A 57,671-nucleotide genomic window follows, 5' to 3' on the forward strand; every position below is an offset into this window, starting at 1 on the left:
TAAAATTGAAATAGTACACTTTATTGAAGTATGGTATAATAAACAAAGAATACATTCTGTTTTGGGCTATTTAACCCCAGATCAATATGGAAAATCTAAATATATAATCGCGGCTTAATATAAAGTCCAGTTTTTTGTTGCATATCCAGCCCCTGGCTATGAGATTGGAGCCTTTCAGGCTCTACTAAATGCGAAGCTAATTGCAATTGTTTTGAACTTAACAATGTTCGGGCAGATTGCCACGCTGCGCTCACAATGATAGCTATGAATTAGCGCAGGTGCAGTTTGTTGGAGATTACTCTGAAGAAATGGAGCAGTCTGCTGATGTGCAGATGCGCGCTGGCCTGAAAAAAATGCGGGCCAGCGGTGGAGTGAATGGATATTTAGACTTTTCCGCTAACCGGATAAAGTCGTTAAGAATATCCAGAGTGTGGGGATAGCATATTTTTTTCTTGATTTTTTGGTTCTTTTTGCATCAAGACAAAATGAACGAAAGCATTACAATCCTATCTCTGAAGAGATTTCTGTTTCGTCGCGAATGATCAGTTCACACTAAAGCATCACTTCAGTCAGCTAATCCCGTAGCCTGAAAAGCTAACATACTAGAACCAGGGGCATCGCCCCTTGTGTGACAAAGCTGTAAGTCATCAGCCTGAATTAACCGTGGCACCTATATACTAGGGGCGATTCCCCTAGTTAGGGAATTGGAGCCTTTCAGGCTCTACTAATACGAAGCTAATTGCAATTGATTTTGAACTTAGCAGTGTTCGTAAGGATTGCCATGCTTCTCAAATCGAAACCGCTGAATAAAGGCTCTACAATAGATTTCAGCATTTTTCCCTACGCAGGGAAAATCCCGACAGGGGAAAGGGTGTTTTTCTCTTTAATTCGTAATTAACACGCAATACGCACTTATACTTCTACCATTTCGGATAATTTCCCATACAAGATATAGGCTTTCACTTCTTCAAAGCCAAGTTGCTGAATTAATCTTTTGTAGGTACTTATCTGGTTGATATGAGATTTTAACTTTTTCATTCCAAATTTATAATCGATAACAACGGCTTGCTTATCCTTATAAATAACCCGATCGGGACGCTGAATGTCTCCTTTCCCTAATAAAATATCCCGTTCGTTAATCACTGTCCATTCTCTAGTGAAAAAACCAGAAACCGATGGATCTGCAAGTATCCCTGATGCAAAATCAGAAATCTCGTGTGCTTGTTTTTCATCAATTTTACCTTCGAATTGCAACTGTTTTACAGCTTTTTCCAAATCATCACTATAATGAATTAATTGAAATAACTGATGCAAAATATTCCCACGGCTAACTGGTGAGAAGTTCTCTACCGAATCGGCTTCCGAGAAATCGAAATAATCGGCTGAATGAGACCGTAATTTTAAACGATCATCCAATAAGGAAGCAGGATAAGATTCCAGATTCTTCTTCTCTATCAGAGCTTTTGATAGGCTTTTACCAGACAAAGTTCCTAATTCAAAAACTCCAGTCTCGGCATTCCAGTTATTACTCAAACTTACAATCTTGTTTCCGAAAAAATCGGAAGTATAATTGGTAGCATTCTCCAACAGAAATTTCAATAAATCAGCAATCGTTTTTATTTCCTTATTCTCATTATTCGGAGCATAGGCGATAAATACTTCCTCGGCTCTGGTTTGAGCCACATACAAAAGATTTAAATTATCAATATAAGCTTGTAATTTTTCGGTGAAGTAAGCTTCAAAATAAATGGTATCCCTCAGCGTGCTGCTGTAACGAACCGGCAAAACATCCAAAGTATTAAATCCTTCTACTTTAGGCTGGCACCAAAGAATATTTGTATGTCGGGTATTATCTATATCCCAATTACAAAATGGTAAGATAACTGCTTTAAACTCCAATCCTTTTGATTTATGGATGGTCATTATTCGAATTGCATCTTGCTGATCGGACACCGAAATCACCTCCTTCTCTTTTCTCTCCTGCCAATATTGCAGAAAAGCATTGAGCTCAGGTGCATCGTTTTTGGTAAATCCAAGTACAAAATCCTGAAAAGCTTCTAAATAAGGATAATCCTTAGGATTGTTATTCAAATGGAAAATAGCAATTAGTTTCTCCACCAAATCATACAATGGCTGTCGCTTTAATTCCGGGATAGACTCTAAAAATTCAGATGGAAAACAAGACTCCAAAAAGGTTTCAAGCTCTATTACAGCAAACATGTCATCACTCTCCCCAGGTTCATTATCCTGAATATAAACCTGAAATTCCTGTTTCAGAAAGCCTAGATTTATTTTGTCTTCGGGATACACGAAAAAGTGAAGCAAATGAATAAGAAAATTAACAACGGAAGCATTTTTCAAATAGAGTGAATCGTTAGAAATCACCTCGTAATTCACATTCTCTATTGCATTTTCGCTAGCTGCATAACTCATTAAAGTATCCGCAACAATTCCTCCTTCTCTTCCATTTCGCACTAAAATGGCAATATCCCGAGCCTGATATCCATTTTCCTGCAGAAGCTCAATTTTATACGGTAAATCCTCCAGCACCTTATCGGTCCAGTCCTGCTCCGTTTCCTTATCGATAAATTGAATATTTACATATCCTTGTACTTTTTCTTTTTTATCCGGCAAGTGTTGATATACATCCTGATAAGCATTCAGTATTTTTTGCTGTTCTTCGTTTAAACTCTCCGATATTTCGGATGGAATGGATGCATTGTAATCGTTCTGCAAAATTTGAGATGCCAGCGCAAATACAGCGTTATTAAAATCAATAATATTCCTGCTACTTCGCCAATTATAATTTAAACTTAAGCCATCAACTCCAAAGCTTTTAAAATCCTTATCCAGTTGCTCCGAAAGTAATTTCCAATCCCCATTTCTCCATCGATATATCGATTGCTTAACATCTCCTACCACCAATGAATGATGATCTTCGGATAAAGAATTAGCCACCAATGGTCGAAAATTATCCCATTGCATTGCCGATGTATCTTGAAATTCATCGATCATAAAGTGCTGATAGGCATTTCCTATTTTTTCATAGATAAACGGAGAATCATTGTCCCCAATGATATTGCGAAGTAATCGGCTGGCATCCGAAAGCAAGAAAATATTCTCCCCTTCGGTGTACTTTTGAATCTGCTTTGACAAATCCGTTAAAATCCCTAAGGTGTATATGTAACCCAAGGTTTTATCTATAGATCGGTACAACATTCCCTGCTCATCGTAATATACAATAGCATCTTTCAGCAATTCATTTAAGCCACCATAAAAAACAGATTCTATAGCTTGCTTTTCGTCCGAACTTGCTTTACCGGTCATCCATTTCTGAACCGTATCCATAGCATTTCGGGCTCGAATGCCTGGTTCCATCTTACCTCCCAAACCCAGACTGGTGAGATAACCTGCAACGCCTGATTTCCCGTAGGAGAAATTAGCAACATCCAGTCCTTGTTGTTGAATGAGATTTCTGGCCTTTTCTCCGATTTGTGCAAAATAATTTTCAAAATCAGTCTTAATTTCTGCCAAACTTTTTCGATAGGAGCTTAAAAAATTCTTATCCGAAAGTTTCAGGATCAATTGATCAGAAAAATTTTGGAAATCCTCCTTAAAAACCTCCCGACCCAAGACCATAATATCCTGCTTAAAGTTCCAGGTCTTCCCATCCCTAATTTTTGACTCTGCAAATGCGGACAACCAAGCTCTTAATTGAGAGTCGTGGTCTACTTCCAACAACAATAAATCAACTACCTCATTTAATACCCGACCTTGATCCAATTCAATATTATATCCCATTTGCAAACCAATCTCGCGAGTAAAGGATCGAACCACCTTCTGAAAAAAACTATCAATGGTCGTTACCGAGAAACGAGAATAGTCATGGAGCAAGCGAGTCAGAATCTCCTTTGCTCTTACTTTTAATTGCAATGGACTCCATTGATGTTTAGCACATAAATCAGCAGCATAAGCAGAATCTGTACCTTCCGATAAAATGTAAATCTCCTTTACAATTCTCGACTTCATTTCATCTGTAGCCTTATTGGTAAAAGTTACAGCGAGAATTGTCTTATAATTTAAAGGATCATCAAAAACCAGGTTTAAATACTCATTTGTTAAGGTGAAAGTTTTACCTGATCCTGCTGATGCTCTGTAGATAGTGAGTCTTGACATGTAGTTGCAATATTTAATCCGAAAATACAAATTAATTCCTATCTCCAATAAGAGAAAAAGACTTCTTTTCCGGATAAAATAACTTCACCATTTCAGTGGCAATGAGTACTATTTTTTTGACAAAACTCAAAATTACATAATAAAATAGGCTGTTTAATTTTAAATAATCTGAAATTATCCGTCATTCTGCGACATGCTCCCATAAAACCCAGACTCCGCAAAATACTCTTTATAAAATCATTATGAACGTAATACCCACACTCTAAAACATACTTAATCTGTTAATTAATAAATATTGACTAATATCTCAATTTTAATTAACTTAAACTGTATTATCAGAATATTCACTTAAAAAACCAACCAATTATGAAAAAATTTTTTACACTCTTTCTCTGTCTTACTTTTATTTTGGGGAATGGCTATTCTCAAAAAAGAGATGTTAATTCCGAGGGAAAATACAAAGGAATTATTCGAATAAAATTCAGCCCAAAAGCCAGGCAAAAAGTAGAAGCATTAAATCAAATGCTTCTTGAGAAAAAGCAACTTAAAGTTACTGCACAAGAAGCTTTTGTACGCACAAACATTCCGAATATCGATCGTGTAAATCAACAATTCAGTGCCAATAAAATGCGCAGAGTTTTTCGAGATGCCGGAAAATTTGAAGCCAAGCATCGCCAATATGGATTGCATTTATGGTATGAGGTGGAATTTAGCTCTGCAACTCCTGTTTCTCAACTAATTCAATCTTACCAGAATTTAGCCGAAATTTCGATTGCCGAAGGGATAAATGCCACCCAAATGATTGGAAAAACGCACGCAACGGAAGGCAAACCTCTTGCTGCGCCGGCCTCCTTACCATCTGGTACAAACGATCCTTTATTTCCTGACCAATGGCATTATAACAATACCGGACAAAATAACGGAACTCCGGGTGCCGACATCAGTTTATTAGATGCATGGCAAGTAGAAACAGGAAATCCAAATGTGATTGTTGCCATAGAGGATGGCGGAATAGATTATACACATGAGGATTTGGCCGCCAATATGTGGACCAATCCTAACGAAATTGCCGGTAACGGTATTGATGATGATAATAATGGGTATGTGGATGATATTTATGGCTATAATTTCGCCGATGATACGGGTAACCTATTTATCGCAGATCATGGAACCCACGTTGCAGGAACTGTAGCTGCAGTAACCAATAATGGTATTGGAGTAAGTGGTGTTGCCGGAGGAAGCGGAAATAACGATGGCGTTCGTTTAATGTCCTGTAATGTATTTGGTTCCACAAACGGTGGTTTTGCCGAAGCATACACCTATGCTGCCGACAATGGCGCTGTTATCTCACAAAATAGCTGGGGATATACTTATCCTTTTTCCTACGATCAGGCAGTATTGGATGGTATCGATTATTTTATCGCAAATGCAGGTGGACCTAACGCTCCAATGAATGGAGGATTGGTAGTATTTGCAGCAGGAAACAGTAAATCTCAAAGCCGATACTATCCGGCTTATTATCAAAATGTAATTGCCGTTGCTGCTACCAATAAGAACGATGTAAAATCCTACTATTCCAATTACGGAACTTGGGTGGATATATCTGCTCCGGGAGGGGAATTGGAGAATACCAATGAAGATCCAACAGCTATTCACAGTACGCTTCCCAATAACTCTTATGGTGTGATGCAGGGAACCTCCATGGCTTGTCCTCATGTATCAGGGGTTGCCGCATTAATCGTTTCGAAATATGCAGGTAATATTACTGCGGATGAGGTTCGTGCTAAATTGGTTGATAATACCGACCCAATTGATAATCTTAACAGTTTTTTTTATGCAGGGAAACTTGGTAGTGGAAGGTTGAATGCCTACAAAGCTTTAACCGATGATAATCTACCAGCTGTGCCTTCTGGCTTAACGACCACAAATGTAACGCAAACATCATTCACCATTAGCTGGAATGCTGTGGGAAGTGCTACTTCTTACGATCTACAAGTACGGGAACAAGGAGGTAGTTGGCAAACAGTAAACACCACAGCTATTACCTATGATTATTCCATTGCCAGTGCAGAAACCACCTACGAATTTAGAGTTCGCGCCAACAATGATGCCGGATCAAGTGGATATTCTGCTATTTCTTCTGTAAGCACTCAAGCAGCGCCAACTGCACCAAATACGCCAAGTAATTTAATAGCGTCCAATATAACCTATAACTCCTTTACCATTAGTTGGGATGCTGTAAGTAATGCTAATGATTACGATTTAGATCTTCGCCCTGTTGGTGGTAGCTGGACAACAGTTAATCTAACGAGCAACACTTACAATTACACTGGACTGAATGCTGAAACGACCTACGAATTTAAGGTAAGAGCAAATAATACCGTTGGTTCGAGCAGCTATTCTGCCACCGCTTCGGCTACAACACTTGTGGCTCCAACAGCACCTGCTACACCTGTTAATTTAACAGCTTCCAATATTACCTACAATTCCTTTACTATTAGCTGGGATGCAGTAAGTAATGCGGATGACTACGATTTAGATCTTCGCCCTACTGGTGGTAGCTGGACAACAGTTAATCTGACGAACAACACCTACAATTACACTAGCTTGAATGCTGAAACGACCTACGAATTTAGGGTAAGAGCGAATAATACAGTTGGTTCCAGTAACTATACTGCCATTGCTTCGGCAACTACTTTAGTAGCACCAGCTGTACCAGGAATACCCACCAATGTGATGGCTTCCAATATCACTTATAATTCTTTCACCATTAGCTGGGATACAGTAAGCGATGCAGATGATTACGATTTAGATATCCGCGAAAGCGGAGGTAGTTGGACAAGTTTTAATACCAGTACAACATCCTATAATTATAATAATGCAACAGCATCTACTACCTATGAATTTAGAGTTCGGGCTAATAATAATGTGGGATCGGGAAATTATTCAGCTATAGGAACACTAAGTACTGATCCTATTCCTGTTCCTGCAATTCCAACTGGATTATCTGCATCCAATATCACATCCAGTTCCTTCTCTTTAAGTTGGGACAGCATGGAATTTGCCGAAAGCTATGATGTTCAGATACACAAATTGGGTGGTAGCTGGGAATTCTTCTCCTCTTCTGCTACTACTTTTGATTACAACAACGCACTTGCCGAGACTACCTATGAATATCAGGTTCGAGCAAATAATAGCAGTGGCAATAGTGATTATACAGCGGTGCAATCATTAACCACCCTTACTGTTGCTACAACACCAGATTATTGTCAATCCTATGGTAAAGCCACCCGCTACGAATACATCGATTTGGTAGAGTTGGCAGATATGAGTAATCCTTCTGGAGATGATGGTGGTTATGGTGATTATACCGGATTAACAGCCAATATATCACCCGGAAGCAATTACAACTTGAATTTCTCCGCTGCATATAAATCCAGAACTTATGTAATTCACTGGAAAATTTATATTGACTTCGATCGTAATGGTAATTTTACGAACAGTGAATTATTGGTATCCGGATATTCCGCAAGTAGTGGTATATCCTCAGCAAATATTTCTGTTCCTGCGAATGCCGTAATCGGGCAAACCAGAATGAGGGTTATTTTGAAACACCGCAGGGCAGCCAATAATGCTTGTCAGATTTTCAGCCAAGGTGAAGTGGAAGATTATACCATCAATATTTCCAATTCGGCTCCTGCTGTAGCTGTCAAATCCGCATTCTTTGGCTCGCCATTGAGTCAAACTCCTCCAATTGAGGAATTTAAATTATATCCAAATCCCGTTAAGGATTTTGTGACTTTATACATTCAAGGTAACATTCAGTCTAAAGTAAGAATAAGTTCTATCACCGGTAAAACAATTAGATTGCTTACCCTTGATCAGGAAGATAATACGATTGATGTTTCTGATTTACCAACAGGAATGTATTTTATCTCGCTGGAGGATGGAGATGAAATCATTACCAAAAAGCTGATTAAATTATAAAAAACCATTTAAAAATAAAGAGACAGATGAGGCTCATCTGTCTCTTTTTATAAATAAACCCATAGTATTTTGCAACCTTTAAAAGCCTGACTACGTTTCTAATATACACCCCACGCTAAGATTTAGTCAATTTGCTGCCCTCCTATTGTTTTCATTAAAAAACAATTTATTATGAAACAATTTATTATGAAACAATTTATATTTATTATTTTGGCAATTTTTCTATTGGGAGCTTGTAGTACTTATTCCGCATTCGAGACTTCTGAATCTGATAAAAACAATCAAGAAACGGCTATCGTTCAAGACAGCACTAAATATGAGTTATTAATATTAGATATTGGTTTTGAGAGTTGGTTTGCCACTCGCAACCTTAGAGCTTCTGCTCATTCCGAATGGTACTACACAAACTGGAATCAGATCTATGTCAATGAATGGAATAGATTGTATTTGGAAGGACATCCCTATTTTGAAAACTATATTGATTATAGTCCCTATGAAGAATACGGATTCGACATCAATTACAAATTATACAATTACTTCCAATTTGTAGAAGAAAAGACGGGAATCAAGTTGGTTACAAGGTAAAAAACGGGAGATTCAAAATGAATGAATGAATCTCCCGCTTACTCCTGATATTTTTATAGATACTCTCTAGAATTTATAAGCCAATCCTATACCGATAATCTCTTTAAATTGAATTTTAGGTCCTTTATTATTACCACTCTTATCGATGTAATCAACATCATCATCGTAAACCAGTGATGTATTAACCGTTGCTGTAAGAAAATCATTAACCTTCATATTAAGCATCACTTGCCAGGTCACATCTATATTACCAAAGTTATTAGTGTAATTGGTAAACAAATCCAGTATACTCTTCAGGTTCACATTTTCCATGATATCCTTATTAAGTGCCAATTTCGAGAATGCACCAAACTCGCCTCTAAATTTATCACCTGGATCTACACCAAAAGCTCCTTGATTCGATAATTCATCATCATTAACGATGGTCATTTTACTCGTAATTGGTGAGATGTAGGCAGAGAATACTTCACTTGGTTTGTAATCCATACCCAAGGATAAAGTAACATATGCCGGAGCAAAAAAGTTAGAAACCTTTACATCATCCTCTCCAGCAGTATTACTATAATTGTATCCCTTAGCAAACTGTGTTTTCAGATCTAATAAAGCGCTATAATACCATTCGCCACCATCTTTATATCCATATTTGGTTACAAAATCGATTTTATCGATACTCTTCCGTACTTCCTGATCGCCTTGTTTTATCAGGCCATACTCCATATTCAAGGTATTTTCCCAGCTATTTTTCCCTTTATTAAAATTGGAAAATAAATTCAGTTGCCCGTTGGTAGAGATTGCATTATCGCCACCGCCAGACCAATTGGTTAGCGAAGTTTGAGAAAAACTAATGGAGACCATTCCTCCTTTTTTCCAATACGATGAATCCTGTTTGCTTTGAGAAAAACCACAAAATACAAGCATTGCTAATAAAAGTGTTAGATTTAATTTTTTCATAGGTTAATTTTTTCATTTATGAATAGAAAGAACATATCTCAACAAAATAATAACCATTATCAGGAAGAATCATATAGCTTGTACCGCCAACAGTTTCTCCTTTATTATTCTGATAAGATTGTAAACAACAATGGCTATGGTTCCTTCTTTAAATTCAATCTAAGTTAGCTTATTTTCTTCAGTTCAGAAAATTCATAACAAAACTTATATCAGAATAAAAAACCAATCCATCCGGTACAATTGGCACATCGCCAAAAAATGAATACTTTTGCCCCTGATAAAACAAGGAAATTTTGAGAATGAAGAAAAAGGTTGTAATCGGGTTGTCAGGAGGTGTTGATTCCAGTGTTGCTGCGTACTTGCTGAAAGAGCAAGGATACGAAGTGGAAGCACTATTTATGCAAAATTGGAATGATACCGTAGGTTTGAAATCGGAAGAATGTCCCTTCGAAGAGGATATTCTATTTGCGCAAATGGTTGCCAAAAAACTGAACATTCCCTTTCATTTTGTCGATTTAAGCACTGAATATCGTGCCCAGGTAATTGATTATATGTTTTCGGAGTATGAAAAAGGAAGAACACCAAACCCTGATGTACTCTGTAATCGGGAAATCAAATTTGATGTTTTCATGAAAAAGGCTTTGGAGTTGGGAGCTGATTTTGTAGCAACCGGACACTATTGCCAGAAAGAGACCATCATAAAAGATGGAAAGGAAATATATCAATTAATTGCCGGTGAAGATGGAAATAAGGATCAAAGCTACTTTCTTTGTCAACTTTCTCAGGAACAATTGGCAAAAGCCATGTTTCCTATCGGACATATCATAAAACCTGAAGTTCGGGAAATTGCTCGTCGCGAAAAACTTGCTTCTGCAGACAAGAAGGATTCACAGGGAATTTGTTTTGTAGGTAAAGTAGATCTTCCGGTATTCCTGCAACAAAAATTAAAGGTTAAGAAAGGCCGAATAATAGAAATCATAGCAGATAAAGCGGATCAAATTATTCCTGCTTCGGATGCTTTGGAAGATATTTCAAAACCTTACGCATTCACACCCGAAATGGGCGTGGAAGTTGGCACACACAATGGTGCTCATTTCTTCACCGTTGGTCAGCGCAGGGGATTAAATGTTGGTGGCAAAGTAGAGCCATTATTTGTTATTGGCACCGATGTGATTCAAAATATTGTATATGTGGGTATGGGTCATGAACATCCTCTTTTGATGAGAAAGGCACTTTTTATTCCCAAGTCGGAAGTACATTGGATTCGGGAAGATTTAAAGCCAACGGCAGATTGCGAAAGAAACTACGACATTCGTATTCGCTATCGCCAGCCATTGCAAAAAGGTAAACTTATCTTTAAAGAAGAAGGTTTATATATTCATTTCGAAGTGCCACAAAGAGCAATTGTTTCTGGACAATTCGCAGCTTGGTATGATAATGGAGAACTAATTGGTTCTGGAGTTATTGATTAAAATTAATCAACTATTTCCCAAAATGAATTGGGTATCTAAAGGATTATAAAAAAGCGAAGCATAGGTCTCCGCTTTTTTTTATCATTTTAGCTTAATCAATCAGGATAAGTTTTAGGCTTGGGAGTTTCTCCACAGCCACAGCCGTTATAACAATTTCCTGGATGAACAGGTTGCTCATTGCCTCCTTTAACATAGATCAATTCGATAATTTTTAGTTCCTCAAAGCTCTTCATAACAATTAAATTTAAGTGAGTATATTCCGATCTGTTTACCAGACCGATTAGCTATGTCTAATATAGCAAAAATTAAGAACAATACTTCTTTTGGATAATTTGTCGCATGACACCTATCAAATTTACTTTTCTTTAAGTTCTTTAAACCTCCCTAAAAGATATGATGATAAGAAATAATCTTTACTTTCCCTCCCACTCCTTGTAAAACTCCTCAAGGTACAATTCCATAAAAACATGTCTTTTCTCAGCCATCATCTTGCCCGAAATGGTATTCATCTTATCTTTCAATAAAAGTAATTTTTCGTAAAAATGGTTGATAGTTGGAGCGGTACTACTTTTGTATTCCTCCTTATTCATGTGCAAATTGGGTTTTATAGTAGGATTGTAGATCTCACGGTTTTTATACCCTCCATAATTAAAAGTTCTTGCGATTCCAATAGCTCCCAAAGCATCCAATCTATCCGCATCCTGAACAACAGCTAACTCCGGCGAATTGAATTTTTGTTTTTCTTTTCCTCCTTTAAATGAAATATTATTGATGATATTTTCTACATGTACAATCACTTCCTCATTCACTTGCAATGAATTTAAGAAGGCTCTGGCTTTTTGTGCTCCTATTTCCTCATTGCCATCATGAAATTTCGAGTCTGCAATATCATGAAGTAATGCTCCCAATTCCACCACAAATAGATCTATATTCTCTTTTTTTGCCAATTCTCCGGATAATTTCCAAACCCGGTAAATATGCCACCAATCGTGGCCGCCTTCCGCATTAGTAAGAGTCTGTTTTACAAACTCAATGGTCTTTTCGATGATAGATTGTTGATTCATAACTATTAATTAAATGAGCTTTTAAAAAAATTAAGAAGTAGAAAGATAATCATTTAGATCTCGTTTTTCATCCAATATTATATATCTAAACTTTAGCAAAACAGAAAAAAATGAAATTCTATGATCCTCTGCAAAATATTGATCAACTTTAAACCATACAATAAGCATTAATGGTCGAGAAAAATATTCCCATATCAAACCAAATAGAATCAGAACAACTCTTGCTAAAAGAACAGATTGAGGCCTTAAAGTTTAAACTGGAAAATATTGAGCAAGAAACAACTGCTTTTGAAAACTTCCTACGATCAAAGCTAATTGATGAGTTGATTGAAGAACAAGAGTTGAGTATTCTTTATAAAAAGCTAAAACAAGCAAAGAAAAATAAACGTCTGGAACAAAAAAAACGCGGAAAAAAATACAAAAAAAATGAGGGACTAACGTCTATTCCTAAAGCCAAAATTGAAATTACTTCTAAAGTAAAACAAAAGGAAATAAAACGACTTTATCGCGAAGCAATGTTTTATGTGCATCCTGACAAATTTTCGATGAACAATGATAAAATTGAATTGGCAACCGAAGTAACCTGTAAGCTTATTGAAATTTACCAGTCTGGTAATTTAAAAGAGCTTCAAATTTATCACGCCCAACTACTTGGAGGAAATGATCTCCATCAAATAGTTGATTCTAAATCCGAAGAAATAAGAATTACAGCACAATATTCTTATCTGCAAAATGAAAAAAAAAAGCTGTTGAAATTATTGGAAATTGCAAGGAACAAACACACCTATAGGGTATTTACAGAATATGAAAATCCTCAATTATTTGTGAACGAATTGATAGCATATTATGCTGATAGAATCAGCAAATTAAAAAAGCGAACCAAAAGGGCCAATAAAATAAATTAGCAGAATTAATTTATAAAACAACATAATGATAATCTGATAAATATATATTCTTTTATAGATTGTTTTTATTTTATTTTAACATTTTCTAATTTTCTTCAGTTATGATCGATTGTTTAATATCAGTTTCAATGCAGACGATAAGCAATTCCTATACCTAAATTCAATGCGGAAATTTTCTGATTGAAATCTTCAAATTTCGGATCTGAAGAGAAATAATCAGCATTTGCAAGAAAACACCATCTCCTTGCAAAATTAAACCGGATGGTGGCTCCAAAATCGAAACCTACGCCAGTAGCATCGATCTCACTATTATCATCAGATAAACTAGCTCTTGCATATCCAAGCATTCCTTTCAAATCCAATTTCAAATTGTATGCAATAGGATAAGTCAACATAGGACCTGCCATTAATCCGCCATATCCCCATGTTATATTTTTAAAACCATTGAAAGCATGAGCGCTGAAAAACCATAAGGCAGCTATTCCAAATCTTGAATTAAAATTGTATCCAAAATTCACCAACCCTATATTTGCCCCGGTTGATGCAAAACCTGCCTTTGAATTATTTTTGGAATTATCTGCAAAATCACCTGTTGGGATGGCAGAATTTACAGTAAAGCCAATATACCCTTTACATTCAGACCTTTGTCCAAGTGCAATTCCACACCATAACATAAAGGATATAAGCAGTAAGCAGTTTTTCATGTATTTATATTTTTTAAGTTATACAGTCTGCAAACTTATTTAAATAAAATGTAAAACAAAAAAAATAACAACATAAATATCCCAAAGAAACTATTGCTCTTTGGGATATTTAACTACTAAAGATTAAATTCTTATAATTTAATAACCAATACCTGCCGCCATAATGTTATTAGGATCGAATGCATGGCAAGGTGTTACACCGTGTACCATATCGCACTTAGGACAATGTCCTTCAAATTCTTCCATAGTAAATGTTTCCTTACACCCATGGCACTCAATTTCCAAAGGCATTGGCATCAATTGCTGGGAAAAGCCCATCATTCTAACCTTATCAACTACTTGTTTTCCATTTTCGAAACTTCCCGCACATCCGTCATGCATAATTTTTCCTCCTTTTACTGATAAAGATCCCATAAGAAAAATGAAGCTCTTGTTTTCTTTATCGTGGTTTATTCATTTATTTTGTTTATGTCTTCTACACCTACCCTAGTCCGAAAGGAAAAATCCTTTTCTATAACAAATTCCTTTTAGAAAATTCAAGGATATGCGGTGGAAATCACATTATAGTCTAAAATCCTATATCTTCTTTTTGAATAATCTCTCCCTGGCGGAGCCGTGTTCTCATATTTTGTACCACTGCATCCATTCGTTCCAGATCAACAAGTAAATTTCTTTCCTCTTCACTCGTTTCAATTACCTTATGAATTCCTCCATTTTTAATTACAATTCGCTTATCGCCCATCAGTGCCAGGATTGGATCATGCGTTGCCATCAAAACAATTTTCTCTTCTCCAACCAAAAGCTCTAATGCCTTTTTACGATCTATCCCCGCATTTTCAATCTCGTCAATCAGAATAATAGGCGATTTACTCAATATTGCAGTATCAGCAATCATCAAAGCTCGAGATTGTCCACCGCTCAAGCTGGTAATTGGCGTATTTAAATCGAACTTTTCTCCGGCAAGATTATTTGCCTGCTTAATAATCTTATCAATTACACTTTCCACATCTTCTACCAACCGACTTTGCGCATGCAATTCCAAGAATTCGTAAACACTCAAATCCATCACAAAATTCATATTCTGAGAAAGCTGTGCCACCAATTTATTTCCTGAAGTCATTCTCCATTTTTTATCGCCTTTTTCATCATTCACCAAAATGGTTCTGGATGTTGGCGTATCCTTATGTGCAACCCATTCGATATCGGCAAGCAATCTGCTTTTCCCCGATCCTGTCGGTCCAACAATACACACAATCTCGCTTTTACTAATCTTTAATTCGCCAAATTGTTCTGCCTCTCCCGATTTATTCGTTCCCGGTAATAGGGTGATACTTCGAACTCCGTCATCCTTATCTTCTCCAAGAAATTCAAGCATCTGAGTAATATACTCACTCATAGATTCCAGCACCTGGTCTTTAGCCATTGCTCGATTTTCTTGTTCTTCCTCATCCTCCAGAAAATTCAAAAAATCATCTAGTTTTTCGTTGATCTGTCCATTTACTTCTAAAGTCTGCTCCTCGAAAAATCCTTGAAGAAAAGGATATTGCTCGAATAAATCGGCTATTGTCTGTTCCTGTATATCTCGAACTGAAATCATGGTGTATTTATTTTCTGTTTTTTTTATCCATCAATTAAAGCTGATGGCAATTGAATCTGAGTGTTATTTAAGTTAGTGTCAAATAATGTGAACCGACCTAATACTTTTCTATTATTGGTTCTTTTTATCTTCCATATTAATCTTCCTTACATTACCCATTTGGAAGCTTTCACCAATTCTGGTTTCGCCTAAACAATAAGAACAAAGTGCCGATGGCATGGAAAATCTTAGCTTCTCTCCAACCAAAGTTTTTACATTTGCCTTTTCATCGTACAATAAAGTACTCAACTCGTAGGCTCCCTGACCAGTTAAGCCGTTTACATTCATAATACTTGCTCCCGGATTAACTGTATTTACACGCGAGGCAAATACTTCCCGCTCTGCTTGCGAAACAATATCTCCTTTAGTAATAATAACAATATCAGCGCTTTTCAGCATGGGACCAATCTTCTTTGGTGTATTGATACCGCTAAGGTTATCGATCACACAGACTGCAGTAACATTTTTCACATAAGGAGAACATCGATTACACAATCCCGCACTTTCTGTGATCAAGAGATCCAAATCTTCCTTGATTCCCCATTGCACTACTTCTTCAATATTACTTACAAAATAGTGATCAGGACACAACGATCCGGATAATCCTTTTTTAACCTTCACTCCGGCCTTTTTATATAAAATATCATCATCGGTGTAGAGGCAGTCAAACTTTACAACACCAACCTCCAAACCACGTTTTTGAAACGAATCGATAGTTTTTAAGATCACTGCTGTTTTTCCTGATGAAGGAGGTCCTGAAACTGTTACTAAGTTCATATCTCTTGCTTAATTATTCTCGAAACCAGTTACCTGTATCTCTATTCTTTTCTATTAATATTTTTTGCGTTTCACTGCGAAAACAATCATTCCTTAATTATTCTGTGACGTATATGTCAATGGCCCCAAATTACGGAAGGATTCATCTTGAATAGCCTTATTAAAAATAGTATCGCATTTACGAATCATTTCGCCTATGTTATTATTATTGATATAATCCCATCCCAGCCACATAAATTTATTCTCCTTAGGTAAACGATTATCCACATTAGGATGAATACTTGGAAATAAGCCCTGATGTGAAAGAATTTCACCGACATGCTCAGAAGCAAAGAAATCGATTACCGGTTGCGTTTTTTCTAGTCTGTCTTTCTTTGTCAGCATAAAGATAGGACTAATAATAGCTCCATCTTCCGGCCATACTGCAATCATCGGTCCACCTTGTTTCACCATTTTAGTAAAGAAATAGGGCATGATGGTAATTGCAGGACGTTCTTTCTTTTTCGTATGCGACTTTACCATTTGCGATGGGTGCATACTTTCCAACAGACAAGTTCCCAATCCTTTTACTCCCTCTTCTCCGTATGCTTTATATATATGCAACAACATGGAGTTAAACAAATCGAAGTCACTAATAGGCAAACTTACACTTCGCTTAAATTCCGGTTTAAAAATATCTGCCCATGTTTTTGGAATTGGACGATCACCAAGCTCTTGTTTGTTCACCAAGAAAACTGCGGGAACTACTCCAATCATAGAATAATGTCCTTGTGGATCTTTCAAACAGATTTCATCATTATCAAAATCCTTATTCAAGTGCTCAAATCCTGTACTATCGGCAAATACATTTTGCTTTTTAAATTTACCCATTAGGTTCTCATCAAAAAACAGATCAAAACCTGCCGAAATAAAAATATCCGCCAATTTATCGGTGTTATCCTGATTAATTACATCATCAATTAACCAGTCTAAACCCATAGAAGCAGCTTTTAAATCGTAAACGATCTCATTTTTATGATCTTTTTCATAGGTGCTAATGAAAGCTTCAATTCCTTCTACTAATGGAACCCGAACCGGACAAGGCAATAATCCCTGAACCTGTATAGCATCGGATTTTTGTTCTTTTTTATTTTGATTCAAATCCCCATCAATCTGTTTTCTGTTGAGCTCAATACCTTCCACTAGCAAAGCCGAAAATGTATACACATTAAGTTTTTTCATTTTCAAAGCCATTTCTAAAGAAAGTGATTTTCCAAACAAAGCTCTTTTCTTTTCATCTTCTAATTGCTTAAATCCATTCGACGCAAAAATTTTAATTGTCTCTGGATATTGAGTGCAAATCTCAAGCAGGCTATCTGTGGTTTTAAAATATTGATTCTCCATCTTCATTCAGATTTTATCATTTATCTGCTACAAATGTAGAGCAAGGGTAAAAAAAAAACTGTAACCGATGTTACACATTTCTTTTTTCGTGTAGAAACAACAGGATGCATGCTACCCTAAATGCACAAAAAGAAGACAAACAAGCATATATTAATGATGAAGAATGTAATCTTGACGACAAAAAGCTATTGATTCCATTTTTTAAATTACCTTTAACACATGAATAGTATTGTCTTTTTAATGGATTTACATCAAAAATCTGCTGGAATATGACTAAAAAAAGAATAATACATTGGGTTTACAGATCGAAAATACTTACTGTATTTTTCTGGATCGGTGTATGTCCATTTATTTCAGCTCAGACTACAGATGTAAGTTTCGATCCGGATTATCAGATCATGTACTGCTCCGCCAACAATGGCGAAGCCTCGACAATGCAAAAAATAAAACTCACCATTAAAGGACCTGAAAATAAAAAATGGTTTGTTTCGTATTCTGTAAATAATAGTCCGGCAGTAGTTGCCAATGGTGATAAAGGCATCGACATTTCAAAATTCGATCTTTCACTTTTATTACAGAACAGAACCAATAGTATTCAAAATTACACCATCGAACTTAAGGAGGCTTGGCTGGAAGATCTAAGTCTGCTAACTATTTCGAAAGATCATCAAGCAGCTACCGTACAAATTTTGCCTCTTGCGAATCCCGAAATAGCAGATTATTATCCCAAGGCAAAAATAAATTCTACCCAGGAATACACTGCTGAAATAGGAAAAAACTCTAGCTACACTGTTTGGTTACCAATAGGCGCAAGCAGCATTCACGAAGAGAGTGAAATAGATGCGAACAGAAAAGTAGTTCGAATAAAAATAAAATGGCCGGATAAAGCAAAAAATCAATTATTCAAGCTAATAGAAACCGACGCTTTCGGATGTAATAGCGACACCATCTATGCCAGCGTAGAATTGGTTAAAAGTTTTGCTATTGATTTGGCTGACACCGTATATATATGCAAGGGTGAAAATGCCATTTTAAATCCACAAATAGACTTACCATCCAATTATTCCTATTTGTGGAATACCGGGGAAACCAGTAAAAGTATCACCGTATCAAAACCAGAAAATTATACGCTGACAGTGACAGATTTAGCAGACAATCAAAAGGTAAATACATCGGTGAAGGTATTGGAGCAGCAAGCACCAACAATTGATATTCCTGATTATCTGGTTTTAAGCAACGAAAATCCAAACATTGATATATTTTCTAATGGCTGCACGTATTTATGGTCTGATGGCTCTACGGCTTCCTCCATCACCATAGACCAATCCGGAACTTATTCGGTAACCAAAATATCCTCGGCAGGCTGCCAGACAAGAAAATCCTTTAAGGCTAAATTAGAAGAAGATCTTTTCGATTTGCAACTACCCGAAATCATTCACCTATGTGGTAACGAAAAATTAACCTTAAGTCCTGCTATTAACAAACAGCAAAATTATCAATATGAATGGAGTAATGGTTCTCATAAACCAACAATAACTATTGGAGAAGCAGATAATTATTGGGTGAAGGTTACAGATCCGGATGGTTTCTCAAAAATAGCAAATACTACCGTAATCTCACATCATAATCCTATTGTTGATTTAGGTTCCGATTTTATACTATGGGATGGAGAAAGTAAACTACTTGATGCAGGTAATAATGGCGCTTCCTACATATGGAATAACGGTGAAACGAGCCAAACTATTCTTGCCAACAGTGGTGGTATTTTTATGGTTGAGGTATCGGATCAGTACGGATGCTCCAATAAAGATACCGTAATAGTTGACTATCGGGAAGGTGAAAAATTCGGAGTTTTTTTAGGAGAAGACCATAGCATCTGCACTGGAGATTCTATTCTGATTACTCCACAAATTGAAGGAAATCCCACCTATCCGCTAAATTATCATTGGATAAACTCAAATAAAAATGAGAGTAATATTTATCTTAAAGATGATGGGAAATATTGTTTGGAAGTAACCGATGCTTATGGGAATATGGAATCGGACTGTATTACAATAAGTCTATATCCAACTCCAATTGTGGACTTAGGAAAAGATTTGGTATCCTACCCTAAAAAAGGTATTGTTCTTGATGCCGGTACTCCCAATTGTTTTTATACTTGGTCAACAGATGAGATTACGCAAAAGATTTCGGTAAATACAGAAGGTAAATACTGGGTTCTGGTTACCAATGAATCGGATTGTTCTGCCCGGGATACTATAGATATCGGATTTGTGGAAAATTATCCTTTTGTTGGACTACCGAAAGCTTTTTCCCCGAATGGAGACGGACACAACGATAAACTTTTCATCAGAGGTACCGACATCGATAAAGCCACCTTGATTATTTATAATCGTTTGGGACAAAAGATTTTTGAAACCACTAACATCAATCAGGGATGGGATGGTTTCTTTAATGGTGAACTTCAAAATATTGATGTGTACATCTACGTTCTGGAAGTAACATACCTAAACGGAAAACATGTTCTCAAAAAAGGAAATGTCGCGCTCTTGCGTTAAATTCCTTCTTACTTTTATGTAAGCACAAAACACAATCACTAATGGAAATCAATTACTTTTTACGCTCCTTTTACAATTAACAGACAAAATTCTCTCCTATTCTTTGATGATTGAAAGGAAACTCCTAATATTAGGAAGATTTAAAATCATACAATAATGCTATATCAACATCTATCAGAATCACCAGTATTTCGGGGAATAAGTGCAAGGGAGCTAGAAGAACTTATGCATGAAGCTCAATATCAAATAAAAAAATACAACAAAAGTGATATCGTAGCATTCAGAGAAGACCGATGCGAAAATCTTATGATTGTATTAAAAGGAAGTGTAAAAGGTGAAATGCTTGATCCGTCAGGAAAAAGTATAAAGATTGAAGATATTATGGCTCCCTATCCTATCGCCTCAGCATTTTTATTTGGACAACGAAATCAATTTCCGGTGAATGTAACTGCCAACGATGATGTAGAAATATTCTCCTTATCTAAATCCTCGGTAATTGACTTATTTCAAAAAAATAAAATTTTTCTCACCAATTACCTCAATTCTATCTCAAATCGCAGTCAGTTTTTAGCCAATAAATTGATGTTTCTTAATTTTAAAACCATAAAAGGGAAACTGGCAAACTACATTCTTAAACTTGCCGCCCCAAATAAAGAAATAGTCATTTTACCAAAATCGCAAGCTGAAATGGCTCAGTTTTTTGGAGTTACTCGCCCCTCCTTTGCACGTAGTTTAAAAGAAATGGAACAAGAAGGTTGGATAGAAACCAATCGCAGAGAAATTAAAATCATAAATAAACAGCAGCTCATCCGGCTTTTACAACAATAGACAAGATTTTTTAAAGAAGATGTTGTGTGATTGCATCCAAAAAAAATTAATTCTTAATTTTGTGGGCTGAAAAACAAACGAATCCGATATTTTGTCTTCATTTCAGAACGTTAAATGTCTTTCAAATTTTTTATCTAATGGCTAGTCAGCCATATCAAAAAGAATTTAAAGTCTGAAAATGCAGAATATTCAAAATCATAAAGAATGCATAATAAAAACAACATTACTGACAAGATTTTTTGGGTAGGAACCAACGACAGAAAAACCCATCTTTTTGAGAATTACTGGCCTTTACCTAAAGGCGTTGCTTACAACTCCTATATTATTATGGACGAAAAAGTTGCCATTGTTGATACCGTTGAAAGAGGTACAATGGAAACCTATATCGATAATATTGAATCCGTTTTAGGCGATCGTAAAGCTGATTATCTTATTATCAACCATATGGAACCTGATCATTCCGGATCGATTCGTACCCTGGTAGAGCGTTATCCCGAAATGAAAATCGTTGGAAACAAGAAAACTTTCCCAATGTTGGAACGTTTCTACGGCATTAAAAATAATCTTCTGGAGGTAAAAGAAGGAGATCAGCTAGACCTGGGACTGCATAAGCTAAACTTCTATATGGTTCCCATGCTGCATTGGCCTGAAACCATGGTAACCTTCGAATCAAATAATGGAATTCTATTTTCAGGTGATGCGTTTGGTGCATTTGGAACCCTCGATGGAGGCATCTTTGATGATGAATTGGATTTAGAGTATCTGGAGGAAGAAATAAGTAGATACTATTCCAATATTGTTGGTAAATATGGCAGACCAACTCAAAATGCATTAGCAAAATTAAGCGGTTTAGATTTAAAAATGATTTGCGCCACTCACGGACCAATTTGGAGAAGTCATATTGATGATATTATCGCGAAATACGATAAATGGAGCAAATACCAAACCGATGAAGGTTGTGTAATTGTATATGCTTCGATGTATGGAAATACAGAAAAAATGGCAGATAATATTGCCCGCCATTTGGTAAAAAAAGGAATTAAAAAAGTACGTATCCACGATTCCTCTAAAACACATCCTTCCTATATCATTAATGATATTTTTAAATACCGCGGTGTTATTTTGGGAAGTTGTGCCTATAATGGAGATATTTTCCCAAGTATGGAAACCTTAATTAACGAACTGGAACATATGGCAATTAAAGATCATGTGCTTGGTGTTTTTGGCTCTAAATCGTGGGGCGGTGGCGGATTAAAACGCCTGAATAAATTTGCGGAAGCAATTAAATGGGAAACTATAGAAGCAACTCCCGAAGCATTGTGCGCTCCACATGCCGAGGATTTTGATCAATGTGAAGCTTTAGCCGAAGGAATGGCTAATCGTCTGAAAGATCTGTATAAATAGAATTAAATTTTATTCAAATATCATCAACTCCTCCATTATTGGGGGAGTTCTTTTTTATACCAACTTCATCATCAGGTTGTAAAATTATCTTATTTCCTGAGAGCACAAAAAAAGCCGTTTCGAATAAACGAAACGGCTTTTAAAATCTTTCAATAAAATATCTTAGCTCAATTTTTCAATTGCTTCTTTTATTCTTTGAATTGCTTCTGCCATTTGTTCCTCGCTTGTAGCATAAGAAAGACGCAAACAATTTGGTGCGCCGAAAGCTGCTCCTGTTACCGTTGCAACATTTGCCTGCTCCAATAAATACAAACTTAAATCCGTAGCATTATTAATTGCAATACTTCCATTCGATTTACCGAATAATTTAGAAACCTGAGGAAATAAATAGAAAGCACCCTTTGGTTCGCGAATTTCGAAACCAGGAACTTCTTTTAATTGAGCAAGTGCCAAATCTTTACGCTTACGAAATGCTTCGCGCATAGCTATTGTAGTAGATTGATCTCCTTCCAAAGCAGCAACCGAAGCCATCTGTGCGATAGAAGAGGCACCAGATGTCATCTGTCCTTGTAATTTACCGCAAGCTTTGGCAATCCACAAAGGTGCAGCAATATAACCAATTCTCCAACCAGTCATTGCATATCCTTTGGATACACCATTAATCACAACAACCCGATCTTTAATATCATCAAATTGAGCAATACTTTCATGAGTTCCAACATAGTTAATATGCTCATAAATCTCATCCGAGAGGATTACAATATTTGGATGTTTTGCAAATACATCTGCCAAAGCACGTAACTCTTCTTTAGAATATAAGCTTCCGGTTGGATTGCTTGGCGAACTGAATAAAAAAGCTCTTGTTTTGGGAGTGATTGCAGCTTCTAATTGTGCAGGAGTAATCTTAAAATCCTGCTCGATGCTAGCCGGAACAAATACATTTATTCCCTCCGCCAACTTCACAATCGCGGAATAACTTACCCAGTAAGGAGATGGTATTATTACTTCATCCCCTTTATTTACCACACTCATCATAGCATTCATAATGGATTGTTTGGCTCCATTCGACACTACAATCTGATCTGTTGTATAATCTAAATGATTTTCGCGTTTTAATTTATTTACAACTGCTTTTCTTAATTCTAAAAAGCCAGGTACCGGAGAATAATGAGAATAATTATCATCGATAGCCTTTTGTGCAGCTTTTTTTACATGATCAGGAGTATTAAAATCGGGTTCTCCTACACTCAGATTGATAACATCAATCCCCTGATCTTTCATTTCTCTACTTTTCTGTGACATTGCCAGAGTTGGCGATACTTCCATTTCTGCAATTCGATCGGAAACTTTCAACATTCTAATTTTAATTTAGGGTTTTAATAAATTGCTTAATACTTTTGTAAACATATGCCCCCTTGTAATCAAAATAATCCTTGTTTTATAGGAATATTTATTTGTGTTTGTAAGTGGCAAATATACTGTTTTTAATATTACATGCTCACTTATTAAATTTGAAAAAATGAATTACATAGAAGAAATAAGTAAATATCTTTTACCATCCCTAGTGGTTTTTGCAACGGCCTATCTTGTTATGAGAGAATTTTTACGACGGGAGGAGAAAAAAGCAAAGTTAGAAGTACTACTCCATACGAATAAAGAAACCATTCCTATTCGACTTCAAGCCTATGAAAGGCTAATTCTATTTCTGGAAAGAATACATCCTGAATCTATCATTATAAGAGAAAACGAGGCAGGTCTTAACAACAAACAACTACAGCAAAAATTACTCACAGCTATTCGAACAGAATTTGAGCACAACCTTTCGCAACAAATTTATGTATCACCAAAACTATGGATGCATATTAAAAATGCGAAGGAAAGCATCATTCAGTTGGTAAATGCTGAAGCAATGCAACTACTGGCCACTGATTCATCTTTAAGCTTAAGTAAAGCGGTTATCGAATCGCATATGCAGCAACAAAATTCCGTTCTTGAAATTGCTAAAACAGAATTGAAAGAAGAAATCTCCTTAATCTGGAAATAGAGCATTTACTGCTCAGTAGAATTCTATTAATAAATTAATTGCAAGATTTTAAAATTACACCTTCCTAAGGTTTTGAATCTGCTTATAATCTGATTTGTTGCAAATTTCTTATTCCGCTCCATTTCTCAGTTTATTTAACTATTTTTGCTCAAATTTTCAAATTTACGGTAATGATTTCATTTGACGACATAAAATTAAGCAAGCAAATTAGAATGGCTTTGGAGGAAGCTGGTTTTGAAAAGCCTACAAGTATTCAAAAGGAAGTATTCTCCCCTGTTCGATCAGGAAAAGACGTAATTGGTATTGCTCAAACAGGAACTGGTAAAACTTTGGCCTACTTGATGCCGATTCTCATGAAACTAAATTACGCCCAGGGTTATGATCCTCGTGCACTTATCGTAGTTCCTACCCGCGAATTAGTTTTACAGGTTTGCGAAACAATCGATCTTCTTACTCCCTTTATGGATATTAGATCGGTTGGTGTATATGGTGGAGTGAACATCAACACCCAGAAAGAAAAAGTATGCGAAGGTATTGATATTTTAGTTGCAACTCCGGGGCGGTTAATGGATATATTCATGTCGCGGGTACTCAAACTAAATCAGATTAGAACTCTGGTTGTTGATGAAGCTGATAAAATGATGGATTTGGGTTTCATGCCGCAGCTGAATGCTATTTTTGAGGTGTTACCGGAAAAACATCAAAATTTATTATTTTCTGCGACATTTTCCGATACTGTTGCCAAATTGACAGATGATTTTCTTCTATTTCCGGAGAGAATTGAAATTGCCCCTCAAGCCACCACTGTTAAAAATATTCACCAGATTCAATACCAGGTTCCAAACATCCTTAGCAAAGTAAATCTGCTTAAATATTTACTTCAGGACAAGGAAGTATTTAATAAGGTGATGGTATTTACCGAAACCAAGAAAAATGCAGATAGAATTGCAATTCGATTAGAAGAAATTTTTGGTGAAGATTTAAGTGTTATTCACTCCAACAAAGCTCAAAATACCAGAATTAAAGCGCTTAACTCCTTCAAGGAAGGAAAATCGAGAATTTTGGTAGCTTCTGATGTTGCAGCTCGTGGTATCGATATACAAGATGTAAGTCATGTTATCAATTTTGATATTCCGACCAACTATGTAGAATATGTTCACCGTATCGGACGTACTGGTAGAGCGGAAAAAGAAGGTACTGCAATTAGCATGGTAAATGAGGTGGAACAGGAATTGATGGAGAAAATTGAAGATTTGATTCGGGATCAGATTTCTGTTGAATCCATACCTTTAGATGTGGAAATTACGAAGCAACTATTAGAAGATGAGAAAATACAAACCCGAAATATTAAGGTGAAAAACACTGTCCGAAAAGACACAGGTGCTTTCCATCAGAAATCAGCAAAAAACATGAAGACTCCTTCGGGATCGAAAGGCCGACAAAAAGCTATCGAGAACAGGAAAAGAAATCAAAAGAAGAGAAGCAAAAAATAAGCTTAGATTAAAGAAAAACAATCAAAAACATACCCCTTCTGCAATAAGTCTGAAGGACAGAGGCTGTTCTACCCGAACAGCCTTTTATATTTGGATAAATCTCTAAATAAATTAAACCTCATTTAAAAAGCTGGTCATGGGCAGTTAGCCTTCTCAAATTAGCGAAAAGTTCCCGCCGAAGGCAGCAAGCTTCCGCATGTCCGCGGAAGTCTCCCGCCAAGGGCAGCACGTTCTCGCACGTCCGCGGAAGTCTCCGCCCGAGGGCAGCAAGCTTTCGCGAGCCTGCGAATGTCTCCCGCCGAGGGCAGCAAGGATTCGCGTGCTCGCGAGAGAATTACTCTTTTAGCAGCAATAAATTGTGCGAAATATCTTCGATTGCATACCAGATTTCAAACAAAAAAATAGCCGGACTCTAAGAATCCGGCTACAATATATTTCAGGTAATAATCAATTACTTGATCATATCTACACTTCGTTTCACGAATTTGGCAAGCTCCTCCCCTTTCAACATATTGTTGGCAAGTAAAGCAAGATCGATCAATTGTTTTACCAACTGATTATCCTTACCGAAGCCTTTCAACAGACCTTCTTTCTCAGCATTTACCTCGGTAATCTGCTTTTGAACTTCAGTCATTTTATCCTTTTCTTCCTGAGGTACTTCATCTTCTTTTTTGTCTTTCTTCAAAGCTTCCAAAGCATCTCTCTCTCCGAATAATGGTTGCAATTTCGCTTTTACCTCAGTAAGCTTATCGCTTAATTTTGCATCCTTATCAGTTAGGATTGTTTCAATTAAAGCATGATCGGTGTTCACAACCAAATTATACGAATCCGGCATTTCGCCATAGAATCCCATTCCCGCATTCATGGCTGCCATATCTTTCATTCGGCGCATAAATTCAGCCTGCGTAATCATCAATGGTTGCGTATTCTCGCCTAAAGACTCAAAAGTAACCATATAGTTCACACCTGTACTTGGCAATTGTGCATTGAAAACCGGAATCAAATCGGTTTTTTGCTCTTCTGATAATTTAGATTCCTTTAGCTCCTCTTTTTGGATCAATTTATCTACAACATCAGAATCTACACGCACATACTTAGTAGTAGGTGTTTTCTGTTCCAAATGGTTAATCAAATGATTATCCAACTGGCTATCCATAATCAAAACATCATAACCTTTTGCCTTTGCTGCCTCAATATAAGTAAATTGTGCATCGGCATCGGTAGCATATAAATTAATGATATTCTTATCCTTATCGGTTTGATTTTCTTTTACAATAGCTTCGTATTCTTCTAAAGTGAAATACTTAGCATCGGTATTTTTTACAAGCATGAATTTCTTGGCACGATCGTAGAATTTCTCCTCTGTCAAGATTCCATATTGTACAAAAAGACGTAGATCATCCCATTTCTCCTCAAAATCCTTACGATCTTTCTTAAAAATATCATTCAAGCTATCAGCAACTTTCTTGGTGATATGGTTCGAGATTTTCTTCACATTTCCATCACTTTGCAAGTACGAACGGGATACGTTCAATGGAATATCCGGAGAATCGATCACTCCATGAAGAAGCGTTAAAAATTCAGGCACGATACCTTCAACCGAATCGGTAACAAATACCTGGTTGCAATACAACTGAATCTTGTTTTTCTGTATTTCAACGCTATTCTTAATTTTTGGGAAATAAAGAATACCTGTTAAATTAAACGGATAATCCACATTCAAATGAATATGAAATAAAGGATCCTCGCCCGCAGGATAAAGCTGACGATAGAAACTACTGTAATCCTCTTCTTTTAAATCCAATGGTTTCTTGGTCCATGCAGGATTTGTATCGTTGATGATATTGTCTTCATCAGTTTCTTCCTGCTTTCCATCTTTCCATTCTGTTTTCTTACCAAAAGTAATTTCGATAGGAAGAAACTTACAGTACTTATTCAACAATTCCTGAATCCGGCTCTGCTCTAAAAAGTCTTTCTCATCCTCCGAGATATGCATCACAATATCGGTTCCCCGATCTGCTTTCTCTACTTTTTCTAATGTGTATTCCGGATTTCCCTCGCAGCTCCATTTTACAGCTTCGGCACCTTCTTTATGCGAAAGGGTTACAATATCCACCTTGTCGGATACCATAAATGAAGAATAAAAACCCAATCCGAAATGACCAATAATAGCATTGGCCTGATCTTTATATTTATCTAAAAACTCTTCTGCACCAGAGAAAGCAATCTGATTGATATACTTTTCAATTTCCTCCTGAGTCATACCAATACCTCTATCGGAAATAGTTAAAGTTTTAGCTTCGGAATCGATACTAACACGAACAGATAAATCTCCTAGTTCTCCTTTATATTCACCAGTTGAAGCTAGTGTTTTCAGTTTTTGAGAAGCATCTACTGCATTCGAAACAATCTCACGTAAAAAGATATCGTGATCTGAATACAAAAATTTCTTAATGATTGGAAACAGATCGTGGCTGGTTACACCAATTTTTCCTGTTGACATACTTATATTGTTTTAAATTTTGAATTACATTTTATCGGAAGGCTAATAGTCAAAGCTTGTGCCAATAGGTGATTCCTGTCAATAAGACAGGAAATGTGAAATAAATTCATGGTAATGTCAGCTTTTCCTCATACAACCGGCGAAAACACCTCTTTTGGGCTTTAATCTACTGTTTCATCTAAAAACTTAACAGTAATAATCCTATTCCTTTGCTTCCCTCGCTCAAATCATTAATTTTAGAACCCTTAAAAATAATCAAAGTCAAAACCTTATGTCAGAAAAATCACTCACCGCAATCTCCATTAAAAATTTGGAAAATAGTTACACCAATGGCAACATCCCCAATAAAGTACTGAAGGGAATTAATTTGGAAATTCAACCAGGACAAATTATCGGATACATTGGTCCAAACGGCGCCGGAAAATCAACTACGGTTAAAATATTATGCGGACTACTATCCGATTTCGATGGAGACATTAATATTCTGGGATACGATTTAAGAACACAATCCTTGGAAATAAAAAAGCGTATTGGATACATTCCCGAAAATGCCGCTTTATACGATACGCTTACCCCCAGAGAATATCTTCAATTTGTAGGCGAGCTACACGCTATGGATGCTGAGGATATCAATTTGAAAATAGAAAAGTTACTGGACTTGTTCGAAATGAAAGCTCACGCTGATGAACGCTTAAACTCCTTTTCAAAGGGAATGCGACAGAAAATACTAATCATATCCGGATTAATCCACAACCCCGATATTATATTTATGGATGAGCCCTTGTCTGGCCTTGATGCCAACTCAGTTATCATTATAAAAGAGATTCTCACCCAATTGGCAAGAGAGGGTAAAACCATATTCTACAGTTCGCATATTATGGATGTGGTAGAAAAAATATCCGACCGGATTATTCTTATCGACGATGGAAGAATTATTGCCGATGGTAGTTTTGAGGATTTAAATGCCAAAGCTCATTCCGGATCGTTGGAGAATATTTTTACCGAGCTAACCGGTACTTCGGGACATAGTGAAAAAGCAGAGGAAATTATTAATGTATTTGAGAACTAAGCAATGGTGAAATTTATACTAATCTGTTTGCTTCCTTTTAAAGGAATTATTCGAACTATGGGAGTTGATTTTGACCAACTGCGCTCTATTTTAAGGATAAAATTAACGATGGATAACAGGAGGAGTCTATCCCTGTCTCAGAAAAAAAAAGAATCCGGAAACCAACTACTTTTACAAGCTTTTGTTTATGCTGTGGTAGGTATGCTAATGGGAATTAGCCTCAGCTCCATTAAATCTCCATTGGTTAGCTATACGGTATTCTTTGCATTTATCATGATAATGATAGCCATGCTGATGATTTCAGAGTTTACCAATGTGTTAATTGATACGCGCGACAATCATATTTTAATGCCGCGACCTGTCAACAGCAGAACCATAGTGATGGCTAAGATTCTGCATATCGCTTTCTACATTACGCACATGAGTCTTTCGCTCTCCATATTCTACATTATAAATACCATTATAAATCACGGCATTTTTGCAACTCTCCTCCTATTAATCTTAATCGTGTTAGCTTCTTTATTTACCTTATTTCTGACCAATATTTTCTATTTGGGATTGATGAATGTGGTTAGCGGACAGAAGTTAAAGGACATCATCGTGTATTTTCAGATTGCTATGGCTATTCTATTTATGGGTGCGTATCAGTTGCTGCCCAGAATGATGGATTTTATAAATATTGCTGAGATTAAGATGAATATTCATTGGTGGTCGTATCTGATACCACCGGTATGGCTGAGTGGTACAATGGATGGCTTTATTAATGGTATTTACGATTGGTCGCATCTGCTATTCCTTATTTTAGGAATCCTTGTTCCGATACTTAGTCTGTTTTTCGTAATTAAGGTTTTGGCTCCCAGGTTCAACATAGCACTCGCACAATTGGATGTTGCCGGCAGCAAAAAACAAAAAGTAAGCTCCAATGGCAAGGAAAAGCATAAGATAATGGTTTTTTTCAGTAGGCTTTGTGCACAAACAAAAGAAGAAGCAACTGCATTTAAAATGATTTGGCTAATGAGCGGACGCGAACGCAAATACAAACAAACCGTGTATCCGGCCTTTGGTTATATTCTTATATTTGGCCTTTTAATTCTATTCAATAGCAAAAAAAGCTTCAATTTAGAAACACTTGTTGCAAGTAAAAAATACCTTTTTCTTATTTACCTGCCACTCTTTGTCACTTTTAACCTTACGCAACAATTGGCATTCAGCGATCAACCAAAATCCAGTTGGTTTTACAGATCACTACCACTTAGCAATCCCGGTCAAATATTATTGGGTGCATTTAAATCAGTAATTGTAAAATACTTCCTGCCAACCATTATCGTAATCAGTGGTGTTTGCTTATCTATTTGGGGTATCAACTTACTGGATGATATTATATTTGGATCGCTCTCGATAATCCTAATTACATCGCTTATATTTTCCTGGCAAAATCCTCAACTACCTTTTTCCACAGAAAGAAATACGCAGGATACAGGAGGAAATTTTGTAAAAGGAATTTTACTAATGCTTTCGGGAGCTGTGCTTGGAGGAATACATTACGGATTAAGTTTTGTGCCCTACAGTGTACTTATCGCAATTCCTATTGCCATCATCCTCGTATTTCTCAACTTCAGAAAGCTTCGGAAAGTAGCGTGGAATAAAATAAATTGATTTTTTCATTACTGATGTCCGGTTAAATTGTGTTCTATTAAATTTCCTATCGTTCCTACGGTAATTATAGCTTTTGCCAGATATTGATATCTACCATGCTTCCATCACTATAAGATTGATTTTATCTGACTAACAAATGAAGGAAACCTGACTGTATTGGAAAATCTGACCGATTTTATTTTGGATTTTACCTACTCAGACCTGCGAGAGCATTTTGCCACGTGGATTTTGTCAACTCAGACCTTCGAGAGCGTTTTGCCACATGGATTTTGTCAACTCAGACCTTCGAGAGCATTTTGCCAACAGAATTTCCAACACTCAGGTTGTAAAAATAAAATTGCCAGCGAAAAATCAACCTGCCAAGCATAAAATGGCTTTTTTCAAACCTACTGAATATCATAAAACCGAACAAGATTAGTAAAGAATGAATTAGGTATAGTAACAAAGAACTTTGTAGAAACCAAATTGAATAAATAACCAGTTGTGGCAGTAGGACAACAGAAGAGCAGGCCTCTGTTATAAAAAAAGGTTTACTTTTCTACAATAAACTGACCGATTTTCTTTTAGATAGTGCCATTCCTAATTTAAAAAAGAGCTTTTGCTGTTGGCAAAAGCTCTTCGAAGTCTCTTCTTTTAATTTACATGTGGTAGAAAAGAATATTTCTCTCCATATTCCAACATTTGGCTTGTAAAATCATCGGGATAATAAATTTCCACCTCCACAATTTTATCTCCATCCCAAACAGGTCGGTAATCCGGGTTAATAAATCCGGCATAAGGAGCCAGATTTAGTTTTTTAAATCGAGTCAAAACTTCCTGATGTAATTCCACATCAACTTTTACACCGTAGTTTTCAACCAATGCTTTTCCGGCTTCCAAATCACCTTCCGATTTTATTCTTTGCACTTCAGCCAATAATTGTCCAAAAAGTGCTCTCAGTTTTTCGTAATCCTTCACTACAAAAAAGCTTTTTCCATCTTTTGTAAGTTGCTCGATTACCCCTTCTCCTTTTTCAAACACCCATTTTGCAATCAGCTGACGGTTTCGCATATGCGATTCCTCAATATCTTTTCCCGATTCTATTCTGGTTAACTGGGTAATTAATCCATTGCGGATGTAGCCATCGTATTCGGCCTTTGCCACTTCCAAACTGGGCATTAATCCCAATTCCACCATTTTAGGATCCATCATATAGTAGAGTGCGAACAAGTCGGCTCGGGCTTCTTCCAAGGTAGAATGATAATTTTTTAGTGCATCCATTCCTACTCCAGGCAACAATTGTCCCGATCCATGACCCAGGCATTCATGTAAATCAGTATGCAGATTTCCACCCAAATAACCATGCTCTTTGGCTCTTGCGATTTCCGCTTCGCTATACGCAAATTCCTCTACCATTCCACTCTTTAGCGAAGATTGGTAGTAGGCAAGGGTAATATTATCAATGGTTACCGACTTGCTTCCGTGTTCTTTGCGAATCCATTCGGCATTGGGAAGATTTACTCCAATTGGCGTTGCGGGATGACAATCACCACCAAGCATGGCAACAGTTATTACCTTAGCACTAACGCCTTTCACCTCTTTTTTCTTAAATCTATCATCAACGGGCGAATGATCTTCAAACCATTGGGCATTATTTGAAATAATTTCGGTTCGTTTAGTGGCCTCAACATCTTTGAAATTTACCACCGATTCCCAACTTCCCTTAATAGCCAACGCATCGCCATACACTTCAATAAATCCATTCACCACATCTACATGCGCATCCAAATCTTTCACCCAAAGAATAGAATAAGTATCAAAAATGTGCAGATCTCCAGTCTTGTAAAAGGCCACCAATTGAATCAAAGATTCTTTTTGCAAATCACTATCGGTAACAGGAATCGCCTTTCCCAACCAAAATATAATTTGTTCGATGGCTTCGGAATACATTCCGCCAAGCTTCCATACCTTCTCTACCAACTGATTGTTTTCTTTAATCAGTTTAGAATTTAAACCAGCAGATATAGGTCTTTCCTGATCTCCCTTGTCGAAAGTTGCATAATAGTCTTCTACTTCTTGCTGATTCACCCCTTCGTAATAATTGTTCGCCGAGTCTTGAATTAAATCCAAATCAGGATTTAGAACTACCCTTTTGGATGCAATTGATGCATCAAATATTACTGGCACCAAAGTATTCATCAAATCCAACACCTGCTCTCCTTCGGTAAGAGGCAATAACTCATGATTCGTATTTGCCAATAGTTCCCCAAAATATTCTTCCGAAAATTCAGGTAAAAACTTATCCATCGAATAATGGTGATGAATTCCGTTCGAAAACCAAACTCTTTTGGCATAAACTATAAATTGCTGAAAATCTTCACAATCCCTATCACCATCATACGATTTTACAATAGCTTCCAAACTTCGTCTGATTCGCAAATTATATTTGTTATTCTGATCGAAGAGAATATCCCGACCGCAGCGTGCTGCCTCGGCTAAATAATAGATCAATTCCTTTTGCCGTAAGGATAATTTCTCAAAGCCAGGAACCTGGTATCTTAATATTTTTATATCCGCAAATTGTTCGGTTTGATATTTAAATTCTTCCATATTGTTCTCTATTTATTTCGTACATCTATATTTTCAACCAATCTCCAAAATCCATTCTTATACACTAAAGCATCATAAGACAAATCAGGTCCGTAATATTCAAATTGATTTTGGTAATTGGGTGAGGAAGGTGCCAAATGATCGAATACAATTCTTTTTTCTTTTTCTTGATATTGAACGCTCATGCGAGCTTGTTTGGCATATTCAAAAACCACCCGGTTCAGCATTTTTCCTCTCCAGTAAATAATTGGTTTTCCAAATTGAGATTTTCCATTTTTATCGAAACTCAAAATTTCAATTATCTTTTTATTTGTGATATAGTTATTACCATCCCATCCTAATAAAACGTATGCCTCTCCATCTTTTACACGAAAAGGAATCACCTTATAGTACAAAGCTCCCATCCAATTGATAGCGATCTGTTGACTTTCCATACCATGATCAATACAACTATCTGTCCAAACTTCAACTTGCAATTTCCCTCTTTTTTGTAACTGAATCAAACCGTAATACCGATAGGTTCCATCAGCTAGGACACAATTCCAATTGTATATTCGAAAGGCCTGATCTGGTGAAAAAAGCTTTCCCATCCTATTAAGACTACTAAAAGGATAGTCAAAACTTTTTGGCTGAAGTAGAATATTTTTTAAAGTTTCCTGAATATTATAGCAAATACTCAACTTTAAGGAATCCGCATCTGCTTGAAGTAAATTTTCAAAATCTTGATAAATTTCATTTTCAGCTTTACTTAAATTTTCTTGAGCAAATACAGGAGTGTAGTTCCAAACAATCAGAAAAGCAATTATCCAATTTTTCATGTTCTCTTCATAACATTATCCATTGCTTGTATTAGCAACTCTGAAGCATGATGAATTTCCTCATCGGTAATATTCAAAGGTGGTGCAATACGATAAGCTCCCGGATAAAAAAGAAAGGGATCCATAACCACTCCCAATTCAAAGCCTTCTTTCATAATTTCAATCATTATCTCCTGAGTCTCAACTTCCACTGCTATAAACAAACCCAATTGACGAAATCCTTTTACTAATGGGTGATCTTTCAATAAGGTAACAAAGAGCTCCCCTTTTCGCTGCACATCAGCTACAATATTCTCCTCCAGTAAAACTTCCAAAGAAGCCTTTGCCGCAGCACAACACACTGGATGCCCTCCGAATGTAGTAATATGCCCTAACATAGGTTTATTCTTAAAAGAATCCAATATTTTCTTATCAGAGATAAAGGCACCTATAGGCATTCCTCCCCCCATAGCTTTCGCAAGGCAAAGAATATCTGGTACTACATCAAAATGCTCAAAGGCGAATAACTTACCTGTTCTTCCAAAACCCATTTGAACCTCATCGAATATCAACAAAGCACCCTTTTCTGTACATCTTGCACGAAGAGTTTGGATAAATTCTTTAGATGGAATAATCATTCCACCTTCTGACTGAATCGGTTCCAAAATAACACAAGCAGTTTTATCGGATATTTGCTCTAAATCTGCAACATTCCCAAATTCGAGGAATCTAATATCAGGTAATAATGGTCGGTAGGCATTTTTCATCTCCTCATCTCCCAAAACACTTAAAGCTCCGTGAGTACTACCATGATACGCATTATTAAATGCGATGATTTCTGTTCTATCAGTATAGCGTTTTGCAACTTTTAGTGCACCTTCATTTGCCTCACTACCTGAATTAACAAAATAAACTGAATTTAAACTTTCCGGAAGATTATCGGCTAATAGCTTAGCCAGCTTCACTTGTGGCGTTTCGATAAACTCACCATACACCATTAAGTGCATGTATTTATCAACCTGATCTTTAACTGCCTGGCGAACACGAGGATGTCCATGCCCAAGATTACTAACAGAAACGCCCGAAACAAGATCCAAGTATGGTCTCCCGTTCGGGTCGTACATGTATATTCCTTCTGCTCTTTCTATTTCCAAACCTATTGGAAAATCAGAAGTTGTAGCTACGTGCTGTAAAAATAATTGTCTATTGGTTATCATATGCTGAATTTTTTACTGAATACAAAATTCACAAAAAATCCTGCCATTAAAAAACTATCGTGTCATTAAATTAATATCCCCCATTAATTTATCACGATAAGATTTACCTATAGGAATTGATTTAGAACCTGCTTCTGTATCAATTACCACCGAATTATCTTCAATAAGCTCAATTTTGCTGAGATTTACAATATAGGAACGATGTATTCTGGAGAATCTTGCTGATGGCATTTTTTCTTCAATGGCCTTCATTGTAAAATGAATGGTATATTTTTCCTGATAAGTATTTACTACGACATAATTTTCAAGTGCCTCAATCCATAAAATATCATGGTAATTCAATCGAACCAAAGAAGAATTGCTCTTAATAAATATCTCACTTTTATCCTGTACAAAAGCTTCACTATTTTTGTAACGTTTATTTGCTTTACTCACCGCCTTAAAGAAACGACTATAACTAATTGGCTTTAACAAATAATCAGTTACATCATATTCAAAAGCTTCCAATGCATATTGTTCCTTGGATGATATTATAATAATTTGAGGGGGCGTACTAAGACTATTTAAAAACTCCATCCCGCTCATTTCAGGCATCTCAATATCTAAAAAAATTAAATCAACAGGTTCGTTTTTTTTGATATTATTAATAGCATCGATGGCACTAGGATAAGATGCTCCTAAAGTCAGAAAATCAGTTCTTTCAATATAACTTTCCACAACTTTTCTAGAAAGTTTATCATCATCTATAACAACACAATTCATATATTGAGTATTAATTAGGTTCTATTAGAGAGAATAAATATGATTTATCTACAGCAAGATACTTTTCATCAAAAATAAGAATCTTTTTACCATTTCCGAAATATTTAAGCGAAATATTCCCTGCCGTCATCTTTAACTAAATAATACATTTGATTATTAGTGAATATTTTGTTCTTTTTTTAGATATTCAATTAGCATTTTATCTCCTTTTCGTACAGATTTCTTTAACCAATCCAATTTCAGTTCTAATTTTTCAATTTCATTTAACTGCCAAGACAATTCAGATCTCCTTAACTCATTAGCCAAATGACTCAGCACAAGAGCTGCGGATACGGATATATTAAAACTTTCCGTAAATCCGTACATCGGAATTTTCACAAATTCATCTGCGTGTTCGAGTACGATATCGGATAAACCAGTAAGTTCAGTTCCGAAAAAAAAAGCTGCTTTCCCTTTTTTCAAATCAAAATCGGGTAATAAAACATCATTAACATGTGGACTTGTGGCCACTATACGATAGCCCTTTTGCTTTAAATCCAAAATAGCATCAACAGAGTTTTCCTCTTTTTTATTATACTGATGTAAATCTACCCATTTAGAAGATCCCATTACAACTTCAGGGTTTAGTTGATATGTATTGGAATTCTCAATTACATGAAGATCCTGAATTCCAAAACAATCACAAGAACGCATAACAGCACTTGCATTCTGAGGCTGAAATATATTCTCTAATACAATAGTTATATAACGAGTTCTATTATTCAGGTTGGTATTAATCAACTCTAAACGATTATCAGTTGCGAATTGTTCTAAAAACCTAACGGATTTAAGCAGTAGATCTTTTTCCATCTTGAAAATTTGAAATAAAAAAAAGGAGGTATTCATACACCCCCTCTAATTTCTTCTTGACTTACAACTATTTATTGTACAGAGTCTGCTAATTCAGAACCAGCTTTAAATTTGATAACTTTTTTAGCTGGAATATTAATTGGCTTACCAGTTTGAGGATTTCTACCAGTTCTAGCATCACGCTTAGACACAGAAAAAGAACCAAATCCAACAAGAGCTACTCTATCATCACTTTTCAAAGCTTCAGTAGTAGTTTCAATAAAAGCATCTAATGCTTTTTTAGAATCAGCTTTAGTCAAACCAGCTTTGCTAGCAATAGCATCAATTAATTGCGCTTTGTTCATAACTTTATAAAATTTTAGGGTTAAAAATTGCTTTTACATTTGAAATATATACAAATATAAAGGATTTCTATTCGTTTGCAAATTAACTTCAAGAAAAATTTAGAATTATTTCTTTTTATTTAAAATAACATAATAAAAACTTATTTTTTCACAAAGTTCCCAAAAGACAACATAGTTAGATCTAGTAATTGAATCATAAAAGTATTTAGTCTATTTTTCCATTTAACTGAATCCTATTTACAATAGTATCCGTGCCAAATCAGATAAGCACAAAGACTAATCACATTTTAACAAAAAATTGATTTTCAATACACTACATGTTCTGTATTTAACTCCGCAAAATAAAAAAATAATCATCCCTGCATAAATTTCAAGCCTATTTGACAGTTCCTTGCAAGTCTATTTTCTCAATAAAAATGCACTTAAATCAGCATAATCCTTTCCTATTACTACACTTTGTTTTTCTTTTTCTAAGCATTCCTTTAAATAAGTTGGAATCTCTACATCTACATTTATTACTTCCTCAACCGTGCCTTTAAATTTAGCTGGATGAGCTGTTTCCAGAAAAATCCCTATAGCAGAATTAGACCTAAGGTGTTTTTTCAGGCCTAAATATCCAATTGCTCCATGTGGATCCAAAATATACCCTGTTCTCTCATAAACATCTAAAATGGCATGTTTTGTCTCTTGATCCGAAAACCAAGCTCCTTTAATATCCCGAATCACCTGCTTGTATTCCTTTTGATACATCTCCATCATTCTGGCAAAATTACTAGGCGCACCAACATCCATTGCATTCGATATAGTTGAAAAAGATGACCTTGGTTCATATTTACCACTCGCAAGATAATCGGGAACCACTTTATTTTTATTTGCTGAAGCGATAAATACAGAAATTGGCAATCCCATTTGCTTCGCCAACAACCCACCAGTTAAGTTCCCATAATTTCCGCTGGGAACAGAAATAACAATCTCCTTTTCTTTATCTTTTAATTGCCCCCATGCATAAAAATAATAAAAACTTTGGGGCAGTAATCTTGCTATATTTATAGAATTCGCTGATGTGAGGTTCATTTTTTTATTTAAATCCTCATCAACAAAAGCCATTTTCACCAATGCCTGACAATCATCAAAAGTACCATTAACCTCCAAGGCTGTAATATTCTTTCCCATTGTCGTTAGTTGTTGCTCCTGAATTTCACTCACTTTATTTTTTGGATAAAGTATAATTACATCAACTCCTTCAACTCCCAAAAATCCATTAGCAACGGCGCTACCAGTATCTCCTGAAGTTGCAACTAATATTGTTATCTTTCGCTTACTCTGTTTAGCAAAAGCACCTAAACATCGAGACATAAATCTGGCTCCTACATCCTTAAAAGCACATGTTGGTCCATAGAATAACTCAAGGCTGTAAACTTCTTTTTCAACCTCTACAAGAGGTGTCTCAAAATTTAAGGCATCCCTCGTTATTTCTTTTAAAACAGTATCAGTAATATCTTCTCCTACAAAATGTTTTGACACTTCGTATCCTATTTCAGATAAGGACATATTTGGCAGCCGACTAAAAAAATCATTCCCTAAATGCGGAATAGATTCTGGGAAAAACAGTCCCTCATCTGGTGCTAAGCCTTTTATCACTGCCTCCTTAAAGCTGTATCGTAATCCTTTATTATTTGTACTAAAATATTTCACTTTTTTAATCTTTTGATGTGAGAATTTGGATTTAGCATTTGAATATCGATTCTTTAAACCTATTCCAAAACCTTATTCATCCTCTCACTATTCACAAATTTGAACTCCACCTTCACTCACTTTTGATACGTATATTTTATATTCTATACTGGTTCTTTTATAAACTGTATTCATTACTGCTGCAATTACATTAGCTTTATCAATTCCATTTGCCAAAGCAAATACAGATGGTCCCGAACCAGATATACTACATCCTAATGCTCCTGCCTCCATTACAGATAGTTTCAACTCATCAAATTCAGGAATCAATATTTTTCGTTGCGATTCTACAATATGATCCTCCAAAGAACGACCAATCAGCTCATAATTGGAAGTATACAAACCAGACATTAAACCTGCAACATTTCCCCATTGACGTATCGCTTTTTTTAATGGTATATCTGAAGAGAGTAAAGCACGGGATTCTTTTGTTTTAATCTCAATTTGCGGATGAATTACAATGCACCACAAATCAGCTGGAGCCTTAATAGATATAATATCCAATGGCTTGTAGCTCCGAATTAAGCAGAATCCACCAAGCGTAGCAGGAGCTACGTTATCAGCATGTTCATCACCCGATGCAACAGCCTCTCCTTTCATAGCAAAATCAACCAATTTTAACCGACTATATGGTTTTCCCATTAATTCATTAACCGCAAACACTGCACCTGCTGCACTCGCTGCACTAGAGCCTATTCCACTTCCTGGTTTAATGTTTTTGAATATCTCCACATCAAAGCCTTGAGTTGAGTCTAAATCATCTAAAAGAGCTTGAATGGCAACTCCGGCTACATTCTTTTTAGGATCAGTAGGTAATTCCTCATATCCATTAATACTTTCTATAATGATTTTATGCTGATCGTTTTTCTTAACAATCATTTCATCCCCTACTCCATCAATGGCAAATCCTAATATGTCGAATCCACAACCAACATTCGAAACACTACCTGGAGCAAAAATCTTAACTATATCTGACATGTTACTTTTTATATCTTTTGAGATTATAATTCTATGATAATTATTCGAATCCGTTCATTATCAAGAACTAAAATTCTTGTATTAATAATTAATTACTATAGATTCTGATAATATCACCAAAAATACCGGAAGCTGTTACTTCTGCACCAGCACCTGCTCCCTTTACAATTAATGGCTGGTCGTAATACCACTTGGTATTTAATGATATTACATTATCCTTTCCATGAATATTATAAAATGGATGATCTGGGGAAACTTCCTTCAATCCAATACTGGCTTTTCCGTTTTTGAAGGATGCAATGTATCGATATCTAATATTTTTTTCCTTCATAAGCTTTCGCCAGCCCTCAAAATATTCATTATTGGTTTTGAGATCCTCCAGTAAATCTTCAGAAGTTTGTCCGTGTAAACACGATTCCGGAATCATAGGATGATGATAAACATCTTCCTGTTCCAATTCGTATCCAGCCTCCCTGCATAATATCAGCAATTTTCTAAGTACATCCATCCCACTCAAATCAATTTTTGGATCTGGTTCCGTAAACCCTTGATCCATTGCCATCCTAACAGCATTCACAAAAGAAGCTCCCTCATTAAATTCATTCATGATAAAGTTTAAACTTCCCGAAACGACAGCATCGATTCCAACAATTTTATCCCCAGTATGAACTAGACTATTGATGGTACTGATTATGGGCAATCCTGCACCCACATTACTTTCGAACATAAACTCCACATTTTGCCTTTTTGCTGTGGATTTTATCTTTAAGTAATTTTCATATTCAGATGAAGCTGCAATTTTATTACAGGCAACAATAGAGACACTAGCATTCAAAACAGATTGATATATTTCACTAACATCTTCGCTTGCAGTAATATCGACAAAAACACTATTCCGAAGGTTCGCTTTATCCATCGATTTTACAAATCCCTGAAGATCTGCTTTTGCACCATGCTTATTCAATTTTTGCTCCCAATCAAACAATAAATTCTCATCTTTTGCAAAGTACATTTTCCTGCTGTTGGTCACTGCTCTTACAATAAGCTTTAAACCTTTTTCCTCAAGTAAATAATCGTACTGATTTTGAATAAATTCCAATAATTTACTGCCCACATTCCCAAGTCCTGCAATATATAAATTGACTTTCTTAGATACTGATAAAAAGAACTCTTCGTGAATCACATTTAGTGCTTTTTTCACATCCAAAGTACATACCATAAAGGTGAGATTCATTTCATTTCCTCCCTGAGCCATAGCCCTAATATTCACTCCATTTCGGCCTAAAACACTAAATACTTTCCCTGAAATACCGGGTGTAAATCCCATATCTTCACCTACTACTGCTACTATTGACAAATTCTCCTCAACCGATGGTTTATTTACCAGATTTAATCTGATTTCTTTTTCAAATTCAATTTGAACCGCTTCAATGGCAATTTCCTTATCGCCTTTATGGATTCCAACACTAATACTGTGTTCGGAAGAGGCTTGAGTTATTAATACAACATTGATTTTATTTTGAGCCAGACAGGTAAAAAATCGAGAAGCAAATCCACTAATCCCAACCATTCCACCGCCAGATAAAGTAAACAAATCAATATCATTGATAGAAGACAAACCCCTTACAACAGACCTATTTTCATCTGGTTTATTCGTTATTAAGGTACCTGCATCATTCGGTGCAAAAGTATTCTTAATCTGCACATTAATCTGATGTTGAACTACAGGTATCAGTGTAGGCGGGTAAATTACCTTAGCTCCAAAATGTGATAATTCCAAAGCTTCCTGAAAAGACATTTGGGCAATTGGCATTGCTTGAGAAACTAATCCAGGATCCGCAGTAAACATCCCACTCACATCAGTCCAAATTTCCATCTCAGAACATTGCAGACCTGCAGCTAAAATAGAAGCTGTAAAATCAGAACCTCCACGTCCCAATAAACTAAGTTCTCCTTTTGATCCGGAAGCAATAAAACCGGGAAAAACAGCAACATCAAAATTCGCCTTTTTAACTTTTACCAGTTTCTTATAGGTTTGATCACGATTCAAATAGACTCCAGTTCCATTTTGAGTTGTGATATAATCTCGAGAATCGTAATAAACTGAATTCATCCCAGATTGTCTCAAAAAATCTTCTATAATGCGTGAAGAAAACATTTCTCCTGACCCCAAAACAGCATTTATCACCTTTTGTGATATTTCTTTTAATAAAAAGACCCCTTGTAAGAGCTCTGCAATTTCGGAAAAGCGTTTCACCACCCAATGCTCTGTCTCTTTAGAAACATTCAAATCGAGAATCATTTGAATATGTCTATTTTGCAGACTCTGAAGAGCAATTTTATACTCCTCATTTCTTTCACTGGCCAGATTTATACAGCGCTCCAGTTCATCTGTAACACCACCAAGTGCAGAAACAACTATGATCTGTCTACAAATGGAATAATTCTTTTCAATTATTTCCCGAACCTTTATGCAATTTACTGCATTAGCAACCGAGCTTCCTCCAAATTTTAAAACTTTCATGATTTTTATTCTTTTGATGATTTTCTCTCCATACGATTGTCAATCCTATCATCAATGATTAAATATTTTGGTTATGGTTATTCGACATAGGCTACCTATCAACAATAGGTATTCTATTTAGTTAATGTGGCTAATACACAATAAACCTCATGTCTTTTTTGAGTAATCAACTACCCACTTCTGGTGATATGTAATAATAGTAACCCCCTAAAGGGTTGTTGTGGTAGTTGTGATGGTGGTAGAAATAACAATTCGGCCAATAGAAGATACACTTTTTCGCATGTTGCTATTCAACATGTTTTTTGCCATCTCTATGTGATACCTGCTTTTCAATACAATGCTATTTCAAATCTTTAAGATTTTCAAATATATAATTTTTTTTCCCTTTCAACCACTACTTTCATAGCTTTCTTTTGCAATTAATGTAAAATATCTCTCTCAAACGATATAACATTGACCAATCCATTCTTTCAATTTACAGATAGCATTATGAGTCCAACTTCTATAATTTCTTTCCTAAACCAAATATCACCACACCTTTCTGGATCGCTCTTTTTCAGACGTTTAAGAAATTTTAATTAGAATCATTCCAAATTAATTTCGTAAATTGGAATATTATTCACTAAACTTATTATCATGAGAAAGAGAATTTTTGTATTGACTGCTATTTTGTTTTGTACCTTATTCACCTTTGCACAGAATGAGGAGGAAAAGACAACAACAGTAGTGGAAAGTATTTACATTTTGCCTAAACGTGGAATGACTGATCAGTTTGAAAAAGCTATTAAGGCACATAATACAAAATTCCATCCAGAGGGAGATTATGTAGCAGGATTACGTAGAATTGATTACGGAGACAAAGCTGGTTGGTACGTATGGATCATGGGACCAACAAACTATGCAGCAATTGATTCTCGTCCAGTAAATGAAAACGGACACTCTGATGATTGGGATAAAACCGTGGATCCTACAGTAGAAAAATATGGACCAGTTAATCTATGGAACCTGAATGATAAATTATCATTCGGAAAAGAGATCTTGATGAAATCTAAACATTATGAAGCTTGGGGAGTCATGCTTCGAAAAGGGCAACATTATCGTTTTGAAACCATTGCCAAAAAGCTGATGAAAACATCTAAGAATCTGGGATATGCATTTCTTGTTTTCAATAATCCAGTGCATACTCCCCACAGTCCAGATATAGGAATAGTATGGAATTTTAATAGCTATGCGGATTGGTCATCTGATACCGGTTTTAAAAAGGAATTTGAAAAACTATACGGTGAAGGTTCCTGGCAAAATATGTATACCGAATGGATGGATATTGTTGAAGATTACAATGCTGAACTTCGAACAATCATTCGATAAATTTACAAGATGAAATAACTTTTGTCAGATGGTGATATTCCATCTGGCAATTTTTATGTCTTTAAAATCAAAAAAAGCTCTTGGAATACAAAGCATGTTTATGGATATTTGCACAAACAAAATTAATTAACATGATTAAAGGAATTATTTTCGACCTTGATGGAACATTAGTGAATTCAATTGAAGACATAGCAGATTCGATGAATCAGGTATTATCGGAAAGATTATTTCCGACTCATGATTATGAAACTTACAAGACTTTCGTTGGCCGAGGAGTAAAAAAACTAGTTGAAAATTCTATCCCTGCAAATAGTAGAGATGATAAAACTCTAAGTGAATGTTTTAGAAGAATGATGGAAATTTATGATACGAACTGCATTTTAAAAACATCTCTTTATCCTGGAATTGCAGAACTTCTTTCCACTCTAAATAGCAAAGGAATTAAATTATCTATATTCAGTAACAAAGCAAATGAGCTAACTCAGAAAGTGGTGAAACATTTATTTGCCGATTGGAAATTCGAAAAAACAATTGGGTCTGGGGATGAAATACCAAGAAAACCGAATCCTAAAGGTGCATTATTTCTTAGTAATGAAATGAATATAAATCCCGACGAATTAATCTTCGTAGGAGATTCCGGAGTTGACATGGAAACTGCAAATAAAGCTGGGATGCATGCCGTTGGTGTACTTTGGGGATTCCGAGATATGGAGGAATTGCTTGAAAATGGAGCTCAAACCATTTTAAATCATCCAATGGAATTATTAAAATCTTTCGACTAATTTTTTAATGATGATGAGAATCTTCCTGGCTAACTATGCTTTCATCTTCACAAATGCCATTAATTTCGGGTTGTAAAGTAACATGATCGATATCAAAATCATGATTAAGAATATTTTCTAATTTCTGCAAGATTGTATTCACTTTACTAAGTTGCAGATCTTGATTAAAACTTATGTGAGCCTCAAAGTTTATATGTTTGTCATCTAATTTCCAAACATGCACATGGTGCATATTTTCTATTCCTTCAATGGATTTAATTCTTGCTTGAATATCATTCAAGTTAATATGTATTGGGGCAAATTGCATCAAAATCCGCACACTTTCCAAAACCAAACTCCAACTCGAAACAACCAAATAAAGTGCTATTCCAATAGAAAGGACGCTATCCACCCATGGAATATCCCATAAATACATCGCAAATCCTCCCAAAACTACTGCAATAGAGGAAATCATATCAGAGAGTAGATGAAGATAAGCGGAACGCATATTTATACTATGCTTAGCATCATTTTTCACTAAAAGTACACTCAATCCATTTAATAGGATGGACAAACCACCCAGTATCATTACCAGCCCTGGTTGAATAACCTCCGGATTTGAGAAACGTTGGATCGCTTCCTTGAGTAGAAAAAACGCAATTACAATTAAAGTAATTGCATTAATAAAAGCAGCCAAAATTTCAGCCCTTTTGTAGCCGAAGGTCTGTCTTGCAGTTTGTTTTCGCTCCGACAACTTACTTGCAAACCAACTAATAAGCAGAGCAAGAACATCCGAAAAATTATGCATCGCATCGGATAACAAAGCCAAACTACCGGAAACAAAACCGCCAATAACCTGCGCAACTGTGATTCCAATATTTAGAAGTATAGCAATTCCTAAATTTCGTCCCTTAAGTTCGCCATGGTGATGATGACTGTGATTGTGATCTCCCATAAGATTTTAGTTGTTTTGAAAGGTAAAGATAATCATCAAATACACTTTATATCAAACTAATTCTAAATAACTACTATCAAAAAGTAAATTTTGATCGGTGGAAAAAAAAGTAAACCCCTAATTAGATCACAAATCATTAATAATTCAAGCGTATTATTAAAAACCACTTTAAGTAATCCTACTGCATTTCAAGCAAACTCAGAATATATCCATATTTGTATATTCATTAATATTAATAACTTTAACTGATTTTTAAAATCAACTCCGAGTTTAGTATTTCTAAGCATTTTAATTTAAAATGTATGAACACTTGACCGATGGGTAATATATAGGAAACTTATTTGCCTCCCGAAGGATTTTATCCTAAAATTGGAAAGGAGATTTTGTGTTTAGAAATAATAGATAGATTCATTTATCTATTTTGCCATTGTATTCAATGGTATCCAAACTAAAACAGAAACCTCCTGCTTTATCAGAATGGGAGTTTTTTTGTTATGGAAGAGATTCGAAAAAATATACTTTTAATAGCTGGCACTGGCCGAAATGTTGGTAAGACATTGTTGGCATGCAAAATCATTGCTCATCTAAAGCAGTCTTATCCTATTGTCAGTATCAAAATATCTCCTCACTTTCATGAATTGAATACTGAAATCCTCAAACAAAACAACAACTTTCAAATAGCAGAAGAAAAAGAGCTAAATGGCAGTAAAGACAGCAATCGATTGCTTAGGGCTGGTAGCAAAAGAGTTTTTTACGTTCAAACCAAAGATGAATTTCTTGGAGAAGTACTTCACTTTTTTGATTCAACTATACCAAAAGGATCTGCACTTATTATTGAATCAGGCGGATTGGGTGAAATCATTCAACCCGGTTTATTTTTAGTATTAAATAAAAAAAACAACAAAAACATAAAACCCAGAGCCATTAGATACAAACAGATTGCCGATAAATGGATTGAATTCGACGGTAAAGAATTCAATGCTACCTATCAGAACATTTCGTTTAAAAATCAGGAGTGGGTAATAACAAAACAAACAACATGATTACTTTCAAAGAAGCATTAGAAACAGTAAAGCATGCAACTAAAAAGTTGGAGAAAGAACAAATAAATATCTCCAATTGTTTAAATAGAGTATTGGCCGAAGATGTTCATTCAGATATGGCTATTCCACCCTTTCATAAATCTGCAATGGATGGCTATGCTTGCAAACAATCTGACATCTCAAATTCCCTTGAAGTATTGGAGATTATCGCTGCTGGTACCGTACCAAAACATATAATTGGCAAAAATCAATGTTCCAAGATAATGACTGGAGCAATGGTTCCTGAAGGGGCTGATACGGTGATTATGATTGAACATACCGAACAAATTGATGATCATCATATCCGATTTGTAAAGAATAGCTCTAAATCCAATATTTGTATTAAAGGAGAAGATATTCAGGAAAATGAAGTAGTGCTGAGAAAAGGAACCAGACTAAAAGCACAACATATTTCGGTATTGGCAAGTATTGGATGTACAAAACCTCTTGTTTATAAACAACCCAAAGTGGCAATACTGGCAACGGGCAGCGAGTTGGTAGAACCCAATAAACAACCTAGCATTTCACAAATACGAAATATAAATTCATGGCACATACAAGCTCAACTTCAACGGATGCGAATTGATGGCAAATATTACGGTATTGTTTCCGATTCTAAGGAAGATACTAAGAAATTAATGGTAAAATGTTTGGAGGAAAATGATGTGCTTCTCATTTCGGGAGGTGTTTCCGTAGGTGATTATGACTATGTTCCTCAAATCTTAAAAGAATTAGGCTTCAACACTTGGTTTCATACAATTGCCGTAAAACCAGGAAAACACACTGTTTTTGCAGCTTGTAAAGGAAAATATGTTTTTGCTATGCCTGGTAATCCTGTATCCTCCTTTGTTCAATTCGAATTATTAGGGAAGCACTTATTGTATAGATTAATGGGATTAGATTATAAAGCACCAATGGTACGAATGCCCATTGCATCACATTTTAAAAGAAAAAAAACAGATCGGTTAGAATTTCTACCTGTTCGTTTTAATGCTAATAATCAAGTAGTACCTATTAGTTATCATGGATCTGCTCATATCAATGCTTTTACTCAAGCAAATGGAATTATGCTTGTTCCAAGAGAGGTAGATGAATTTATGGAAGGAGAATTTGTACATGTTAGACAAATTTAATAGAAACATTAATTATTTGCGCATCTCAGTTACGGATCGCTGCAATCTTCGCTGCACTTACTGCATGCCTGAGGAAGGGGTTGATTTAATCGCTCATGAGGATGTTTTAAGCTTTGAACAAATTATTGAATTTGTAAAAGAAGCTGTTTCACAGGGTATCAATAAAATAAGGCTTACCGGAGGGGAACCTCTAGTGCGTAAAGGAATCCTTGATCTGGTAAAAAAAATAGCTAGTATTGAAGGAGTGGAAGATCTTGCTATGACAACAAATGGAATCCTCTTATCTGAGTTTGCAGATGATTTAGTCAAGGCTGGGTTGAATCGTGTAAATATCAGCTTGGATACTATGGATCCAGAAAAGTATAAATCAATTACTCGAAAAGGGAATATTGAAGATGTTTTTTCTGGTATAAAAGCGGCTAAGATGGCAGGACTAGAACCTATCAAGATTAACTGCGTTCGTATGCAAGATACTGATTTAGATGATCTGGAAAAACTTCGAAATTATTGTAAATCAAACAATTTAGATTTAAGATTTATCAAACAAATGAATCTTGCCACTGGTGATTTTTCGATTGTGGAAGGTGGAAATGGAGGCAATTGTGTGGAATGCAATCGAATTAGACTTACTGCTAATGGAAAAGTAAAACCTTGTCTCTTTAATCCAAGTGAATTTGATCTTAAAACCCTTGGAGCAAAAGAAGCTATTGACAGATCGGTAAACGAAAAACCAAAGGCTGGTAGCAAAAATAAAAATGGTAGTTTTTACGGCATAGGAGGTTGATTATCATCTTCAAAATTGAAAATTTACTTTTTAAATTGAGTATTTATACAAATTAAAATGAGTCAATTTAGTCATATAGATAAGGAAGGAAAAGCCAACATGGTTGATGTGGGTGATAAAAATCCACAAATAAGAGAAGCCAAGGCAGAAGGATTCATTCAGCTGAATGATAAAACACTGAACTTAATCAGGGAAAACTCCATGAAGAAGGGCGATGTATTAACGGTAGCAGAAATTGCAGGGATTCAGGCAGCTAAAAAAACCAGCGATCTGATTCCTCTTTGTCATCCACTACAAATAACAAAAGTAGATGTAAAATGCACACTGCAAACCGATGGTATTTTGGTTAATACTCGCTTAAAATGTATCGGACAAACAGGTATAGAAATGGAGGCTTTAACGGCAGCCAGCGTAGCTTTGCTAACCATTTACGACATGTGTAAAGCCGTAGATAAATCAATGACAATGGGAAATATTAGTTTAATTGAGAAAACTAAAACCGATCTAAAATAACTAATAAATGAGCGAAAAAAAAGTATCTGTATTATCAGTTAATATTTCCGAGAAAAAAGGGATTATTAAAAAGCCAGTTGACTTTATTGAATTAAACTCTTTAGGAGTTGCCACAGATGCCCATTCGGGTAAATGGCATCGACAAGTTAGTTTGTTAGCAAAAGAAAGTATTGATAAATTTTCCAAAGAGGCTAATCGGGAGATTCAATTCGGAGAATTTGCCGAAAATATTACCACAGAAGGACTTTTGTTGTATCATACTGCTCCTTTAGATCGATTTATCTTTGGCGATATCGAACTAGAAGTAACTCAAATCGGAAAAAAATGCCATGGAGATAATTGCAGTATTTTCCGCGAAATTGGAAACTGTGTAATGCCCAAAGAAGGAATTTTTTGTAGAGTAATAAATGGGGGACAATTAAAAGCAGGAGATACTCTAAGCTACCAAGCTCGGATTATTAAAACCATGATAATTACATTGAGCGATCGTGCCAGTAGAGGCGAATATGCAGATAAAAGCGGTCCGTTGGCCGAAAAACTATGTGAGGATTTTTACAAATCGCGTAACAGACATTATTCAATTGAGAAATTTATAATACCTGATAAGGAAGAAGAACTTGATAAACTACTGGAAAAAGCGAAGGAAGAATCATTCGATATTGTATTTACAACCGGTGGTACGGGAATTGGTCCTAAGGATATCACCCCCGAGGTGGTTCAAAAACATATCACTAAGGAAATTACCGGAATTATGGAACTCATAAGGGTAAAATATGGAATGGAAAAACCAAATGCTTTAGTAAGTAGAGGTATTGCAGGTGTAATGGATAAAACTTTAGTTTATACTATGCCGGGAAGTCCGAAAGCCGTAAATGAATATTGTTCCGAGATTTTTAAAACTATTGAACACTCTTTGTACATGCTAAATGAATTGGATTTACATCAATAGATTACTTCAACCATTCTGATAGATTTACCTAAGATTTTCAATTTCAGAATGCTATAATTTAGATTTCGTTTTCAGTATTATCAGTACCAAAATAATGCGGTTGAAATTTTTGGAAACTAATTTTTTATTCTACATTTGCACCCGTCATCAGGAGAGATGGCAGAGTGGTCGAATGCGGTGGTCTTGAAAACCATTGTACTGCAAGGTACCGGGGGTTCGAATCCCTCTCTCTCCGCAATTTAGGAATCATCCTAATCCAAAAGACTGTAAATCTACTGATTTACAGTCTTTTCTGTTTTCACCCAATTCATTCTATTGCAGATAAAACCAATAGATAGGTGAACACTCTGGTGAACAGATCAACTCCCTCCCCTTGTTCACCGAAATCCATACAACAAACTGAATCAAAACACATTAAACGGTATTATCCACGAAATTAAATTTGAAAAGCTGTTCGTTTTTCATTAAATTTACTAAGTATTATCGCTTCTATTTCATAAATCCTTTAAAAAAGTTTGCCTCATATGATCTAATAATACAATCACATGAATACATTTTCAACATTAAACGTTAGTTTTCTCATTAGAAAAAATAGATCTAATAAGCTCGGAGAAGCTCCTATTTACATCCGTTTCTCTATAGATAACGAACGTGTTGAAATCTCGACAGGCAGGCATATTAAGCCTATAGACTGGAATAGTAAGCTGAATAAGGCGATTACTAAAAAGAAAGGTGCTGGACAACTCAATAAATTTTTAGATGTCTTAAAAAACAGCATTTATGACCACCATACTGAGATGGTGAAAAATGGTGAGCTTATATCTGCCAAGAAATTAAAGGCTAGATTTTTGGGTACAGAAGAGGAAAAAAGAACCTTAATCCAAGTTTTTGAGTATCACAATAAACAAATGGGAGAATTGCAAGGCATAACGTATGCTCCTGCAACTGTAAAAAGATACATCACAACACTTGATCATGTTAAAAGATTTCTAAAGCATCAATACAGTTTAAATGATATTCCTTTATCCCGTCTTAAATACGTATTTATTATTGACTTTGAACACTACTTTAAAACTGTTCGAAAATGCAATAACAACAGCACCTATAAATATTTGAAAAATATGCGCAAGGTTATCAATCTGGCCATCAGAAATGAGTGGTTGGATAAAGATCCTTTTGCAAAATATCAAACCAAATTAATAGAGGTCAAAAGAGAATGCCTTAACAAAGAAGAAATACAGAGTCTTGAGAACCTAAAATTATCCTTTCCTCGCTTAGATGTTGTCAGAGACATTTTTGTTTTCTCATGTTATACGGGACTTGCTTATATAGATGTTTCAAATCTTACCCGAGAAAATATACGAGTTGGAATCGATGGTAATTTATGGATTTTACTGGAACGTGAAAAAACAAAAACACCATCAAACATCCCTATACTTCCTCAGGCTCACAATTTAATTAAGAAATATGTTGATCATCCAGCAAAGAAAACGGAGAACCATATTTTCCCAAGTTTTAGCAATCAAAAACTAAATGCTTATTTAAAAGAATTAGCAGATCTGGCATCTATTGATAAAAATTTAACCTTTCATATCGCAAGGCATACTTTTGCTACAACTATAACTCTTGCGAATGGCGTTCCCATTGAATCAATCAGCTCAATGCTTGGTCATAAGAATATTCGAACCACTCAAATCTATTCAAAAGTAGTTAATGAAAAGGTTAGCAAAGACATGGATAAATTAAAAAGAAAGCTTCGATAAAATTTCAGACATACTGCCCTTTATTCACAATAGCTGATAAGAATTCCTTATTTAGATGTTTTCTTATATAATTTGAGTTCTATTGATAACTATACTTAAAATGAGAACATCATTATCATCTTGGATAATTACATATTCACAGAAGCATTATACATTTTACTGGCAGATTCCAACTTTGATGCTAACTCATCTCTTATCAAATCAGGTGATAGAATTCTAATCGATTCACCAAAGCTTAATATTATTGAATAGAATTCATAATTAGGAATCAAATTTAGAGTTATCTTCATACCCTTTTCATCTTCACTCAATATCTTTTGCGAATTATGAATAGGTTTCGTCTTAATGTATGGCATTAATTTTTTTGATACCCAGATATTAATCTGCTGTAATTCATGATCAGCAATTCTAGTAATACCAATTATATCTTTAAACCGATCTCTAATTGACTTATTATCTACTTCTCTAAATTTAACACCAACTACTTCTTCTATATCAAGAATTCGATCCAAAGAATAAGTGGTTATAAGCTTATGAGTTTCACAATAGGAAATTAAATACCATCGGTGTCGATATTGTTTTAGATAGTAGGGATGGACTATATATTCCTTTGACTCTTGAGACTTAAACGAATGATACAATACTTTAATAACCTTTTTATCTTTTATTAACTTGTACAAAGGAGTAAGAAACTCTGCCCCCTTTACAATTTGCTTTTCAAATTCGATTATCTGTTCATTTTCATCATTATGAATACTATAACCTAAAATTTTCTCCTGTACCAAAGATAACTCATGATGAATTGGAAGCTGCTTAAACTGAGACAAAACCGTTATTGCATTATCAATAACCTCTATATCCACATCACTCAAATTATCTTTCTGAATCGTAAAATCTGGATCAGTATAAATGTATGCTCCGTTTATACACTCAATTGGAGCATTATACCCTCGAGGCCATTCAGATTTCATGGTCTTAATATCACTATAGAAGGTAGAATCGGAGATTCCTTCAATTCCATGTTGCTCGTATAACTTCTGATTAATACAATCAATCAATTTTCCCTTCGTCCATTTATTGCATTTATTACATAGACATGAATCAATTACTTGATGACGAAATCCTGGAATTGATTTTTTTATCATGAAAAATAAAATTTAATTTTTGACTGTAGCTATTCTGGAGTCACGCTACTGATATTTGTATAAAGTTATATGAATAATTAAGCAAATGAAAGAAAGCTACTCCAAAGTTATAAACTTAATACTTGCAATTCTATTAGGTATAGTTTCGCAATTAGTTGCAGATACAGAAACGCAAAATTTATTTTTAGCAGGGTGTTTTGCCACCGGCTTAGCAGCTATAACCAACTGGTTGAGCTGGGGATTAGAAAACAGATCTTTACTACGAACCTTAGTACAAGCATTATTTATCCGAAGATTAAGACTATCCTGTAGCTATCTGTATAAGATCGAAGTGGAAGATAAATATCTACTCGTACAAAGTCGAAAACACAAAAAATACCAGCCTGTAGGTGGAAATTTTAAAAGAGGAATTTATTCCAATTCATTTTTAAATAAGCTCGAAGTTGAACCTGATGATAAGTTTACAAATGACGGACGTTCGAAAGATGATTTGCGACTTCACATTAAAGGATATCGATTTGGGAGATTTTTGAGGTGGTATAATCAGCCGAATAAAGAACGTGAAGTCAGCTACGACAGAGAATTTTACGAGGAGCTAATAGAAAGCAGAATCCTACCCAAAATATTATTCCCCTATCCTATTGTCAATTTTAGAAAACAGATTGTGACTCAAGTAAAGTATTCTGAGCACTTAAATTGTAAGGAGGTTCACATTTATGATATTATTGAACTAGTACCTACTACAGAACAATTGGAATATTTAAAAGAAATGCAAGCTCAATCTGAATCAAATGATTTTAAATGGGTCGATGCGAATGTAATCAGAAGTCAAGGCTTTCGACCAGATTTAAAAACAACACCATTTCCAATCACAGACCACAGTGCAGAAATATTAATCTAAAAAACATATAAAATGAGAAAGCTAGTTACCGAAGACAGGAAAGCCTATTTGGATGATATTCTGAAGCGAATTACTGAAACGCTACAATTAAATGACTCGAGAAGACAACTCGTTGAAGAACGCTACAAGGCCGTTAGTACCTTTATTGAAGAATCCCCGGGGGTATTCTATGATGCCAAGATTTATGCTCAAGGCTCTTACCGACTTGGGACAACAGTAAAGCCCAGACAAGGTGAAGAATATGATTTGGATTTCGTTGTTCAAATAAATAAAGATTGGCGTAAAATACCATTCCAAAAAATTCATAAGGATTTTAAAGAACTGATGGAGTCCAATGGAAATTGGGATAAACTTGTCAAGGAAAAATCAAGATGCATCCGTCTAGATTATGCTGATGAATTTCATATGGATATCATTCCGACTTGTACAGAAAATCATCTCAGAGATGAAAATCGCATCATGGCACCAGATAAGAAAGAACGCAGTTGGGTTATTAGCAATCCTGCAGGTTATGCCCAATGGTTTGAGAAAAAATATATATCTCAAACATCCATCTATCTGCATAATTTCTACGAAGGTATGGAAATCAGAGCCGCACAAGAATTACCTAAAGATGATCCTAATCACTTAAAACAACCACTGCAACATGCGGTACAGCTCATTAAAAGATACAGAGATGTCTATTTTGACGGAAAGGAGAAACTAGCTCCATCAAGTATCGTACTCACTACTCTGGTTGGACAGATGTACCAAGGAGAAAGTTCCATTTATGAAACTATTAATAAAATTGTTGAGCGATTTGATTTGGCCGTAATGAAGGACAAACGATTTTTTAGACAATTTCATATTTCAAATCCTGTATTATCAGAAGAAATATTCACCAAGGAATGGGATGATAATCCTCGCTTATTTCAAGAGTTCCTATTGTTCATGAAATCGTTGCGAGAATTTTGGATGCAACTGAACACATTCCAAGGTGAGAACCTATTCGAATTGTTTAAATCAAACTTTGGAACAGGAGCCTTTGAAAATGCAATGAAAAAACAAGGTGAGTTTGTACAGAGAATGAGAGACAAAGGATTAACCGGAGTTCAAGTTGGTAGCGGAATGGCTAGTACAGTATATGGTCAAGACAAACAAAAAGACAAGCCTAATAAATTTCACGGAGGATGTTAGTATGGGAATTTCAATATTTAAACAATTAAAGAAAATCGACCAGACCTATAATAATTGGTCTGGGAAGATAAATTTTCGAAAATTATTGGTTGTTCATGGGAAAGTAAAACCAACAGCTGTCAGTCCAGAGTATGATGTCCGTATTACGTATTGGCAAAACAAACCACCTATCATAGAAGTATTATCTCCAAAGTTGAAAATTAGAAAAGGAAAAAAAACTCTACCTCACGTTTACCACTCGGATCAACTATGTCTTTACTATAAAGATTTCAATATTCGTACTGATTTCCTTGCCGATACTATCATAGTCTGGATAACATGGTGGCTCTACTACTACGAAATTTGGTATCAAACTGGAGAGTGGGTTGCACCTGGCACCCATCCTGAACGCTGGTAATAAAAAAACAGCCTATTTTTTAAAACAAAAACACTAAACATATGATTACAACAATAGTTTCTTTGACTTTAGTACTTTTCATTATTTTAATAATTCATTCAATTTTCCCCTTTTTGAAAAAATTCGATAATCTATTTCAAATTACATTAACTGTTTCAGGCACTTTCTTAGCAATAGTTATGGGTTTTTATTTTAGTAGAATTGAAAACACAACAAAAGAGCATACCAAAACGGTTGAGCTTATTGAAGCAGGTATGGAAGATATTAAAACATGTCAATCTTTATTAGGAACTGGCTATCTAACAGAATTAGCCAAATATGATGGGAAATACAGACAAAATCAGAATGTAACCTATATGGGAAATAGTTTAGGTGTCACCTATCCCTTCCCAGCTTTCCTTGAGGGATTTTGCAAAAATGAGCTATTGATAAGAAATACGTCTTTCCCAATGCAAAGTAGTATTCAATATGCATTGCACAACATGAATAATACAGTTCGCTTTATGAATGAAAATAATCGTTACAAAGGAAATAAAGATGAACAATTTTTACGGGATTATAGGGATTATTATAGCTTTTTCAGTTACTGCTACCAAATTTTAAAATTAGAATTAGATCACATCAAAAAAGATACACAAATAGATAATAATGAATATAAACTACTAACAGAAAAGATGGTTCGTTTTACTAGAAACAATCATCTGAACGTGTTCTTAAATCTTGATTTTGTAGAACATATTGCTGTACCAAGTGAACTACTTGATAAAAATCAACTAAAATAATAGGAATTTATTTATAGAAATTTAACTCTGACAGGTGCAGTCACGCTGTCAGGTTAAATTAAGAGAAGTTTCTAGACACCGTCCTGCAATTTTATTATTTGCCTCATAAGACTCCCATGCAAAGTATTCATTTAGTTTTTTACTTAGCACAGCATAATGCATTGTACTAAGAGGATTCTTATGAAATTCAATTGTTTTATGGACTTCCAACTCAGTCGTATTCTTTTTTGAGGGCATGATGAATACTTCTTCCCTCGTTTCTGTGTCAGTTCCTGAAAGAATGTTGTTGGAAATATTAAAACCCTCGATTGATAAAATCAAACTATCAGGACATTCCATCCCTGTTTCTGTAAATTTTATTTCTGAACAAAAAGACAAAAACAATAGCATTAATCTACCTTCCAGATAAGCTATTGCCTGTACCAATTTGTAATGAATCGTTTTTCCATTTCGAAACAGATGGACAGTTACATTATTGAGTTTTGCTACCTTAGGTTGATAAAATTCTAACTTGCTTTTTCTTTCTTCCAATATCTCTTTGGGAAGAAATATTTCATTAAAACAATTGTGAAGATCTAAAAGCTTTCGTCGAAATAGAATCGTTCCTTGATTACTTGTTTCAGGGTGCATAAAATAGTTGCGTATTTTACGAATACTATGGTAGGCTTCCTTATCGTGAGTAACATATTTCCCATTGCAAAGCCAATCAATTAGATTATTCAGATTAGGGCTTATTTTTCTACCTCTCTCGTCCTTCCCCTTAAAATCCTTCCATTCCTGATCAGTGACTTCCTTATACTTTAATTTGAGAGCCATTTCAAACATTCCAAGCAACTTGCGTAGAGCCTCATCGAACATTGGGTAATGAAAATAGCTTGAAGCCAAGATGTATTCAACAACTTCATAGTCTTTCACTATATCATCCGGCACAAGAGAATGAAAACGGCCCTTGATGACATAGTTTTGGATGAAT

At 35.5% G+C, this 57,671-nt stretch carries 47 protein-coding genes, 1 tRNA gene and 1 riboswitch (1 of these 49 running past the window's edge); of the genes, 25 read left to right on the forward strand and 23 right to left on the reverse strand.

Annotated features, from left to right (window positions below; genetic code table 11):
• Positions 1–912: 912 nt before the first annotated feature.
• Positions 913–4,176: a UvrD-helicase domain-containing protein gene (locus DLK05_RS05225; protein ID WP_127342959.1), complete on the reverse strand. Its 3,264-nt coding sequence runs from the start codon at positions 4,174–4,176 to the stop codon at positions 913–915.
• Positions 4,177–4,542: 366 nt separating this feature from the next.
• On the opposite strand from DLK05_RS05225, the gene DLK05_RS05230 reads away from it, so the two are divergent.
• Positions 4,543–8,163, forward strand: coding sequence for a fibronectin type III domain-containing protein (locus DLK05_RS05230; protein WP_127342960.1), 3,621 nt, complete (start codon positions 4,543–4,545; stop codon positions 8,161–8,163).
• 171 nt (positions 8,164–8,334) lie between these two features.
• On the forward strand, positions 8,335–8,748 hold the full coding sequence (locus DLK05_RS05235; protein WP_127342961.1) for a DUF6146 family protein: 414 nt from the start codon (positions 8,335–8,337) through the stop codon (positions 8,746–8,748).
• A 66-nt stretch (positions 8,749–8,814) separates the two neighbouring features.
• On the opposite strand, the gene DLK05_RS05240 is transcribed toward DLK05_RS05235, so the two are convergent.
• Entirely contained in the window at positions 8,815–9,699 is an 885-nt protein-coding gene (locus tag DLK05_RS05240; protein ID WP_127342962.1) for a DUF3078 domain-containing protein, read from the reverse strand.
• Positions 9,700–9,717: 18 nt separating this feature from the next.
• Here DLK05_RS05240 and DLK05_RS17460 point away from each other — a divergent pair, with 18 nt between their 5' ends.
• Both DLK05_RS17460 and mnmA read left to right on the forward strand, forming a co-directional pair.
• Complete coding sequence (locus DLK05_RS17460; RefSeq protein WP_209319725.1) at positions 9,718–9,867, forward strand: hypothetical protein; 150 nt, start codon at positions 9,718–9,720, stop codon at positions 9,865–9,867.
• A gap of 131 nt (positions 9,868–9,998) precedes the next feature.
• Positions 9,999–11,171, forward strand: coding sequence for a tRNA 2-thiouridine(34) synthase MnmA (gene mnmA / locus DLK05_RS05245; protein WP_127342963.1), 1,173 nt, complete (start codon positions 9,999–10,001; stop codon positions 11,169–11,171).
• A 95-nt stretch (positions 11,172–11,266) separates the two neighbouring features.
• On the opposite strand, the gene DLK05_RS17465 is transcribed toward mnmA, so the two are convergent.
• Complete coding sequence (locus DLK05_RS17465; RefSeq protein WP_209319726.1) at positions 11,267–11,404, reverse strand: hypothetical protein; 138 nt, start codon at positions 11,402–11,404, stop codon at positions 11,267–11,269.
• Positions 11,405–11,584: 180 nt separating this feature from the next.
• Positions 11,585–12,235, reverse strand: coding sequence for an HD domain-containing protein (locus tag DLK05_RS05250; protein ID WP_127342964.1), 651 nt, complete (start codon positions 12,233–12,235; stop codon positions 11,585–11,587).
• A gap of 170 nt (positions 12,236–12,405) precedes the next feature.
• Here DLK05_RS05250 and DLK05_RS05255 point away from each other — a divergent pair, with 170 nt between their 5' ends.
• Positions 12,406–13,140 (forward strand): hypothetical protein, encoded by a 735-nt coding sequence (locus DLK05_RS05255; RefSeq protein WP_127342965.1) that lies wholly within the window; start codon positions 12,406–12,408, stop codon positions 13,138–13,140.
• Positions 13,141–13,265: 125 nt separating this feature from the next.
• Here the strand turns inward: DLK05_RS05255 and DLK05_RS05260 are convergent, their stop codons facing one another.
• From DLK05_RS05260 to DLK05_RS05280, 5 genes are all read right to left on the reverse strand, one after another.
• Entirely contained in the window at positions 13,266–13,844 is a 579-nt protein-coding gene (locus DLK05_RS05260) for an outer membrane beta-barrel protein (protein ID WP_127342966.1), read from the reverse strand.
• A 138-nt stretch (positions 13,845–13,982) separates the two neighbouring features.
• The gene (locus DLK05_RS05265; RefSeq protein WP_209319727.1) at positions 13,983–14,258 is read right to left on the reverse strand and encodes a hypothetical protein; all 276 of its coding nucleotides are present in this window, start codon (positions 14,256–14,258) and stop codon (positions 13,983–13,985) included.
• Between the two features lie 154 nt (positions 14,259–14,412).
• On the reverse strand, positions 14,413–15,441 hold the full coding sequence (locus DLK05_RS05270) for an ATP-binding cassette domain-containing protein (protein WP_127342967.1): 1,029 nt from the start codon (positions 15,439–15,441) through the stop codon (positions 14,413–14,415).
• Between the two features lie 111 nt (positions 15,442–15,552).
• Complete coding sequence (locus DLK05_RS05275) at positions 15,553–16,257, reverse strand: GTP-binding protein (RefSeq protein ID WP_127342968.1); 705 nt, start codon at positions 16,255–16,257, stop codon at positions 15,553–15,555.
• Between the two features lie 93 nt (positions 16,258–16,350).
• A complete protein-coding gene (locus DLK05_RS05280) occupies positions 16,351–17,640 on the reverse strand; it encodes an ABC transporter substrate-binding protein (RefSeq protein WP_127342969.1) in 1,290 nt (429 codons plus the stop codon).
• A gap of 269 nt (positions 17,641–17,909) precedes the next feature.
• Between DLK05_RS05280 and DLK05_RS05285 the strand changes: the two genes are divergently transcribed.
• The 3 genes from DLK05_RS05285 to DLK05_RS05295 all read left to right on the forward strand — a co-directional run bounded on the left by DLK05_RS05285 (position 17,910) and on the right by DLK05_RS05295 (position 22,430).
• Complete coding sequence (locus tag DLK05_RS05285) at positions 17,910–20,198, forward strand: T9SS type B sorting domain-containing protein (protein ID WP_127342970.1); 2,289 nt, start codon at positions 17,910–17,912, stop codon at positions 20,196–20,198.
• Between the two features lie 156 nt (positions 20,199–20,354).
• Positions 20,355–21,026 (forward strand): Crp/Fnr family transcriptional regulator, encoded by a 672-nt coding sequence (locus DLK05_RS05290; RefSeq protein ID WP_127342971.1) that lies wholly within the window; start codon positions 20,355–20,357, stop codon positions 21,024–21,026.
• A 204-nt stretch (positions 21,027–21,230) separates the two neighbouring features.
• Complete coding sequence (locus DLK05_RS05295; RefSeq protein WP_127342972.1) at positions 21,231–22,430, forward strand: FprA family A-type flavoprotein; 1,200 nt, start codon at positions 21,231–21,233, stop codon at positions 22,428–22,430.
• Between the two features lie 162 nt (positions 22,431–22,592).
• On the opposite strand, the gene DLK05_RS05300 is transcribed toward DLK05_RS05295, so the two are convergent.
• On the reverse strand, positions 22,593–23,786 hold the full coding sequence (locus tag DLK05_RS05300) for a pyridoxal phosphate-dependent aminotransferase (protein WP_127342973.1): 1,194 nt from the start codon (positions 23,784–23,786) through the stop codon (positions 22,593–22,595).
• Positions 23,787–23,949: 163 nt separating this feature from the next.
• Here DLK05_RS05300 and DLK05_RS05305 point away from each other — a divergent pair, with 163 nt between their 5' ends.
• Both DLK05_RS05305 and DLK05_RS05310 read left to right on the forward strand, forming a co-directional pair.
• Positions 23,950–24,474 (forward strand): DUF7935 family protein, encoded by a 525-nt coding sequence (locus DLK05_RS05305; protein WP_127342974.1) that lies wholly within the window; start codon positions 23,950–23,952, stop codon positions 24,472–24,474.
• Between the two features lie 170 nt (positions 24,475–24,644).
• Positions 24,645–25,967, forward strand: coding sequence for a DEAD/DEAH box helicase (locus DLK05_RS05310; protein ID WP_209319728.1), 1,323 nt, complete (start codon positions 24,645–24,647; stop codon positions 25,965–25,967).
• A gap of 451 nt (positions 25,968–26,418) precedes the next feature.
• On the opposite strand, the gene htpG is transcribed toward DLK05_RS05310, so the two are convergent.
• A complete protein-coding gene (htpG, locus tag DLK05_RS05315; protein WP_127342975.1) occupies positions 26,419–28,470 on the reverse strand; it encodes a molecular chaperone HtpG in 2,052 nt (683 codons plus the stop codon).
• Between the two features lie 271 nt (positions 28,471–28,741).
• On the opposite strand from htpG, the gene DLK05_RS05320 reads away from it, so the two are divergent.
• Positions 28,742–29,539: an ABC transporter ATP-binding protein gene (locus tag DLK05_RS05320; RefSeq protein WP_127342976.1), complete on the forward strand. Its 798-nt coding sequence runs from the start codon at positions 28,742–28,744 to the stop codon at positions 29,537–29,539.
• 3 nt (positions 29,540–29,542) lie between these two features.
• The gene (locus DLK05_RS05325) at positions 29,543–31,195 is read left to right on the forward strand and encodes a hypothetical protein (protein ID WP_127342977.1); all 1,653 of its coding nucleotides are present in this window, start codon (positions 29,543–29,545) and stop codon (positions 31,193–31,195) included.
• A gap of 633 nt (positions 31,196–31,828) precedes the next feature.
• On the opposite strand, the gene DLK05_RS05330 is transcribed toward DLK05_RS05325, so the two are convergent.
• From DLK05_RS05330 to thrA, 9 genes are all read right to left on the reverse strand, one after another.
• Positions 31,829–33,784 carry a dipeptidyl-peptidase 3 family protein gene (locus tag DLK05_RS05330; protein WP_127342978.1) on the reverse strand — a complete coding sequence of 652 codons (1,956 nt, stop codon included), beginning with the start codon at positions 33,782–33,784 and terminating at the stop codon, positions 31,829–31,831.
• 8 nt (positions 33,785–33,792) lie between these two features.
• Positions 33,793–34,602 (reverse strand): hypothetical protein, encoded by an 810-nt coding sequence (locus DLK05_RS05335; protein WP_127342979.1) that lies wholly within the window; start codon positions 34,600–34,602, stop codon positions 33,793–33,795.
• On the reverse strand, positions 34,599–35,798 hold the full coding sequence (locus DLK05_RS05340; protein WP_235831956.1) for an aspartate aminotransferase family protein: 1,200 nt from the start codon (positions 35,796–35,798) through the stop codon (positions 34,599–34,601). The genes DLK05_RS05335 and DLK05_RS05340 overlap by 4 nt, the downstream gene beginning before the upstream one ends.
• 54 nt (positions 35,799–35,852) lie before the next feature.
• Positions 35,853–36,560, reverse strand: coding sequence for a LytR/AlgR family response regulator transcription factor (locus DLK05_RS05345; RefSeq protein ID WP_127342980.1), 708 nt, complete (start codon positions 36,558–36,560; stop codon positions 35,853–35,855).
• 156 nt (positions 36,561–36,716) lie between these two features.
• Positions 36,717–37,409: a TrmH family RNA methyltransferase gene (locus tag DLK05_RS05350; protein WP_209319729.1), complete on the reverse strand. Its 693-nt coding sequence runs from the start codon at positions 37,407–37,409 to the stop codon at positions 36,717–36,719.
• A gap of 71 nt (positions 37,410–37,480) precedes the next feature.
• On the reverse strand, positions 37,481–37,753 hold the full coding sequence (locus DLK05_RS05355) for an HU family DNA-binding protein (RefSeq protein ID WP_101311226.1): 273 nt from the start codon (positions 37,751–37,753) through the stop codon (positions 37,481–37,483).
• 399 nt (positions 37,754–38,152) lie between these two features.
• On the reverse strand, positions 38,153–39,448 hold the full coding sequence (gene thrC, locus DLK05_RS05360; RefSeq protein ID WP_127342982.1) for a threonine synthase: 1,296 nt from the start codon (positions 39,446–39,448) through the stop codon (positions 38,153–38,155).
• Between the two features lie 87 nt (positions 39,449–39,535).
• Complete coding sequence (locus tag DLK05_RS05365; RefSeq protein WP_127342983.1) at positions 39,536–40,465, reverse strand: homoserine kinase; 930 nt, start codon at positions 40,463–40,465, stop codon at positions 39,536–39,538.
• A gap of 88 nt (positions 40,466–40,553) precedes the next feature.
• Positions 40,554–42,989: a bifunctional aspartate kinase/homoserine dehydrogenase I gene (gene thrA, locus DLK05_RS05370; protein ID WP_127342984.1), complete on the reverse strand. Its 2,436-nt coding sequence runs from the start codon at positions 42,987–42,989 to the stop codon at positions 40,554–40,556.
• Between the two features lie 636 nt (positions 42,990–43,625).
• On the opposite strand from thrA, the gene DLK05_RS05375 reads away from it, so the two are divergent.
• On the forward strand, positions 43,626–44,357 hold the full coding sequence (locus DLK05_RS05375; RefSeq protein WP_127342985.1) for a hypothetical protein: 732 nt from the start codon (positions 43,626–43,628) through the stop codon (positions 44,355–44,357).
• Positions 44,358–44,488: 131 nt separating this feature from the next.
• Positions 44,489–45,139: an HAD family hydrolase gene (locus DLK05_RS05380; protein ID WP_127342986.1), complete on the forward strand. Its 651-nt coding sequence runs from the start codon at positions 44,489–44,491 to the stop codon at positions 45,137–45,139.
• Between the two features lie 4 nt (positions 45,140–45,143).
• Here DLK05_RS05380 and DLK05_RS05385 read toward each other — a convergent pair whose 3' ends face one another.
• On the reverse strand, positions 45,144–46,073 hold the full coding sequence (locus DLK05_RS05385) for a cation diffusion facilitator family transporter (RefSeq protein ID WP_127342987.1): 930 nt from the start codon (positions 46,071–46,073) through the stop codon (positions 45,144–45,146).
• 250 nt (positions 46,074–46,323) lie between these two features.
• Positions 46,324–46,469, forward strand: a riboswitch (molybdenum cofactor riboswitch).
• A 98-nt stretch (positions 46,470–46,567) separates the two neighbouring features.
• Between DLK05_RS05385 and DLK05_RS05390 the strand changes: the two genes are divergently transcribed.
• The 7 genes from DLK05_RS05390 (at position 46,568) to DLK05_RS05420 (ending at position 52,297) form a co-directional block, all read left to right on the forward strand.
• On the forward strand, positions 46,568–47,116 hold the full coding sequence (locus DLK05_RS05390; RefSeq protein ID WP_127342988.1) for a hypothetical protein: 549 nt from the start codon (positions 46,568–46,570) through the stop codon (positions 47,114–47,116).
• Entirely contained in the window at positions 47,113–48,288 is a 1,176-nt protein-coding gene (locus DLK05_RS05395) for a molybdopterin molybdotransferase MoeA (RefSeq protein WP_127342989.1), read from the forward strand. The genes DLK05_RS05390 and DLK05_RS05395 overlap by 4 nt, the downstream gene beginning before the upstream one ends.
• Positions 48,272–49,072, forward strand: a complete 801-nt coding sequence (locus tag DLK05_RS05400; protein ID WP_127342990.1) for a GTP 3',8-cyclase MoaA — start codon at positions 48,272–48,274, stop codon at positions 49,070–49,072. The genes DLK05_RS05395 and DLK05_RS05400 overlap by 17 nt, the downstream gene beginning before the upstream one ends.
• Positions 49,073–49,129: 57 nt before the next feature.
• The gene (gene moaC / locus DLK05_RS05405; RefSeq protein WP_127342991.1) at positions 49,130–49,585 is read left to right on the forward strand and encodes a cyclic pyranopterin monophosphate synthase MoaC; all 456 of its coding nucleotides are present in this window, start codon (positions 49,130–49,132) and stop codon (positions 49,583–49,585) included.
• A 7-nt stretch (positions 49,586–49,592) separates the two neighbouring features.
• Entirely contained in the window at positions 49,593–50,534 is a 942-nt protein-coding gene (locus DLK05_RS05410; protein WP_127342992.1) for an MOSC domain-containing protein, read from the forward strand.
• A 150-nt stretch (positions 50,535–50,684) separates the two neighbouring features.
• A tRNA-Ser gene (locus DLK05_RS05415) sits at positions 50,685–50,769 on the forward strand.
• Positions 50,770–51,079: 310 nt separating this feature from the next.
• Complete coding sequence (locus DLK05_RS05420) at positions 51,080–52,297, forward strand: site-specific integrase (RefSeq protein ID WP_127342993.1); 1,218 nt, start codon at positions 51,080–51,082, stop codon at positions 52,295–52,297.
• Positions 52,298–52,425: 128 nt separating this feature from the next.
• Here DLK05_RS05420 and DLK05_RS05425 read toward each other — a convergent pair whose 3' ends face one another.
• Entirely contained in the window at positions 52,426–53,442 is a 1,017-nt protein-coding gene (locus tag DLK05_RS05425; RefSeq protein WP_127342994.1) for a helix-turn-helix transcriptional regulator, read from the reverse strand.
• 85 nt (positions 53,443–53,527) lie between these two features.
• Here DLK05_RS05425 and DLK05_RS05430 point away from each other — a divergent pair, with 85 nt between their 5' ends.
• The 4 genes from DLK05_RS05430 to DLK05_RS05445 are packed head-to-tail and all read left to right on the forward strand — an operon-like array spanning position 53,528 to position 56,698.
• Positions 53,528–54,343: an SMODS-associated NUDIX domain-containing protein gene (locus tag DLK05_RS05430; protein ID WP_127342995.1), complete on the forward strand. Its 816-nt coding sequence runs from the start codon at positions 53,528–53,530 to the stop codon at positions 54,341–54,343.
• A gap of 12 nt (positions 54,344–54,355) precedes the next feature.
• Positions 54,356–55,519 (forward strand): nucleotidyltransferase domain-containing protein, encoded by a 1,164-nt coding sequence (locus DLK05_RS05435; protein WP_127342996.1) that lies wholly within the window; start codon positions 54,356–54,358, stop codon positions 55,517–55,519.
• Position 55,520: 1 nt separating this feature from the next.
• A complete protein-coding gene (locus tag DLK05_RS05440) occupies positions 55,521–55,916 on the forward strand; it encodes a type II CBASS E2 protein (RefSeq protein ID WP_127342997.1) in 396 nt (131 codons plus the stop codon).
• A 41-nt stretch (positions 55,917–55,957) separates the two neighbouring features.
• Complete coding sequence (locus tag DLK05_RS05445; protein ID WP_127342998.1) at positions 55,958–56,698, forward strand: hypothetical protein; 741 nt, start codon at positions 55,958–55,960, stop codon at positions 56,696–56,698.
• A gap of 48 nt (positions 56,699–56,746) precedes the next feature.
• Here the strand turns inward: DLK05_RS05445 and DLK05_RS05450 are convergent, their stop codons facing one another.
• Positions 56,747–57,671 carry the 3' portion of a hypothetical protein gene (locus DLK05_RS05450; protein ID WP_127342999.1) on the reverse strand. It continues 65 nt past the right edge of the window, so only the last 925 of its 990 coding nucleotides appear in the window; the start codon falls outside the window, past its right edge; the stop codon is at positions 56,747–56,749.

Origin of the sequence: Ancylomarina longa (genome assembly GCF_003996985.1) — a bacterium.
GTDB lineage: Bacteria > Bacteroidota > Bacteroidia > Bacteroidales > Marinifilaceae > Ancylomarina_A > Ancylomarina_A longa.

Coding starts and splice junctions, on each gene's coding strand:
- DLK05_RS05225 (WP_127342959.1), bottom strand. CDS start 4,176: ATGTCAAGACTCACTATCTACAGAGCATCAGCAGGATCAGGTAAAACT.
- DLK05_RS05230 (WP_127342960.1), top strand. CDS start 4,543: ATGAAAAAATTTTTTACACTCTTTCTCTGTCTTACTTTTATTTTGGGG.
- DLK05_RS05235 (WP_127342961.1), top strand. CDS start 8,335: ATGAAACAATTTATTATGAAACAATTTATATTTATTATTTTGGCAATT.
- DLK05_RS05240 (WP_127342962.1), bottom strand. CDS start 9,699: ATGAAAAAATTAAATCTAACACTTTTATTAGCAATGCTTGTATTTTGT.
- DLK05_RS17460 (WP_209319725.1), top strand. CDS start 9,718: ATGAATAGAAAGAACATATCTCAACAAAATAATAACCATTATCAGGAA.
- mnmA (WP_127342963.1), top strand. CDS start 9,999: ATGAAGAAAAAGGTTGTAATCGGGTTGTCAGGAGGTGTTGATTCCAGT.
- DLK05_RS17465 (WP_209319726.1), bottom strand. CDS start 11,404: ATGAAGAGCTTTGAGGAACTAAAAATTATCGAATTGATCTATGTTAAA.
- DLK05_RS05250 (WP_127342964.1), bottom strand. CDS start 12,235: ATGAATCAACAATCTATCATCGAAAAGACCATTGAGTTTGTAAAACAG.
- DLK05_RS05255 (WP_127342965.1), top strand. CDS start 12,406: ATGGTCGAGAAAAATATTCCCATATCAAACCAAATAGAATCAGAACAA.
- DLK05_RS05260 (WP_127342966.1), bottom strand. CDS start 13,844: ATGAAAAACTGCTTACTGCTTATATCCTTTATGTTATGGTGTGGAATT.
- DLK05_RS05265 (WP_209319727.1), bottom strand. CDS start 14,258: ATGGGATCTTTATCAGTAAAAGGAGGAAAAATTATGCATGACGGATGT.
- DLK05_RS05270 (WP_127342967.1), bottom strand. CDS start 15,441: ATGATTTCAGTTCGAGATATACAGGAACAGACAATAGCCGATTTATTC.
- DLK05_RS05275 (WP_127342968.1), bottom strand. CDS start 16,257: ATGAACTTAGTAACAGTTTCAGGACCTCCTTCATCAGGAAAAACAGCA.
- DLK05_RS05280 (WP_127342969.1), bottom strand. CDS start 17,640: ATGGAGAATCAATATTTTAAAACCACAGATAGCCTGCTTGAGATTTGC.
- DLK05_RS05285 (WP_127342970.1), top strand. CDS start 17,910: ATGACTAAAAAAAGAATAATACATTGGGTTTACAGATCGAAAATACTT.
- DLK05_RS05290 (WP_127342971.1), top strand. CDS start 20,355: ATGCTATATCAACATCTATCAGAATCACCAGTATTTCGGGGAATAAGT.
- DLK05_RS05295 (WP_127342972.1), top strand. CDS start 21,231: ATGCATAATAAAAACAACATTACTGACAAGATTTTTTGGGTAGGAACC.
- DLK05_RS05300 (WP_127342973.1), bottom strand. CDS start 23,786: ATGTTGAAAGTTTCCGATCGAATTGCAGAAATGGAAGTATCGCCAACT.
- DLK05_RS05305 (WP_127342974.1), top strand. CDS start 23,950: ATGAATTACATAGAAGAAATAAGTAAATATCTTTTACCATCCCTAGTG.
- DLK05_RS05310 (WP_209319728.1), top strand. CDS start 24,645: ATGATTTCATTTGACGACATAAAATTAAGCAAGCAAATTAGAATGGCT.
- htpG (WP_127342975.1), bottom strand. CDS start 28,470: ATGTCAACAGGAAAAATTGGTGTAACCAGCCACGATCTGTTTCCAATC.
- DLK05_RS05320 (WP_127342976.1), top strand. CDS start 28,742: ATGTCAGAAAAATCACTCACCGCAATCTCCATTAAAAATTTGGAAAAT.
- DLK05_RS05325 (WP_127342977.1), top strand. CDS start 29,543: ATGGTGAAATTTATACTAATCTGTTTGCTTCCTTTTAAAGGAATTATT.
- DLK05_RS05330 (WP_127342978.1), bottom strand. CDS start 33,784: ATGGAAGAATTTAAATATCAAACCGAACAATTTGCGGATATAAAAATA.
- DLK05_RS05335 (WP_127342979.1), bottom strand. CDS start 34,602: ATGAAAAATTGGATAATTGCTTTTCTGATTGTTTGGAACTACACTCCT.
- DLK05_RS05340 (WP_235831956.1), bottom strand. CDS start 35,798: ATGATAACCAATAGACAATTATTTTTACAGCACGTAGCTACAACTTCT.
- DLK05_RS05345 (WP_127342980.1), bottom strand. CDS start 36,560: ATGAATTGTGTTGTTATAGATGATGATAAACTTTCTAGAAAAGTTGTG.
- DLK05_RS05350 (WP_209319729.1), bottom strand. CDS start 37,409: ATGGAAAAAGATCTACTGCTTAAATCCGTTAGGTTTTTAGAACAATTC.
- DLK05_RS05355 (WP_101311226.1), bottom strand. CDS start 37,753: ATGAACAAAGCGCAATTAATTGATGCTATTGCTAGCAAAGCTGGTTTG.
- DLK05_RS05365 (WP_127342983.1), bottom strand. CDS start 40,465: ATGTCAGATATAGTTAAGATTTTTGCTCCAGGTAGTGTTTCGAATGTT.
- thrA (WP_127342984.1), bottom strand. CDS start 42,989: ATGAAAGTTTTAAAATTTGGAGGAAGCTCGGTTGCTAATGCAGTAAAT.
- DLK05_RS05375 (WP_127342985.1), top strand. CDS start 43,626: ATGAGAAAGAGAATTTTTGTATTGACTGCTATTTTGTTTTGTACCTTA.
- DLK05_RS05380 (WP_127342986.1), top strand. CDS start 44,489: ATGATTAAAGGAATTATTTTCGACCTTGATGGAACATTAGTGAATTCA.
- DLK05_RS05385 (WP_127342987.1), bottom strand. CDS start 46,073: ATGGGAGATCACAATCACAGTCATCATCACCATGGCGAACTTAAGGGA.
- DLK05_RS05390 (WP_127342988.1), top strand. CDS start 46,568: ATGGAAGAGATTCGAAAAAATATACTTTTAATAGCTGGCACTGGCCGA.
- DLK05_RS05395 (WP_127342989.1), top strand. CDS start 47,113: ATGATTACTTTCAAAGAAGCATTAGAAACAGTAAAGCATGCAACTAAA.
- DLK05_RS05400 (WP_127342990.1), top strand. CDS start 48,272: ATGTTAGACAAATTTAATAGAAACATTAATTATTTGCGCATCTCAGTT.
- moaC (WP_127342991.1), top strand. CDS start 49,130: ATGAGTCAATTTAGTCATATAGATAAGGAAGGAAAAGCCAACATGGTT.
- DLK05_RS05410 (WP_127342992.1), top strand. CDS start 49,593: ATGAGCGAAAAAAAAGTATCTGTATTATCAGTTAATATTTCCGAGAAA.
- DLK05_RS05420 (WP_127342993.1), top strand. CDS start 51,080: ATGAATACATTTTCAACATTAAACGTTAGTTTTCTCATTAGAAAAAAT.
- DLK05_RS05425 (WP_127342994.1), bottom strand. CDS start 53,442: ATGATAAAAAAATCAATTCCAGGATTTCGTCATCAAGTAATTGATTCA.
- DLK05_RS05430 (WP_127342995.1), top strand. CDS start 53,528: ATGAAAGAAAGCTACTCCAAAGTTATAAACTTAATACTTGCAATTCTA.
- DLK05_RS05435 (WP_127342996.1), top strand. CDS start 54,356: ATGAGAAAGCTAGTTACCGAAGACAGGAAAGCCTATTTGGATGATATT.
- DLK05_RS05440 (WP_127342997.1), top strand. CDS start 55,521: ATGGGAATTTCAATATTTAAACAATTAAAGAAAATCGACCAGACCTAT.
- DLK05_RS05445 (WP_127342998.1), top strand. CDS start 55,958: ATGATTACAACAATAGTTTCTTTGACTTTAGTACTTTTCATTATTTTA.